This window comes from Peptostreptococcus porci (assembly GCF_009695815.1).
GTDB lineage: Bacteria > Bacillota > Clostridia > Peptostreptococcales > Peptostreptococcaceae > Peptostreptococcus > Peptostreptococcus porci.
The window spans coordinates 230686-288356 of sequence record NZ_VUNE01000003.1; the positions used below are offsets into that span (position 1 = coordinate 230686).

Genomic DNA, 57671 nt, shown 5'->3' on the forward strand with positions numbered 1-57671 from the left:
TACAGGACAATGATGCACTGTTGCAGCAATAGCCAACATCATTGCGATTCTATGATCGTTATGACTAGAAACTCGAATTAGATCATCATCCATTTTGCCGTTATCTTTTCTTGAAAGGCTTCTATAATTTATTTCCATACAAAACCTACCACCGAAAATACCACTCTCAATATCATATCCCAATTTTTTCAACTCCTCAACAGTGCTTTCCAGTCTATCTGATTCCTTTATTTTCAATCTGTCGAGATTTTCGACCCTACACCTTATATTGGATCTTGAAAACAACAGTGCCAGAATAGGAATAATATCTGGAATCTGACTCCCATCCAAAACAAACGTGTTGTCAATGATATCGGAAAAAATCATATTATCATCCAAAACTTTGAAATCTTTAATTATTCCTAAAATTGCTCTATCTCCTTGATTAGATGGCACGTCAATTCCGTCTATTTTAACATGGCTACCCAATTCGTTTGCTACAGCAAAAAAAGCAATTTGAGAAAAATCCGACTCAATTGCCAGCTGGCTAGGCTTATAACTTTGATTGCCAGATATCCTAAAAATTCTATGCCCCTCATTTTCAATACCAACACCAAACTTTTCCAAAGTATCAATGGTCAAATCAACATATGCTTTTGATTGAAGCTCTCCGAATACTTCTATTTCAGTATCAAAATCAAGCAATGGCAAATAAAACAAAAGTCCCGAAATAAATTGAGAGCTCACACCACCATCAATATAAAGTTTCCTATTCTTTAAACCTTTATTTTCTCCAATAATAATGGAATTATTGTCAATTTTAAACTCAATACCTTCATCCTTAAAAATATTGAAATATACATCCATAGGTCTATTTATCAGATTTCCATGAGTAATAAATTCTGTTTTTTTTCCAAAAAGTAGGGAAATTGGCATCAAAAATCTCAAGGTTGAACCCGACTCCCCGCAAAAAATGCTATATTTTTTTTCTTGCGTATCATTAACAATAGCCTCGGTTCTATCAAGCGTTCTTGCACTTTTTTCCCTATAAAAGATACCTTCAATTACCACTTTTCTTTTGAATTTTTCAATTTTTGCACCAAATTCTATCATTGCATCTATTGTAGCATCAATATCATCTGAAAAATCAACATTGGATATCTCACTTACCCCATCCGAGAGAGAGGCACAAATTATCGCTCTATGCCCTATGCTTTTTGACGAAGGGGGATAATAATATCCACTCAATTTTTTGGGATTTATCTTAATATCCACCTAAAAGCCCTCCTCTAAAAAAATCCATCTCCACGTCCATTATCTTTGATTCTCCAATATCATTTACCAACACAATTTTAATTTCGCCATCGATATTTTTCTTATCATGCTTGATAAACTCTAAAAGATCTTCATCTAATATTTTTTCATCAAATACTGGTAATCCATATTTCTCAATTAGCGTATGAATCGAATTGAACAACTCCTTTGATATTAGATTTTGACCTACTGCCAGCTCTGAAATACGGTGCATACCAATAGCAACGCCTTCTCCATGTGTGTACCTTTCATAAGAATAATATGATTCTATTGCGTGCCCCAAGGTATGACCAAAATTTAAAATCATTCTCTCTCCCTTGTCAAACTCGTCATTTTGAACAATATTTTTCTTTATATTACAACACCTAGCAATAATAGTCTCCATATCATTCTGTATGGAATCAATGTCGTTTTTTGATAATATTTCAAATAGCTCTCTATCCTTTATTAATGCGTATTTTATCACCTCTGCCATACCATCTCTAAAAACTCTATCATTTAAAGATTTCAAAAAATAAGGATCTATCACAACCAATTTTGGTTGATAAAAAGTTCCAACAAGATTTTTCCCAAGCTCTAAATTTACACCAGTTTTTCCTCCGACGCTACTATCTACTTGAGAAAGCAATGTAGTTGGTATATTTATAAAATCAATTCCTCTCATATATATTGAAGAAACAAATCCCGACAAATCGCCGACAACTCCGCCACCAATCGCAATTATCAAATCTCCTCTTCCAATATTCTTTTTCACAAGTTGATTAATAATTAACTCAGCGGAAGAAATACTCTTTGATTCCTCACCAGGATCCACTATATTTATACAATATTCTATGCTTAGTGCTTCAATTGTTTTTTCAATTTTTGTTCCGTACTCATTCCACACATTTTTATCTGTTATTACAAAAACCTTTTGAGGATTTAATCTCTCCTTTATCAATTTATCCAAATTTGAAAAAATACCTTTTTCAATTATAATATCATAGCTCGATAATTTAGTTTGCACATTTATTTTCAAAATAACACCTCCTGGATAAACAGTTACTGACTACCATTTCAATCTATCTATAGTTATAATAAGCTATAAGACTATTTTTGTAAAGTTGGTTTTAGATATGATAGTGTCTACCTTATAAAACGTGTTGGAAGTAGCTATATGTTTGTGGTATAATATAGGTTAGCGAAGTTTAGGTATTTATTTAAAATAAATATAAATTTCTGATAAATAATACAAAAAATTTCCATAGTTATCAAAATAGAAAATATTATGGAATTTTATTTGTGTAAATTTATGTAAAATGATTTGGTGGTGAAAAACATGAATAGTATAATCAAGGTTGATAATTTGACATTTGAATATATTAGCGAAGAAAAATCACACCGTGCTATAGATAATTTGAATTTAGATGTGAAAAGAGGCGAATTTGTGGCAATAATCGGTCATAATGGTTCTGGAAAGTCGACTCTATCAAAAAATCTAAACGCAATACTTTATCCAACCAATGGTGATATTGTAATAGACGGTATGAATACCAAAGATGAAGAAAATCTTTGGAATATAAGACAGAAAGCCGGTATGGTATTCCAAAATCCTGATAATCAGATTGTCGCAACAATTGTTGAAGAAGATGTGGCATTTGGTTGTGAGAACTTGGGAATTGAACCAACTGAAATAAGAGAAAGAGTTGATTCCGCTCTAAAGAACGTGGATATGTATGAGTTGAGAGAAAGACAACCTCATTTATTATCTGGTGGTCAAAAACAGAGAGTTGCTATTGCTGGAATCATCGCAATGAGACCTGAATGCATAATATTTGACGAAGCTACTGCAATGCTTGATCCTTCAGGTAGACAAGAGGTTATGAACACTATAAAACGCCTAAACAAAGAAAACAATATTACAGTACTTCTAATTACTCATTTTATGGAAGAAGCAGTAGAAGCAGACAGAGTAATCGTAATGGAAAAAGGCAGAAAAGTCATTGAAGGTACTCCAAAAGAAGTATTTTCAAAGGTTGACGAACTGAAAAGAATCGGCTTAGACGTGCCATATATGACTGAATTAGCACAATTGCTAGAGAAAGATGGTATAGAAATATCCAATGATATTCTGACTGTAGATGAAATGGTGGGTGAACTATGTCAATTAAGGTAGAGAATTTAACATATATATATGACGAGGGAATGCCTTTTGCACATAAGGCACTCGACAATGTGAGCTTTGAAATAGAAAACGGTGATTTTGTCGGGTTAATTGGCCATACTGGATCTGGTAAATCGACCCTGATACAACATTTGAATGGATTGATTAAACCTCATTCTGGAAAAATATTCATAAATGATTTTGATATTACTCAAAAAGATCAAAATTTAACAGAAATAAGAAAAAGAGTTGGAATAGTGTTTCAATACGCCGAATACCAGCTTTTTGAAGAAACTGTAGAAAGAGATATAGCGTTCGGACCTTCAAATTTGGGCTTGAGTGAAAATGAGATAAATGCAAGAGTTAAAAAGGCAATGTCTGATGTTGGTCTTGATTACGATATATACGCTGAAAAATCTCCCTTTGATTTATCTGGTGGTCAAAAGAGAAGAGTTGCTATTGCTGGTGTAATAGCAATGCATCCAGAGGTTTTGATATTGGATGAACCGACAGCAGGACTAGATCCAGGAGGTAGAGACGAAATTTTCGAACTAATCAAAAGCTTACATGACAACAACGATATGACTGTCATTCTATCTTCTCACAGTATGGACGATATGGCAAAGCTTGTAAATACACTTATGGTCATGAATAAAGGCAGACTGGAATTTATGGGAAGCCCTAGAGATGTATTTAGAGACAATGCTGATAAATTAAAATCCATGGGACTTGATATTCCTCAGGTCTTAGAGCTTGCGATAAAGCTAAGAAAAAATGGATTTAATATAAAAAATGATGTCATAAATATTCAAGAGGTCAGAGATGAAATCACAAGATGTATCAAAAACAGAGATTTTTTGCTTGAAGATGACACGAAAAAAATAGTGGAAAGTGAGGAAACTGAAAATGCTTAAAGACATCACACTCGGTCAGTTTTACCCTACAAAATCTACCATTCATTCGTTGGATTCAAGAACGAAGCTGTTCGCAACACTGATTTTTATGGTATCTATATTTGTTATTAATAACTTTTGGGCATATGGAATAATGTTTATTGCAGTAATTGCAGTTACAAAAATGTCAAAAATTCCAGTAGGATATGTCGTAAGAGGTATAAAGCCTCTTAGATGGATAATTTTGTTTACTTTTGTGATAAATGTACTATTTCTAAGAGGAGATAATGTGTTATGGCAGCTTGGAGTGATAAAAATCACTGAACAAGGTCTAAATACTGCTATTTTTATGGCGATAAGGTTGATTTTGTTGGTACTTGGAACATCTATTTTGACACTGACAACATCTCCAATTGCTTTGACAGATGGAATTGAAAATGCCTGTTCCCCTCTAAAAAAGATTGGTTTTCCGGCTCACGAGCTTGCAATGATGATGACTATTGCATTGAGATTTATTCCAACATTACTTGATGAAACAGATAAAATTATGAAGGCTCAGATGTCAAGAGGTGCTGATTTTGAAAGCAAAAATATTATAAGCAGGGCAAAAAATATGGTTCCACTTCTTATTCCATTGTTTGTAAGCGCATTTAGAAGAGCGGATGAATTGGCAATTGCCATGGAAGCCAGATGCTATAGAGGTGGAGAAAATAGAACAAAGATGAAGCAAAGCGTTATTGGAAAAAATGATAAAGTGGCAATATTTGTCACAATATTATTCTTAGGATTTTCTATAGCAAGTAGATTTATTGCATAGGGATTTGATATTCATAATAAAACAAGAGCCAGAGAAGCTATTTTCACTTAACTGGCTCTTTTATTATACCAAAATATCTTCTAAAAAATACCACCGATATAGCAGAATAATTGAAGGCTAGAAGCATCAAAATTAAAACCAAGCTCAACGCTTTTGCATAAGTAATTGCAAGCATAATAAATAATGTACAGGAATTAGCGATAATTGTCGTCCTCAATACGAACGTGCTTTTTCCCAATGATTGCAGGGAATATTTGCTATTCTCAAATAAAATTTGAAACGAGCTAAATATTATCACCAATGCTAGTATTGAAATACTATTCTTCTGAACATCTTCAATATTCGTCAATGCAGTAATTGAAAACTCTTTATTTATTATCAAAATAATCGATAAAACAAAATAAAATGCAAAAGTAAGTGAAGTCGTTATTATTGGCAGTAGTCTCGCTTCCATCGCTTTGTTCTTTGAAGTATATTCTCCTACAAGAACAGTAAGAGAATTACAATACATATACATAGGAATTAGACATATTCCAACAATTTTTACTGAAACGCTATATGCTGACAGCTCACTGTCACCTAATCTCGCAATTAATGTTATCACCAAAACTGAAAATACACTACCCTCCAATACTTCTTGAACTACAAGAGGAATACTTTTTATCAGCATTTTCATTTTCTTTGAGGATTTAATCTTCGCAGCAGTCATTATTTCCTTTCTAAGAACGACAAAATATACGAATAATTGAAAATATATAGAAATAGTTGAGCCTATTCCGACTCCAAGTACTTTTTGATTTCCATTCAGAATGTAATTTACAAATATATACGACAATGTTATTTGCAAAATCGCTCCAATAAAGCCGGCTACTAAAATATGCTTTGTTTTTTTGTTAACTTTCAACAAATTGGTAAATGAAAAGATAACCATATTTGCAAGTATGGAAAATGATGTCAAATATGAATAGTTGCAAATTATTTCTAGATTACTTCCCTTAATTCCGTATACCTTTAAAAAAATAATTCTGGAAAATAAAAACACCATTATCACAATTATCAATCCAATAGATGTATTTACCAGCATACACGATTTGAACCAGTCGAAAAACTGCATTTTATTATTATCTCTAACCTTTGATGATTCTATGTTGAATACCAAAGTTCCAACACCAGCAATTCCAAGTATGGCATAATTTAGCGTATCTACTATTTCCGTTGATATAATGGCTCCTACCGATATCCTTCCAACAATCGAAGCCATAATCACTGATATTAATACATTAAAGAAGTTGTTTAATATCAATGGCAATGAAAAAGAGTTTACATCTCTAATTATATCTAAAATAGCTTTATTTTTTTCCATTCAAATTCTCCAAATATAATTTATCTAATATCCTCTCTTGATATCTTTCAAATATGTCTTCGGCTTACCAGTCTCAATAAAGCTTTTCATATTTTCAATAACTCTATCTGCCAATCGTTCAATATTATTCTCAGAAACCCAGCAATTATGTGGAGTAATTATGACATTTTCAAACTCCCAAAGCTTACTTTCAGTAGATAACGGCTCTTCCTCAACAACGTCTAATACTACTCCTCTAAATTTCGATATATTTTTCTCCAAATCGTCTTCATTGATCAGGTTCCCTCTGCCAATGTTTATTAGAGTTGACCCTTCCTTCATCAAGAGCATCTTCTCCTCGTCAATTAGACCAGTTGTACTCTCTGTCGCTGGCATTATTCCAACGATAACATCACACTCTCTAAAAAATTCATCGCAATTATCTATAGAAAAGCATCTATCAAACCCATCAATAGATCTTCCATTTGTATTCACACCCCATAGCACCACATCAAATGCCCTTAATCGTTTTGCTGCTTCTTGTGCTATATTGCCTGTTCCCAAAAAACCAACTCTTTTTCCAGATAATTCAATCCAACTCATATCTGTTCTCCAGGTTTTACTATCCTGATATTTGAACATTTTGCGACTATTTTTATATACTTCCAAAATATACATAACAACACTTTCTGCCATAGGAATAGCGTAGCCTGTAGTATTATTGGATAAGATAATGTCTTTTTTTATCAAATGCTCCACTGGAACTTGATTTATACCCGCACTTGTTAAATGAACGTACTTTAGATTTTTCATCTTTGTAATATCAAATTGATCAAATCCCATATATGTAAACCATACATCAGCACTGTAGATTTCATCTATATTATCCCATGCTTCCACATCTTCTCGTTTCAAATTTCTAAAATCTCTTTCTGGCACATATATTATATCATAGCCCATATCTTCAAGCTCTTTCATTCGCTCTGTACCAAGATTTCTATTTATAAATAACTTCATAGCCCCCTCCAAAAATAAAGAATAGTTTTTCATTATTCTAATTTTATCATAAAAAAATAGTAGTTGAACAAATTTATAAAAATATTTTGCAAAAATCACATTAACAAAAAATAAATTATATTGACTTATACTGTATATTGATATAAATTATTATATAAGAAATTATTGGAAATATTCAATAAGTTCTTAATTTTTTTAGGAGGTTATGATATGAAATATGATTTTAATGAAATAATCGACAGAAGAAACACCAATGCTCTGAACACTGATGGTTTTAGGAGCTATATCTTCCACGCCGGTCCGGAGAAAAAATTCCCCTACAAAGACGAAGAGTTTGTAAGAATGTGGGTTGCTGACATGGAATTTGCGACACCACCAGAAATTTGCTCAGCAATTAAAAACCGTGTAGAAAAGAGAATTTTTGGATATACAATGGTCTTTGATGACAGGTATTACAATGCTTTAAGCAATTGGTGCAAGAGTAAGTATGATTGGGAATTTGATAAAGAGGAACTAACATTCTCTCCTGGAATCATCCCTGCACTTTATCAATTATCTGAAACGCTTCTTGCTCCTGAGGAAAAAATCTTATTCGTAACGCCTGCCTATGGATTTTTCAAACACGCTGCTACCTACAACGAAGCAGGCATGGTTTTCTCAAAATTGAAAAAAGAAAACGGACATTTTGAAATAGACTTTGACGATTTTGCGAAAAAGGCTTCGGATCCAATGGTAAAGCTTGTGTTTTGGTGTAATCCTCACAATCCTTCTGGAAGGGTTTGGACTAGAGATGAATTAGAAAAAATCGCAAAAATTATTGAAGATAATAATCTTTGGGTTATTTCTGATGAGATACACTGTGATTTGCTTAGAAATGGCAAAAAGCATATTCCTCTAGGAAAAGTTATGCCAGACTACAACAAGTTAATAACTTGTATGTCAGCAAGCAAAACATTTAACATTGCCGGCTTGATGTTTTCAAATATTATAATAAGGAATGTTGATTTGAGAAATAAATTTAAAGAGAGAGACAAAACAATAGGCTTTGTAAATCCTCTTTCTCTTGCAGCTCATACGGCAGCTTACGAAAAATGTGATGAGTGGCTACAAGAGCTAAAGTCTTATCTTGACAATAACATGATTTTTTTGAAAGAATATCTTGATAAAAATCTCCCTAATGCAATATTTGAAATTCCTGAGGCGACATATCTAGCTTGGGTCGATCTAAGCAAGTGTCTGCCAGAAATAGAGGATATGGCTTCATTCTTTGCAAATGAAGCTGGAGTTCTACTAGAGGGTGGAGATGACCTTTTCGTAGACAATGCACAGGGTTATATTAGATTAAATCTGGCAATGCCTAAGAGTATAATTGAAACTGGTTTAAACAGAATGACAGAAGCTATAAATAAGTACAATAAAAATGTATAGATAGATATATATATAGATATACAAAAGTGTATATATACGTAGATATATAGATGCTTAGATATAAATACATAAATAAATACATACATAGATATATAGATACTTAGATATACATACATATAAGAAACAATAAAATATACTTAAAATAAGAGCTGATGCTATTTTTAGCATCAGCTCTTGTACTAAACCAATTATACTAATTCGATTATTGCCATTTCAGCACAATCGCCTCTTCTTGGTCCCTTCTTTATTATTCTTGTATATCCACCATTTCTTTCAGCATACTTTGGTGCTATATTTTCAAATAAATCACTTACCACTGTTTCATCTAGAACATATGCAAGCACTTGTCTTCTAGCGTGAAGATCTCCTCTCTTTGCAAGAGTTATCATCTTTTCAGCCATTCTTCTAGTTTCTTTAGCTCTAGTAACTGTAGTTTCTATTCTTCCTGCTCTCAATAAGCTTGTAACAAGGTTTCTAAGCATTAAGTTTCTGTGAGCAGTTTCACGTCCTAATTTACGGTAAATAGCCATCTTTTTCCCTCCTTTACATATTCAAGATTAAATAGAGATACTATTCTTCATTTGGTCTTAATTTCAAATCAAGTTCATTCAATTTCTGAATAACTTCTTCAAGTGATTTTTTACCCAAATTTCTAACTTTCATCATATCTTCTTCTGACTTATTAGACAGTTCTTCAACTGTGTTTATTCCAGCTCTCTTTAAACAGTTATATGATCTAACTGATAAATCAAGTTCTTCTATAGTCATTTCAAGGACTTTCTCTTTCTTGTCCTCTTCTTTTTCAACCATTATTTCAACATTGCCAATATGCTCTGTTAAGTCAATGAATAACTTCAAATGCTCATCAAGAACTTTTGCAGCTAGAGATATTCCTTCCTGAGGATTAATACTTCCATTTGTCAAAACTTCAAGCGTAAGTTTGTCAAAATCCGTTCTTTGACCAACTCTAGTATTCTCAACATGGTAGCTTACCTTTTCGACTGGCGTATAAATTGAGTCCACAGGCAGAACTCCTATCGGCATACTATCAGACTTGTTTTCTTCTGCAGAAATATATCCTCTACCTTTGTTAATATGTATTTCCATATTTAACTTAGCATTTTCATCCAATGTAGCAATATGTAAATTTTTACTGATTATCTCAACTTCAGGAGGACATATAATATCAGATCCCTTTACTTCACAAGGACCAACTGCCTGAATTCTTAAAACCTTAGGTTCTTCATCATCAATTGTAGCTGATAATTCCTTCAATGAAAGCATGATTTCTGTAACGTCTTCTTTTACACCTGGAACTGTAGAGAATTCATGTAACACTCCATCAATTCTAATAGCATAAACAGCAACACCTGGTAATGAAGAAAGAAGAATTCTTCTAAGTGCATTTCCTACAGTAATACCAAAACCTCTTTCCAAAGGCTCAACAACAAATTTACCATATCTATAATCTTCGCTTAACTCGACAATATCAACTTTTGGCTTTTCAATTTCTATCATGGACAAACCCTCCTATAAAAATATTGATCCACTGAGGGTGAAATACCTCAATACTACACTCTTCTTCTCTTTGGTGGTCTACAACCATTGTGTGGTATTGGAGTAACATCCTTTATCATTGTAACTTCAAGACCAGTTGCCTGAAGAGCTCTAATAGCAGCTTCTCTACCTGAACCAGGACCTTTTACAAATACTTCAACAGTCTTTAGACCATGTTCCATTGCAGCTTTAGCTGCAGTTTCTGCTGCCATCTGAGAAGCAAATGGAGTAGCTTTTCTTGATCCTTTGAATCCTAACTGACCTGAAGATGCCCATGAAATTGCATTACCATGTACATCTGTCAATGTTACTATTGTATTATTAAAAGTAGACTGAATATGTGCATGTCCACGTTCTATATTCTTACGTTCTCTTCTTCTAACACGCTGAACTACTTTCTTCTTGCCTTTTGCCATTATTCTTTCCCTCCTTTATCTACTGTATTCTATTATTTCTTCTTCTTACGAGATACAGTTTTTCTAGGACCTTTTCTAGTTCTAGCATTAGTCTTAGTTCTCTGACCTCTTAGAGGTAATCCCTTAGCATGTCTCATACCTCTATAGCATTTTATATCTCTTAATCTCTTTATGTTTAGGGCGATTTCTCTTCTCAAATCACCTTCTACAAGATAATCTTCATCAATTATTTTTCTAAGATCATTTACCTGGTCTTCTGAAAGATCTTTTATTCTAGTATCAGCATCAATTCCTGCCTTAGCTAGTATTTCATTTGAAGTAGCTCTACCTATACCATAAATGTATGTCAAGCCTATCTCAGCTCTTTTTTCTCTAGGTAAGTCTACACCAGCTATTCTTGCCATATTCGCACCTCCTACGTTTATTGCTTTATATCAATAATCTATCCCGTACTTGTTACTAACCCTGTTTTTGCTTATGCTTAGGATTTTCACAAATAACCATTACTTTTCCTTTTCTCTTAATAACCTTACACTTTTCGCATATAGGTTTAACAGATGGTCTAACCTTCATTATTTATCCCTCCTCAGACTATAAATAGCCTACTTCTTACGCCAAGTGATTCTTCCTCTCGTAAGATCATAAGGGGAAAGCTCTATATTCACCTTATCTCCTTCGAGAATTCTTATGAAGTTCATTCTTAGCTTTCCTGAAATGTGACATAATACTTCATGTCCATTCTCTAGTTTTACTTTAAACATTGCATTCGGTAAAGTTTCAGAAACCGTACCTTCCAATTCAATTACATCTTTTTTGGCCATTAACTAACCAAACCTCCATTTCACAAGTTAAGACTTACTTTAACTTATTTATCTCAGTTCTTATATAAGAATCCGTTATTTCTTCTCCATTTGACAATTTGTTTTTAACTTTTTCATTTACAAAGTTACTAACATTTAAATGCTTTATTTTCTTTAGCTTCGGTTTGTTAAGCTTTCTGCTCTTGCCATCGACAATTAGTACATATTCCTCATCGACTACTTTGACAATAAAGAATAATTTACCTTGATCTCGACCACACATAGCTTCAACTAACTGACCTACATTTAAATTTTTTGATAGCATACAACTCCTCCTCATGTAGTCCTTGTTCTATCTCATTGTACTTGGATTATGCTGTAAAAGCTTGACAAAGTTACTTTTCAGCAATCCTATTGACTTCAAACAGGGCCGACATTTGTTTCCCATGTCCTTTTGCAATAGAAAAAATTATAAGAACTATTGGCTTTAACTAAGCTAATGCAGCTTTTATATCTTCAAAAACCTTATTTATATCCTGATCGCCATTAATGTTTGCAATTATACCCTTTTCAGTATAATAATCAACTAGTGGTTTTGTTTCAGATAAATAAACTTGTATTCTTTGAGAAACTGTTTCTTCGTTGTCGTCTGGTCTTTGCGTAAGATTTGAACCACAAACATCACAAATTCCTTCAACCTTACTTGGATTGAATTTCACATGGAAAGTAGCTCCACATGTCTTACAAATTCTTCTACCACAAGCTCTTTCAACAAGTAGTCCTGGATCAACTTCTATGTTGACTACAGTATCCAAGCTAAGATTATTTTCTGACAGATACTTATCCAAGTATTCAGCCTGAAAAATATTTCTTGGAAAACCATCTAGCATGAAACCTTCTTTGCAATCAGGTTCTGATAATCTAGATGCTACTAAACTACAAGTCAATTCATCTGGGACTAGATTTCCCTGATTCATGTATTCTTGAGCTTTTTTACCAAGCTCTGTGCCTTCTTTGATATTTTTTCTAAATATGTCTCCTGTAGAGATGTGTGGTATCTTATAGCTTTCTACTATGTTAGCAGCTTGAGTACCTTTCCCTGCACCAGGAGGTCCAAGTAATATTATCTTCATGTTTATCATCTCCAAACTATTTTAGGAATCCTTGATAATTTTTCATTACAAGATTTGATTCTAACTGTCTCTTTAGTTCTAATGCAACACCTACAACGATCAATAAAGACGTTCCACCAAAGTTTACTGGAACCTTCATATAGTGAGTAATCAACGCTGGTATCAACGCCATGATACCTAAAAATGCTGCACCAACAATTGTCAACTTTGAAAGTATTCCATTTAAGTATTTTTCTGTTGGATTCCCAGGTCTTACACCAGGAATAAATCCGCCGCTATTCTTCATATTCTTTGAAATATCCTCAGTATTGAAAGATATTGTGTTATAGAAATATGAGAAAACTACTATCAATACAATTTCTATAGATCTATATGTCCAAAATCCTTGGTTTGTAGATAGATTGAAAAACGAATTGACAGCTTGCTGCATTTTCGGTCCACCAAGTAAAGCTACTGTCTGAGGAAGAGCTAGTATTGAACTCGCAAAAATTATAGGCATTACCCCAGATTGATTTACTTTCATAGGTATATGAGAACTTTCTCCACCGTACATTTTTCTACCAACAACACGCTTTGCGTATTGAACAGGTATCTTTCTAGTAGATTCACTAATAAATGTTACGCCTATTATCGTAAATATCATTACGACAGCAACGGCTACTATTGCAGGCCATTTCAACAAGCCTAGTGATGACTTTTCATAGATTGCTATTATATCAATAGGCAATCTAGAAATAATACCTACAAATATTATTACTGAGCTACCATTTCCTAATCCCTTTTCAGTGATTCTATCACCCAACCACATTACCAACATACTTCCGGCAACTAGGGTAATTATAACTGTGGCAATAAAGAATGGGCTATTTACTTTTAGCGCACTTCTAACAATTCCCAAAGTTATACCTATCGCTTGGATAATTCCAAGAGCAAGGGCAGTAGTTCTAGTGTACTTACTGATTTTCTTTTTACCTTCTTCACCGGACTTTTGTAGTTCCTTCAAACTCTCAAATCCAGCCGTCAACAACTGTATGATGATAGATGCTGTGATGTATGGTGAGATCCCAAGAGCAAATATAGTAAAGTTACTAAAAGCACCCCCAGAAAACATGTTATACAACCCTAGCAATGAATTGTTTTCTACCATGTTTTTGATTACAGATGTATCAATTCCTGGCACTGGTATTGTAGTCCCAAGTCTGAAAACAATTACAATAAATAATGTAAACAGTATTTTCTTTCTTATTTCTTTTACTTTAAAAGCTTGACTTATTTTACTAAACAAAATTAATCACCTCTTTCATAACTTAGTGATTAAACTTCTTCTACCTGACCACCAGCGTTTGTTATTTTTTCTCTAGCTGATGCAGTGAACTTAGCAGCCTTAACTGTAAGTGCTTTTTCTAAGTTTCCGTTTCCTAATATCTTTAGACCGTCTTTTTCAATCTTAGATATTACTCTGTTTTTCTTTAATAATTCTGCATCAATAACTGTTCCAGCATCAAATCTATTTAAAGTTTCAACATTCACTTCAGAGTAAACTTTCTTGAATATGTTATTAAATCCTCTCTTAGGCAATCTTCTTGCAAGTGGCATCTGTCCACCTTCGAATCCTACTCTTACTCCTCCGCCAGATCTTGACCACTGACCTTTCTGTCCACGACCAGAAGTCTTACCTTGACCTGTAGCTGTACCTCTACCAAGTCTTCTCTTTCCTTTTACAGCACCTTTGGCAGGCTTTAACTCATGTAATTTCATCTTCGCACCTCCTTCTCTAACAAAACTTTATTATTCAGTTATCTCAGTTACTTCAACAAGGTGACTCACCTTATTGATCATACCTCTAATCTGAGCGTTATCTTCTTTTACAACAATAGATTCTCTTTTCTTAAGACCTAATGCTTCAACATTTTTTCTTTGATTAGGATTAGTTCCTATAACGCTTCTAACTAACTTTATTTGTATTTTAGACATTTGAACCCTCCTATAATATTAACCAAGTAGTTCTTCTACTTTCTTACCTCTTAATCTTGCAATTGATTCTGCAGTTTTAAGTTCTTTTAATCCTTCCATAGTCGCGTTAACCATGTTTCTTGGATTGTTTGAACCAGTAGATTTTGCTCTAACGTCCATAACTCCTGCAAGTTCAAGTACGGCTCTGACAGGTCCACCTGCTAGGACTCCTGTACCCTGCTTAGCTGGCATTATTAGTATCTTTCCTGCACCGAAATGTCCAACTACTTCATGAGGAACTGTAGTTCCAACTCTTGGTACTACTATTAAGTTTTTCTTAGCATCTTCTACGGCTTTTCTTATAGCATCTGGCACTTCCATAGCTTTTCCAGACCCTATACCAACGTGTCCATTTCCGTCTCCTACTACGACTAAAGCTGCAAATCTAAAGTTTCTACCACCCTTAACAACCTTAGTAACACGTCTTACTTCTATAACTCTTTCTTCTAAATCGAATTGAGTTGCATCAATAGGTTTACTATGTAGCATATTTTTCCTCCTTCAATAAATTAGAACTTAAGACCAGCTTCTCTCGCACCTTCAGCTAGTTCCAAAACTCTACCATGATAAATGTATCCACCTCTATCGAATACAACTTCTGTTATACCCTTTTCAGCGGCTCTCTTTGCTACTAATTCTCCAACTTTTCTAGCAGCTTCCTTGTTTCCTGTGTATGATACTGCGCTCTTTACAGCTTCGTCAAGTGATGAAGCAGCTGCAAGAGTTACTCTATTTGTATCGTCAATCAACTGAGCATAAATATTCTTAGAACTTCTAAACACGCAAAGTCTTGGTCTTTCAGCAGTTCCTGTTACTTTCTTTCTAACTCTTTTATGTCTAGCAACTCTGTTTGCATTCTTATCTACTTTCTTAAACAAAGTAATCACTCCTTTCGTTAATTATTACTTCTTACCAGTTTTACCTTCCTTACGGATGATACGTTCGTCAGCATATTTAATACCTTTGCCCTTATATGGTTCAGGTTTTCTCCATGCTCTAATCTTAGAAGCGTAATTTCCTACTAATTGCTTATCAATACCTTTAACTAGTATTTCTGTCTGGTTAGGTACTTCAGTAGTTATACCTTCTGGATCTTCCATTTCTACTGGATGAGAATATCCCAAGTTCATAACTAATGTCTTACCTTGCTTAGCACATCTATATCCAACACCCTTAACTTCAAGTTTCTTTTCGTAACCTTCAGATACACCTACAACCATGTTGTTGATTAGTGTTCTTGTTAAACCATGAAGACTCTTGTGTTTCTTATTTTCAGTAGGTCTTTTAACAACTATAGCGTTGTCTTCCTTTTCTATTATCATATCAGCATTAAAGCTGTTTGTTAAAGTTCCCTTTGGTCCCTTTACAGTAACTTGATTTCCATCAGCTATTGTAATTTCAACACCTGCAGGAATTACTATTGGTTTTACACCTATTCTTGACATTTTTGCACCTCCTTACATTAAAGAAATCTTACCAAACGTAGCAGATTACTTCTCCACCAACGTTATTTTGTCTTGCCTGCTTATCAGTCAATATACCATTTGAAGTAGATACCATAGCAACACCTAATCCATTAAGTACCTTTGGTACCTCAGCTGCTGCTGCGTATATTCTCATTCCTGGCTTAGATATTCTCTTTAATCCAGAGATTACTCTTTCACCTGATTGTCCGTATTTTAACTGTATTCTTATTATTCCCTGTTTTCCATCTTCTATTACATCATAACCTCTTATGAATCCTTCTTCTAGAAGTATTCTAGCGATTTCTTTCTTTATGTTAGAAGCCGGAACATCAACAGTTTCATGCTTTACAGAATTTGCATTTCTTATTCTAGTAAGCATATCTGCGATTGGATCTGTCATTGTCATAATAAAATCCTCCTTCCGAATTTATCTATCTTACCAACTTGATTTTCTAACACCAGGTATTACACCTTTGTATGCCAATTCTCTAAAGCATATACGGCAAATACCGAAGTCCTTTAATACTGAATGTGGTCTACCACATATAGAACATCTTGTATATTCTCTTGTTTTATATTTCTGCTTTTTCTGCTGTTTTACAACCATTGCTTTTCTAGCCACGTGAATCCCTCCTTTACCTACTTAGAAAATGGCATTCCTAACAATTTTATTAGTTCACGAGCTTCTTCGTCAGTTTTTGCACTTGTAACGAAGACAATATCCATACCTCTTACTTTATCTACCATATCGTACTCGATTTCTGGGAAGATAATTTGTTCTTTAACACCTAGAGTATAATTTCCTCTTCCATCAAAAGAATTAGGATTTACACCTCTAAAGTCTCTAACTCTTGGTAGAGATACTGAAACTAATTTATCCATGAAATAGTACATCTTGTCACCTCTCAAAGTAACTTTTGTACCTATTGGCATTCCTTCTCTTAATTTGAAGTTCGCTACTGATTTCTTAGCCTTAGTTATAACTGGTTTTTGACCAGATATTATCTGTAGTTCTTCAACAGCTTTTTCCAAAGCCTTAGCGTTATCCTTTGAATCACCAGCACCCATGTTGATTACTATCTTTTCTAGCTTTGGTAATTCCATTATATTCTTATATCCGAACTTTTCTGTCAAAGCTGGGATAATTTCTTTTACATATTTTTCTTCTAATCTTGAAGCCATTCTATTCCCTCCTTTCGATTATTTTTATAATTGCTTACCGCTCTTCTGAGATACTCTAACTTTCTTTCCGTCAACAACTTCGTATCTTACTCTAACACCTTTTCCAGCTTCTGGATCAAAAGGCATTACATTTGATATATGAATAGGAGCTTCTTTAGTAGTTATTCCACCCTGAGGGTTAGTCTGAGATGGTTTGTTGTGCTTTGTCACAACGTTTATACCTTCTACTAGAACTCTGTCCTTCTTAGCATCAACGCTTAATACTAGTCCCTTTTTACCTTTATCTTTTCCGGCAATAACAACTACTGTGTCACCTTTTTTAACACGCATCATATGTTCTTACACCTCCTCTAATTATAGTACTTCTGGAGCAAGAGAAACTATCTTCATGTAGTCATGGTCTCTTAACTCTCTTGCAACAGGTCCAAATATACGAGTACCTACTGGTGTCTTATCGTCCTTTATTATAACTGCAGCATTTTCATCAAATGAAATATAGCTACCATCATTACGTCTCATTCCCTGCTTGCTTCTAACTACAACAGCTTTTACTACTTTACCTTTTTTTACAACTCCACCTGGTGTTGCGCTTTTTACTGTTGCAACTATTACGTCACCTACATTGGCGTACTTTCTTCTAGTTCCGCCAAGAACACGTATGCACAAAAGTTCCTTAGCACCTGAATTATCAGCTACTTTTAAACGTGTTTCCTGCTGTATCATCGCAATTCCTCCTTCTTGTAAACTATTTAACCTTTTCTACTACTTCAACTAATCTGAATCTCTTGTCTTTTGATAAAGGTCTAGTTTCCATTATTCTTACTCTATCTCCAATGTTACAAACATTCAATTCATCATGAGCTTTGTATTTTTTAGTTCTTTTTACACGCTTGTTGTATAGTGGATGTTTTACGAAATCTTCACAAGCAACTACAATAGTTTTATCCATCTTATCACTTACAACACGGCCAACTCTAACTTTTCTTCTGTTTCTTTCCATGTCTTAAAAAGCCTCCTTTTCCAATATTAAGCTCTAGCTTCGTTTAACTTTCTTTCAACAAGAACAGTCTTAACTTTTGCTATGTCTCTCTTTACAGTTTTAATTCTAGCTGTATTCTGTAACTGACCAGTAGCTAATTGGAATCTCAAGCTAAATAATTCACTTTTAAATTCATCTAATTTTGACAATAGTTCTTCTGAAGTTAAATTTCTAAGTTCTTTAGCTTTCATCCTATTCACCTACCTTTTCTAAATCTTCTTTCTTAACAAATTTGCACTTAACAGGCAATTTGTGTGCAGCAAGTCTCATAGCTTCTCTAGCCTTGCTTTCTGATACCCCAGCTAGTTCAAACATAACTCTACCTGGCTTAACTATTGCTACCCAATATTCTGGAGAACCCTTACCAGCACCCATACGAGTTTCTGCAGGCTTTCTTGTAATTGGTTTATGAGGGAAGATTTTGATCCAAACCTGTCCACCTCTTTTTATATATCTTGTCATCGCAATTCTGGCTGCTTCTATCTGGTTTGAAGTTATCCAAGATGGTTCTAATGCAACTAGACCGAACTCACCATAAGTAACTTTATTACCTTTGTTTGCCTTACCAGCCAAGTTCCCTCTATGAACTCTACGACGCTTTACTCTCTTTGGCATTAACATGAGTTGTTTCCTCCTTCCGAACTAATTAGTCCTGCTTTGCTTCTTTTTTTGAAGCTCTAGGACCTCTATTGTTACCTCTTCTATCGTTGTTTCTTCCTTTTCTTTCGCCGCCTCTGCCGCTACTCTTCTTGTCTCTACCGTTCTTCTTTTCTAATTTCTTTTCTTCTCTTTCAGTTGAAAGATTTCTTCCTGGTAGTATTTCACCGTTACAGATCCAAACCTTAATACCTATCTTTCCGTAAGTAGTATTAGCTTCAGCAAATCCATATTCGATGTCAGATCTTAGTGTCTGTAGTGGAACATTACCTTCACTATATCCTTCTGTTCTAGCCATTTCAGCTCCACCTAATCTACCAGATGCGCTAACCTTTATTCCCTTAGCTCCTGATTTCATAGTTCTACCAACTGCTTGCTTCATCGCTCTTCTGAACGCAATTCTTCTTTCGATTGCCTGAGCAATGTTTTCAGCAACTAGCTGAGCATCTCTGTCTATATTTCTAACTTCTATTATATTCAAGATAACTGATTTTCCAGTTAATTTTTCTAATTTAGATTTAAGAGCTTCTATTTCAGCTCCACCCTTACCTATTACAACACCTGGTTTTGCAACGTGTAAGTCCATTTTAACCTTGTTGGCTGATCTTTCTATTTCTACCTTAGCTAGTCCAGCTGAGTATAATTCTTTCTTTAGGTATGTTCTTAGTACGTGATCTTCTTTTAGGAACTCACCAAATTCTTTTCTATCATTAGCGAACCATCTTGAGTCCCAATCTTTAATAACACCAACTCTTAAGCCGTGTGGATTTACCTTCTGACCCATTTGTGTCCCTCCTTCTTATTAGTTTTCTCTTTCTTTAACAACTACCTCAATATGAGATGTTCTTTTTCTGATTGCTGTTGCTCTACCCTGTGCTCTAGGCATGAATCTCTTCATTGTAGGACCTTGATTAGCAACTATTTTAGCGATATATAATTTATCTGGATCCATTTCATGGTTATTTTCAGCATTTGCAGCAGCTGACTTTACTACCTTTGCAACTATTTCAGATGCATATCTTGGTGTAAACTTTAGTATAGCCAATGCTTCTTTTACGTCTTTTCCTCTAACTAGGTCGCATATCTGTCCTGCTTTTCTTGATGATACACGAACTGTCTTTGCAATAGCTCTTGCTTCCATTTATATTCCTCCTTTCACCTTCATTTATTATTTTCTCTTTGAAGATTTTTCATCGTCCTTGTGACCTTTAAAAGTTCTTGTAGGAACAAATTCTCCTAATTTATGTCCAACCATATCTTCTGTGATATATACTGGTATATGTCTTCTTCCATCATGAACTGCTATTGTGTGTTCAACGAACTGAGGGAATATTGTAGAAGTTCTTGACCAAGTCTTTATAACTTCTTTATTTCCGCTAGCGTTCATAGCTTCAACTTTCTTAAATAATCCTGCATGGACAAAAGGTCCCTTTTTAGTTGATCTTGACATTAATATTCCTCCTTCCTGAGTAAATTAAATCTATTACTTAGTTCTTCTAGATACTATTAGCTTGTTAGAAGCTTTCTTTTTCTTTCTTGTCTTGTATCCAAGAGCTGGTTTACCCCATGGAGTAACTGGAGATGGTCTACCTATTGGAGATCTACCTTCACCACCACCGTGTGGATGGTCATTAGGGTTCATTACAGAACCTCTTACTGTAGGTCTGATTCCCATGTGTCTTTTTCTACCAGCCTTACCTATTACTACGTTTCCGTATTCTAGGTTACCAACCTGACCAACTGTTGCTCTACAGTTGTTGTTTACATATCTCATTTCACCAGATGGTAATCTAAGAAGTGCCTTTGTACCTTCCTTAGCCATCAACTGAGCTGAAACACCAGCAGATCTAACTAACTGTCCACCTTTACCAGCTTTTAATTCAATGTTGTGAATCAATGTACCAACTGGCATATTTTTTAATTCTAAACAGTTACCTGGTTTGATATCTGCACCCAATCCTGAAAGAACAGTATCTCCAACCTGTAGTCCAAGTGGTGCTAATATGTATCTCTTTTCACCATCTACATAGTGAAGAAGTGCTATATTAGCTGATCTGTTTGGATCGTATTCGATAGTAGCAACCTTAGCAGGTATACCATCTTTGTTTCTCTTGAAATCTATTAATCTATATTTTCTCTTATTTCCGCCACCTTTATGACGAACAGTTATTTTACCATGAACATTTCTACCAGCATTCTTCTTTAGATTAACTAAAAGAGATTTCTCTGGCTGGTTGCATGTTATTTCGTCTGACTTTAAAACTGTCATCTGTCTTAAGGCAGGAGAAGTTGGTTTAAACTTTTTAATAGCCATTTTTTATTTCCTCCTTAATTCGAATTACATTCCTGTGAAGAATTCTATGTCCTTACTATCAGCAGTCAATTTAACTACAGCTTTCTTGAAGCTAGCAGTCTTTCCAGCTGTTCTTCCCATTCTCTTCATTTTTCCGTCGTAGTTTAATACATTTACTTTTTCAACTTCAACGTCAAATATCTTTTCTACTGCTTTCTTAACTTCTGTCTTGTTCGCACTCTTTGCTACAACAAAAGTGTATTTCTTGTTACCCATTTCAGCCATTGACTGTTCTGTAACGACTGGTTTTATGATTATATCATGTGGATTTGTCATTATGCGTACACCTCCTCCACTTTCTTAACTGCATCTGTAGTTATGATGAATGAATCACAGTTTAGTATATCGTAAACATTTAATGTACTTACGTGACAAACATTAGCACCTTCTATGTTTCTAACTGATTTTACAACATTCACATCGTTGTCAGCAGTTACTACTAAAGTTTTCTTTGCTGCATTTACATTCTTAAATACATTTACTATATCTTTTGTCTTTGGAGCATCTAATTTTAATTCGTCCAAAACTATCATTTCATTTCCTAAAACCTTTGAAGTTAAAGCAGACTTCATTGCAAGTCTTCTAACCTTCTTTGGTAGTGAGTAGCTATAATCTCTTGGCTTTGGTGCAAATGCAACTCCACCACCTACCCATTGTACTGATCTAATAGAACCTTGTCTAGCTCTACCAGTACCTTTTTGTCTCCATGGCTTTCTTCCGCCACCTCTAACTTCTGCTCTTGTCTTAGCAGACTGAGTACCTTGTCTTCTGTTAGCTAACTGACACTTTACTGCTTCGTAAAGAACGTGCTCGTTAACTTCTATATTAAATATTGAATCATTTAATTCAATTTCACCAACATTCTGGCCTGATACGTTTAATACGTTAATCTTTGACATTTCGTTAATCCTCCTTTCCCTTATGATTAGTTAGCACTAAGAGCTTCCTTAACAGTTACTACTGACCCCTTAGCACCAGGGATAGCACCCTTTATTAATAAAAGATTCTTTTCAGCATCTACTTTTACTACTTCAAGATTCTTAACAGTAACTTTTACGCTACCCATGTGACCAGCAAGCTTCTTGTTTTTGAATACTCTACCCGGATATGAACAAGCACCCATTGAACCTGGTCTTCTGTGATATCTAGAACCGTGAGATTCTGGACCTCTACTCTGTCCGTGTCTCTTTATTGGCCCCTGGAATCCCTTACCTTTTGATATTCCAGATACATCTATCTTTTCACCTTCAGCAAATAAATCAGCCTTGATTTCCTGGCCAACCTCGAAACCATCTATAGAATCAACTCTGAATTCTTTTAAGTTTCTCTTTAATACTCCTGCCTTAGCAAGATGACCTTTTTTAGGTTTGTTAAGAGCTTTTTCTTTAACATCTCCATAACCAACCTGAATTGCCTGGTAACCATCATTTTCCATTGTCTTAATCTGAGTGATTACTACAGGACCTGCTTCTACAACTGTAACTGGCACTACTGAACCTTCTGCAGTAAATACCTGAGTCATACCTAATTTCTTTCCTAAAATCCCTTTCATTTTTACCTCCTACATTCTTACAGCGGATTATCCATTTTTGGATAATCATTCTAAGATATTACTATCTTAGGCGGTTTATAACTTGATTTCTATATCTACACCAGCTGGCAAGTCAAGCTTCATTAATGAGTCAACTGTCTTTGGTGTTGGATTAGCTATATCAATTAGTCTCTTATGAGTTCTAATTTCGAACTGTTCTCTAGAGTCTTTGTACTTGTGTACAGCTCTTAGTATTGTCACAACCTTCTTCTCTGTTGGAAGTGGTATTGGACCTGCTACCTGAGAACCTGCTTTTTTAGCAGTTTCAACTAATTTGCTAGCTGAATAATCTAACAACTTATGATCATATGATTTTAATCTTATTCTTATCTTTTCGTTCTTAGCCATTTTAGTCCCTCCTTCTGATTTATTTACCTGGCCAGATAAATCAAACACCGATACACTGTTCCGGGTGTGTCGTAATTTCTTAACCGATTTTTGAATTTATCCACCCAAAACTTGCCCATTCACATGAGCGTACTAGAATATTTTAACAAAAAAAGCCTGCTAATGCAAGCTTTTTTTTGAATATTTTTTTGATTATTTCTTTGTTTTTTATCTACTTGTTTTTACCTAATTATCACCAAATACAAGAGGTGAATATTTTATTAGTAATTTAGTAAGCAACAGTTTATCTATAATTATAATATTATAATTTTTATTGGCTTCGCTATCTTAATATTTACTCTTATGATATCTAAATAAAAAATCCGACTCCAATTTCTTATCAAGTAGTGCTTTGGCATTTTCGTTCAAAAAAGAAATTTCAAACGAATTTCTCGTATTTGGAGACACTTTGTAAATTTTCTTTAAATTGATAATATGCTTTGAAGATGATACAAAAAAATAGCCAGGAACCCTCTCTTTCAATGTGGTAAAGTCTTCATAAAACCTTATTTCCTCTCCATCTGTAGTCAATATTTTTATTTCTCTACCAACCTTCTCAAAAAATAATATGTTTTCATAGTTTATCATATTTATATTTTTCCTAAATTTGTAAATAAATATTTCTTCATCTAATTTTTTGTTTCTAATTAGGCTTCTTGATATCATCATGTCGTTTGCAATATTTACAGACTCAATCAACCTTCCTTCATCAATTGGTTTTAGCAGAAAATCAATTGGTCTACAGTCATGGCTCAATATGGAATAATCTGGATATCCAGTCATAAAAATTACATCGACCCTATTTGACATATTGCTACTTATTTCCTTTACCAAATTTATTCCATTTATTTTTGGCATATCTATATCTGTTATGATTAAATCTATCGGATTATTTTTGTATATGCAAACCGCTTCCTTGCCATCACAACAGGTCATCACATAGTCAATATAAGGTATTTCCTTTAATATTCTTTTCACTTTTTGAATATCATCTCTATTGTCATCGCATAATAAAACCCTCAACGCTATGACCTCCTTTATTTATTTCAAAAATATAATTGTAAAAGTAGTATTAATTTCATTACTGTTGACAAAAATGTTGCCATTGTACTTTTCAACCAGCTCTTTAACAATCGTTAGACCAAATCCTCTGCCTGATTCACCAGATGACGAAAAGCCTTCAACAAAAATACCTCTGGTGTCCTCTATTTTTGGACCATTATTAATTATTTCAATGCAGAATATAATGTTGTCTTCATATGAATTTAATCTTATATAATTATGCTTATTTTTATATTCACCAAAACTAGAAATTGAATTTATAGCGTTTTCGACTATATTGACCAAAATACTATTCAAATCAGAATATGCAATATCTATGAAATTTTCGTTTGATATTATGTATCTATAATCAATATTATTATTTTTACATAAGTCTTCTAGTGACTCTGCTATAAGAGATATTTTATTTTTTCTCTTCACATACTTGCTATCTATTGAGTTGAGAAGATTTATATGCTTTCGATTATCATGATTTATTTTTCTTAATTCTAATATCCTCGACTCTCTGTCTTGAATCATCTTTTCCTTATATACTAATTCATCGTTTAACGAATCCACTTCTTCTCTTAGTCCAATATTATTTAAATACATTACAACCATTAAAAGAGTAACGAGCATCGATATTAACATCAAAATAATAATTGCAACTTGATTTATCATTATTAATTTTCCCTTCTTGATATTCATCAATATACCATTATTATAACCAATACAAATGTCAACTTCAAGTTCTCCAAAAATTCGATAAAAATTAATACTGTATTATATGCTTATATATGATATATTCGAACATATTTATGCATTTTTTCTGCAGCTAATTGCCAAAAACTTGAAATAATATGCTTTGAAAAAAAAACACTCACAGATTATAATCTTGTTATCGTAACTATTTTGAAAAAGGAGACTGTAAAGATGATAACTATAAAACTGGCACTTATTTACATAAAAAAATACAAAAAGAGATCTTTCATTATTTTTCTCAGCTTCCTATTCGCTGTGATCATTGCTTGCACAAATGGAATAATGAAACATTCAGCTAACATTATTGGCTTGAATGAGCAAAAAAAATATAATCCTTATCACTTAAAAATAATAAATGCAAGCAAGGATGAAATTGATATGATTAGAAAAAATCAGGATATAAAACGAATGAAAATAAGAAACTTTATAGGTGCATCCGATGCCAATAGCCTATATAGATTTAATGTAATCGCTACCTCTGACGGATTGAATGATTCTGCCTTGCTATCTGGAACTGTTGCAAAAAATGAGCACGAGGTAACAATTGAAAAATGGATAGCAGATAATCTTCATAAAAAAATAGGTGACTCAATTTCCTACACTGACTACTATACGAAAAAACATGAGCGAAAAATCATCGTTGGGTTACTAAAAGACAACAATGCAAACAAAGCATCCAGTATATTTAATATGAATACAATATCTCAAGGACTATCAAAAAATAATACCGTCGATCTGGAATTCAAAGATTCCAGCACTCTTAGGAGCGATATTAATAATCTAAAAAACAGTATTATAAATGAATATAATCATAAAAAATCAGATATAACGACCAATAAAATGTTAATAACAGCATATGAAAATGATGGAAATTTACTAACAGAACTCATACCTATGTTACTTATTTCTATATTATTCTCAGGATTAATCGTATTTTCAACTTACTTCATTTCAATGAGAAAGAGAATTCGAGACATAGGAATATTGAGAGCATTTGGAATAATGAATTTTGATATTATTTCTATAATAATTGTGGAACTGATGACAATATCATTTCCATCCATTGCTATTGGTATTCTTATTTCAATATTTTCTGCAAAATTTATGACCAATATGGGATATAATTTATACTCAGATATATCTCTTATAAATATCGGTTTCGCAGATATAAAGGTGCCTCATAACATAGTCTTTGCTACTATTATGCTTATTTTCGCAGTTGTTGTAATAATCTCCATTGTTACATACTTCTTATCGATAAGGAATATGCCGATAAACACTATACACACCGAAATCATACATACTCGTGACATTACTAAATTTTTCGGAACAAAAAATCGGTCACAAAAAAAATCTTTTCTAATAGATAAATTGAGTATATCTAATTTCCTATCTCTAAGATATATGCGTTCTGACATGATTTTGATGTGTATTATGATTGCCTGTATGTCAATAACGACATCAGAAATAATACACAAAGGATGTATTGCTGAGATAAACAATAAAATCTATAAAACAGTTACTGAGCCAAATTTTGGAGTAGGGGATATAATTATCAATAAATCCAACCCCTATCAAAGCAACAATTCAGTCGACGATACTTTTATTGATTATTTCAATAATATCGATGGCATAAAAAGTAATTTTTGGACTTCATATAAATACACCCGCATGACAGTACCATCATCTTTGGTGCGTAATACAGAATACTTCGACGACAACGGTAAGAGTAATTATGTGAAAGAAGTATGGAATGGAATGTATAAAAAAGATGGAGATTCATATATAATTAAGAACAAACTACTTGGATTCAATGATGATAGCTTAAAATTTCTAAAAAACAATATCATAAAAGGTGATATAAACTTAGACAAATTACACAATACTGATACGTGCATTCTATTCTATCCTAAAAACTATATAAACTTGAAGACTGGTTATGATAAAAGAAACGAAATACTAAACTACAAAGTTGGTGATACCATTACAATTGATATTCCTGTTGAATTTGATATTGGCGAAAAACAAGGTGATTTATTGAGAAAATATTGGACACTGGAGTTTACCCCAAAAACAATGAAAAAAAGTTTTAAAATTTCTGCTATAGTTGATTCCATGCCATTTAGAATTGACTACTCAATTCCATCTACTGACGTAGTTATTTCACAGAAAAGGATGCTGAGTATAGACAAAAACGAAAAATATTGCTTGGGAGCCATTAAACTAGAAAACAATGATTTTCGTAGCGAAGTAAACAAAATCCTTTTGGAAAAATTCAGTAATGTACCTGGATTCCTGGTTGAAGATAATATCAACTATAATATGGAAATTAAAAACTCTATTTTAAATTATCTTAATATCGAGAATATTAAATACTATGCTTTTATTATTGTGTGTGTTTTCTCATTTATCAATATGATTGGTTACAAAATTCTAGATAAAAAAAGAGAGCTTGCCATATTACGAGCTTTGGGGACAACTGATATAGATATAAAAAACATACTTATTTACGAGGGTATAATTTACTCATTTATTGCAACAGCTTTATCTTGGATAATCGCATTCGCTAGGCAAGTCATCTATACGCATAACCTTGAAATAAAATCACATATTGTTGGCATTGATTTTAGGTTCAATATTATGATTTATTTATTAGTTTTTGCATTTCATTTCATATTATGCATGATGAGCACGTATGTTCCTAGCAAGAAAATATTAAGGGATAATATAAAGGATTCGATTGGAGGTCTTGAATAATGTCATATGTAGAAATAAATAATTTGGGTAAGGTTTATGGTTCTGGAAGTATCAAATGCCAGGCTCTAAAAAATGTTAATCTTTCTGTAAAAGAGGGTGAATTCGTTTGCATAATGGGAGCGTCAGGTTCCGGAAAAACTACCCTTTTAAATATTATTAGTGGATTAGACACACCGTCATCCGGTAGTGTATTTGTAAACGGAGTCAATATTTTTGAGAAAAACGCTATATCCTTAGCAAGATATAGAAGAAGAGATATAGGTATAGTGTTTCAGCACTACAATTTAATTCACGTGCTGACCGTAAGGGAAAATATTGAACTTCAAATAAGGCTAGATCACAAAACTCCAATAAAAGAGGAAATTGATTTGATAATAAAAAAATTAGGATTAGAAGGTGTACAACACAAACTTCCAAATCAATTATCTGGCGGAGAACAGCAACGAGTTGCTATAGGAAGAGCACTTGCAGCAAAACCGATGCTAATTTTAGCCGATGAACCTACTGGAAATTTGGACTCAAAGAACGGAGAAAATATTTTGAAATTGATTCAATCAATATCTTACGAAAATAAAATAACAATTATTATGATAACTCACGATTCTAATGTAGCAAAATATGCCGATAAGGTCTATAAATTGAAAGACGGAGAAATCCTATCTAATTAAAAAACTGATCGAAAAGCAAATATCAATAGTACAAAATTATTATTTAATCATTACCACTTGTATAACCAGTAAATGGAACAATATATAAGCCAGCGTCTAAATGCGCTGGCTTTCAAAAAATTAAGTTCAAGTCATCAACAATCATGATTTCTATATAAAACAGTTTTTATCACCATATTTGGTATCATACAGCAAAACGTGAAAACCAACTGTGTCGAATAATTCAAGCTAAACAATTTTGAACTATTCAGCATAGCTACCATTGCGATTACCGAAATAATAAAAAATACTATACGGTATCTAAGCTTCAAATGTGCTTTTGGTAAAGTACCATTGCATATTATATACGCAACCAATAAAAAAACGCTAAGCCATATATTTTTGTTGTTATATAATGATAAAATAGAAAAGCAAACTATAATAACAGCAAAAATCACTGATAAAAATTTAAGCTTCAATAAATCCATTTTTCCCTCACTATCGACCCTATCCAAACAATTTTACCTATTTTTATATTATTTACCCTCTAAATATTTTTTCACATCGGCTCCCACGAAAACGTCTCCGTTTTCCAATATCAAGATCGGTCTCTTTACAATCATTCCATCACTAGCAAGTAATTCATACTGTTCTTCCTCGCTCATATCTGGAAGTTTTTTTGACAATTCCAATTCTCTATATATTTTCCCACTTGTATTAAAGAATTTCTTCAATGGTAACCCCGATTTTTCTTTCCACTCTTTTAATTCTTTAATTGTAGGATTTTCCTCACTGATTTCTCTATATTCAAAATCAATATTCTTGTCCTTCATCAATTTCACAACACCCTTGCAAGTTGAACAGTTCTTATAGCATATTATTTTCATTCCTTCCACCTCCATCCTTGACCTTAGAATATGGTCAATATCAAATTTTCGTTCACATTACTACCATTAATAATTTCAGGTATATTTATAATGTTTCCACCCCTAATAATGTTATAACACATTTTCTTTGATTCTTCAAATTCTTTCAGCTCATCGACTATCAATCGTCCTTCGCTTAGGGATTTTACATTCGACTTGTTCAAAAACAGCCTTTTCTTAAATAACTCTGGCTCAAGTAGATATATAGCGGCTATCACATCCCAAAGAACAATCGCCTCATATCCATATAGCTCCTTAAACTCGCTCATCCACTTTTCTATTTTTTCAACAATAAAGGCGTTTTTTCCATATTTTTCAACAGATTTGAACTTTGATTTTTCTAATTCCACAGTACCAAACTGACTTTTCATACAGTTGTTCCCCGTCAAAATGGATATATTTTTAAAATTTTTTAATACGATATATGCACCTTCATTACAAACGGTGAAATTCAATTCATTCATCATTTTATTACCAAAGTACAATGGCTCTGTCACACCACCCATTATGACAATTTCCTTTATATTATCTACAATATTATTGTCTATCATGTAGGCATCATATATATTTTGGAGAGAGCCTGTTGCCAAAATCGATATTTCCTTTGGATTTTTATTCACTTGCTCAACTATGAATTTAGCTGCATCATTTTCACACTCATCGACTACCTTATCAAATGACAAATTTACATAGTTTTTCATTTCAAAAGTACCAGAGCCACATACAAGTGGAATTTCTGAATGATTAATTTCAGCCAAAAGATCTCTTGTTTTCAGAAACACATTTTTCACGTTGTCATTTCCATATGTACAAGTGATGCCAAGTAAATCTACGTCATTTCTATTCAAAAGATAAATCAGTGCCAATCCATCGTCTATATCTCTATTGTTAATACCCATAGTATTATCACAGTCAAAAATTACCTTTTTCATCTTTATGCCCTTTCTTATTAATCTCTATTCAAAGAAGCAATATTTTTTAAATGTCATATATACAGCATCTCCTAATGTATACTTTTCTTCGACGTCATATGAATCAACCTTTATTTTCACACCATTAAAATCTGCCAAATATTGTATCTTTGCCCCAAGATACAGTATTTTGTTAATACTTCCACTTATAATGATATCTTTTTCAAGTCTTGCATTTTCAAATACTTCATACAAGGATTTGCAGATGACTTCTGATTTATCTTTTGAAATATATTTTTCACACTCTATATCCTCTGGTTTTACAAATATAGTTTCAGTCGTTTCTCCTAAGCTATGTTCTAAAAAATTATCTCTCATTAAAAAGCTTGCAGTCTCTCTATCCTTAGGTTTATCATAAATGTTTTGAGGTGTATCAAATCCATGTATTCTACCATTTAGAACAATTGCCATTTTATCCCCAAACATCATCGCCTCTTCTTTGTCATGAGTTACCAATATCGTTGTTATTTGATGCTTTTTTTGAAGCTCTATCGTCAGCTCTCTCATCTTTTCTCTCAAGTTTGTATCCAAGCTGGAATATGCTTCATCCAATAGCAATACCTCTGGCTCTGCTGCCAAAGCTCTTGCCAATGCAATTCTCTGTTTTTCTCCACCTGAAAGTTGACTAACTTTCTTGTTTTCATACCCCTGCAAATTGATTTCCTTTAATAGCTTACCTACCATACTATCAATTTGATCCTTGCTCTTTTTTTTCGCTTTCATGGAGAATGCTATGTTATCATAGACATTCATATGTGGAAACAGCAAATTTTCTTGACTTACTATAACGATATTTCTTTTGTTTGGTGCAAGACTACTAATGTCACACCCATTTAGAATAACACTACCCTGATAGTCATCAATAATCCCAGCCATTATATTTAGTACTGTGCTTTTTCCACATCCAGATGGACCTAAAAGACTAACTCTTTCACCTGTATTGACAGAAATGTTAAAGTCATTCAAAACTAATTTATTCCCATATTTTTTTGTAATATTTCTTACTTCCAATTTATACATAAAAACCTCTATCTCATTTTACAAAAAACAGATTATTAAATAATAATATTAAATAATATCAAATTAAATATAGTTGTAATTTTCCATCTCGTTCTTATAGATTTTTTTCAATATGTATTCCATCACAATCAAGGTAAAAAATGTACTTAACACAAATATTATCGCATAAACCGCTCCCAGCATTCTATCACCAGATTGAATAAACGGGAACATATCCATAGTAAAAGTATTTATTCTTCCACCACCAATTAGATACACCAAGAAATATTGGCTAAAAGAAACGATATAGCACATCATGCTCGCAGATATAATACCAGGTAATAGCATCGGGAATAATACATATCTATACGTATAAAATGTCCCTGCACCCAAAATATACGCTTGCTCTATATATTTTTTTCCAATTATTAAAAACACCTCTTTTAACATCCTAACCGCATATGGAATACATGGAACTATACTCACCAAAATGACACCCAAATACGTTCTCGCCAAACCCATTCTAATAAATTCCACACTTAATCCCATTCCTATCGAAACCGGTGGAATGATTATAGGTGAAAACACCAAACTTTCTATAATTTTCTTTCCCCTTATATCATCAAGTGCCAAAACTTTTGCACATGGGATGGAAATCAACACTGTAATCAATGTAGTCATGCTCGAAATAAATATACTGTTTCCCAGAGATGTTAGAACTCTTCCCCTATTTTCAAACACATAATTCCATCCTCTTAGCCCAAAGTCATTCGGAATCACGCTAGGCCATGAATAATTTTTTGAAAAAGATAAAATTATTATCATAGCTATTGGAGCGATAATTGCCACCATTGAAATAGCGACCATGAATACATAAAATAATCTCTTGTTATTCATCTCTGACACCTCCAAGAACAATTCTTTTGATGATTAAATTCAGCACAGAAACTGAAATGATACAAAAAAGAATTATAATTATGTTTATTGCCATTGCATAAGGTCTATTACTAAACATTGGATTTTGATATTCCACGAAGGCTTGAACTGATAATGCCTTTGGAAAAGTCGATCCCAATAGCATTGGAATTTCATAAGAACCAAACGAAAATGCAAATACAATAGTAAATGTTGAGATAATTGTCGGCAATAGCATTGGGACTGTGATATTCCAAAAAGCATAAAGCTTGCTGGCACCGAGATTAATTGCAATCATCTCATGTTTTCCACTCAAATTTCTCAATATCGATAAAACTGACAACAAAACATAAGGTGTTTCCTTCCATATATAGGAAATAATTATTCCCATACCATTTTTATTGTACAAAAAATGTGCAAAATATTTTTCTGAATCTCTCACTCCAAAAAAATACGCTAAACGTGACAAAAATCCTGTATCTGACAGAAATATTATCGCAAATAAAGCCACTATAATATGTGGAATTATTATGGGTAGCTTGTATATAAATTCCCTTTTTATTTTTGATTCTACTAGAATTTTCGCTATTATTACCCCTAAAACCACTGACAAAAAAGAAGATACTAATGTTGTGTAAATGGTAAATCCGAAGCTTTTTATAAACTCACTATTGTGAATTATATCAATATAATACTTTAAGCTTATTTCATTCATTCCCGCAATAGGAAAAAATCCGAGACTTTGTAAAAAAGCCCCGAATATCCCAACTGCCAAAACAAATATAATCAGTATCATAACCGGTAAAACACCAAGATATGATTTTATTTTTTTTATACTTGTCATTATATTCTCCTATTTGTTTGGAATTTCCTCTGCCCATATTTTTTCAATAACTGGAACTAATGCAGAAGGAAGCTCCGGTTGTCTTTTTTTCAACAGCTCAGCTTGTGGTAGAGTTGCTGATCCGATTTTTACACCTGCAATTTCTTTCTTTTGGTCTTCTGACAACTTACTATTATCTATTACAGGTAAATCGCCCCACACTTCTGGTTTGTATTTTTCAAGCTGTGAATCAAAGTTTAGAATTTCATTGATTACCACCATTGCACCCTCCTTATTCGGTGCGTTCTTTGCAATTGCCAAAAAATGTGTATTTCCGATTGTTCCTTTGTCAAAAACACTAGTTTTTGTAGATTTTGGGAATGTTCCGTTTTCTACCATATTTGATGCGAAATTTGGATTATAGCTTACATCAAATATCACCGTACCATCCGCAAACATATTATCTAACTGAGTAGATTCTGCTGGATACGTCTTACCCTCTTTCCAAAGGTATGGCTTTAATTCCTTTAAATAGTCTAATGCCGGCTTTATTGCAGTTCTCACAGCCTCAACATTTTTAGGATCCAAGCCCTTGATCTTGTCATATCCAACCTTTTCGTAAATAATATTTCTTACAAATGCAGATCCAGTAAAATCTGGAGGTGCTGGATAAGTTATTTTTCCTGGATTTGCCTTTGCAGCTTTCATCAAATCATCTGCACTCTTTATTGGTCCCAATACATCTGAATTGTAAACCATCACAACCTGTGCCTTTCCAAACGGAGACTCATAGCCCTTTGTTTCAAATCCAAAGTCATATTTTACTTCATCTGAATTTACATCTACGTATTTTTCCATATTTGGCAATTTATCTACAAATGGTCCGAATAGTAAATTATTATTCATAGCAGTGTAGAAGTTTTCTCCATTTATCCATATAATATCAATATTGCCTTTTTCTTCACCAGCCTGAACACTATTTTGTAGGTTATTTAGTATCTCATCAATGTTCATTCCCGTTCTTTTTAAGGTTATACCATATTCCTTCTTCACTTTATCTGCCAGATAGTGATCTATCCAGTTGTTTGTCAAATCAGAGCCACCCCAACCATAGATAGTTACAGTCGTATCTTTAGCTGATGCTTGATAATCCTCATATTTTTTTGCCAAAATAGCCTCATCATTGCTCTTATCTGAAGCCTTGTCTCCAGTTGAAGCACAACCCGAAAGTACAAGCGTTGAAGCCAATAATAATGCCGAAATCTTTGATAATAGTTTCATTTTTCCTCCTTTTTAATCAAGTTTTTTTTCGTGTTACAATTAAATCAATATTAAAATAAATTTCTTCACACAATTATACCATAAGAAGATAATGATTATTACTTCCTATGGTATAAAAGTTTTCTATATTAGCATCAATAAAAATCGAGATTATCTATAATAAATTTGTAATTGCTTAGATCACTTGATTGACAATCTTCTAATGCTATTTCATGTTTATAATTTGATTTACATAAATATCTTGAACAGAATTAACTCCACCTACGACAAATATATTTTTTGCTTCTGTCGCCAATTTTGACATTGATGCCATCTTGTTTTTTGGAGTCAATAGTATGTCTGTCTTTTTTGAATTAACAATATTAACCGCACTCATTGCATCTGCAAAATTTCTTCCATCTACAAAAGAGATGTCTTTATATGAAGTCTTTTCGGCAATCTTTACAGAGGTTTCATATCTATCTTTCCCATAAATTCTCTCACCATCTTCTTGACTTACAGAGTTTGGACCGCCAAATGTGTATACTACCTTGAACTCCTCAGTAAAATATGGAACATTACCTCTTATCAGCATCAAGCCAAGATTTTTCTCTCTAAGTAGAGGATAAGCACTCAGGGCGTCTGGGTAATCTTCTCCATTCGCAACTCCAACGTTTTTATATCCAGCTTCGACCAAAGTCATTTTATTAGTTTCATACTTGTTTCTTCCTACAATTCTTTTTACATCTGCCTTACCAATATATGCTTGATCAATTTTAAAAGGAATATAATTATCGTAGCTATCGTCAGAATACACAACATATACTTTTTTAATATTTTTATCAGTTTCAGCTTTGCCAAATTCTGAGGATTTTGTGTAAAGAACAAGCTTTGCATTATACTTATTCACAAGATTCATAGCGCTCAAGATATCAGCAAAATTATATCCAGGTGCCACAACTAGTGTGTCTGACTTATTTTCCTTTGATGCTTGAACTGACGTCAGCGTTCTATCGACACCGGAAACTCGCTCGAATTTTGTGGCAGCTTCAGCTTGAGCAAATGCTCCTGCCGTTATCAAGCCTGCAAATACTAAAGAGATTATTTTCTTTCTTTTTTTAAATACCTTCATAACGCACCCCCAATAATAATTAAAAATTACACTTAGACCAATTAAATTTCAAACTTTTTCAAAGGATCTCCTGAAGCCTTTATATACTTCGCTCCATCGATACCAACTACGCTATTTCTCATCAGATCAAAAACTTGTTTTGTGTTTTTCTTGTAAATACTGATGCCCGTATTCGAATTATCCAAAAAAGATTGCTCTGTCTGAACAAATACAACTACCTTTTTTTGAACACCATTTTTTATTACTCTTCCGATTTCAACGTACGTGGATGGATAATCAAAATTTACATCTACTAATGCTAAATCACAAATCAAGCCTTCTTTGAAAGACGAGCTGGATTTGTCATAGTGATATTTCGAATAAAAGGTAATGGCTGTTTCTTCCTCTGCAACTGAACTCATAACATTATATTTGATATCTGAAGTCAAGGCACTTGGCATATTAACCCTAATCCATCCATCTGCATAATTAATCGGTATATTTCCAGACGAATTTTGACCACCCGTATTCACAGCTGGTGTTCCGTCGATTGCCTGCCTTACATACTGATCCTCCACAGATTTTGGTCCACCTACGACAAAAATTTCCCCTGCATTTTTTGCGATATTCATGGTTTGAGCATTTTTATTTCTCGGAACCAATACAATATCCGCTTTTTTTGAGTTTGTAATATTTACAGCACTCATAGAATCGGCATAATTTCTACCATCTACAAAAACGACATTTTTCATAGCAGTTTTTTGAGCGATTTTATTTGAGGTATCATATCTATCAACACCTGCAATTCTCTGTCCACCATCTTGAACCACAGTATTTTTTCCACCAAATGTGTACACGACATTGTAACCACTTGAATTATATGATTTTTTTCCGTTGACCAAGAGTATTCCTAAGTTTTCTTCTCTAAGAACACCATACGAGCTAAGTGCATCAGCGTATACCTCTCCTGTAGCGACTCCTATATTTTTGTACTTAGTCAGTTCCAATGTCTTTCTATTCGTTTCATAAATATCTTTTCCAGTAATTCTGTTGACAGTTGCATTTTTTGCAAGCTTTAAATCTATAGCACTAGAAATCTTTCTATTACCTTCATTTCCACCAACTATATAAACAGACTTTATAGACTTGTCATTTTCAAACTGACCAATATTATCTCCATTCCCAACCAAAATCATTCTACCATTGAACTTATTCACTATATTCATTGCACTGATTGCATCTTGATAACTATATGCTGGAGCAATGACAAGAACATCGCTGGAAAATGTTTTCGCGGACTCTATAGATGTAAGAACTCTGTCATTTCCGTAATATCTCGTATATTTTGTTTCAGCAAAAGAATTTGAATAACCTCCGAATGAAGCAATAGCCAAAAATGCGATTACTAATGAGATTTTCATTTTGTCTCTACCCTTCATATAATCCCTCCTATCAGTACTAGACACTGCTAATTTATTACATTATTTGTTTCTCTATATAAATTCAAAATTATATTGTCATATATATGATTTAGAGTATTATTTCAAGCTCTAAACATTTCCATTCTTCACCAAGCACAGTATATATCTCTGTTTCATCTAAGACTGTATCTTTAAATCCCACAGATTTATAACAGTAGTATGCAGACTCATTATTTTCAAATACACCCAAAGAAATTTTTTTAGCACCAATAATTTCCTGTGCATATTTTATTCCCAATTGTAACATTCCTTTTCCATACCCATTACCACGCTTTTCTGGGTCTACTACTATAAATCCAAACCTCAACTCATCAAAGTTCTCTGTTGGTCTTCTCATTGTGAAAAAGCCTATTAGCTCATCATCATTAACAGCTGTAAACGCCATTAGATTATTAACAAATCCGAACTGTTCTCTGCTGATTGGATAATCACCCAAAACGCCTGCAGACCATTTATAAAAATCTCTTTCGTCGCTTATCCAAGAAAGGATTGTATCTGCATCATTTTCATTATAAGATCTTAATCTAAATTCCATTTCTTCTCCTTTAAGTTCAAAAATTAGTCGTCTTTATTGTATTGTCAATTTTGAAAGCTAACCGTAGCTCCTCACTAAATCTTACTACTTTTTCTTTTTTGAAAACAAGCCCCCAATAAAGCTTCCAATCAACGAAATTATTCCATATATCAATATATAGATAGCTGCACTCTCGTTATAAAATATAAATAGCGTCGAAGCGAAAATCAACATTACCATCAATGTGTAAATAAAATCAAACGATTTTACAATCCCATAAATTAGAGAAAGTATAAAACATACTACTGGAATTACAATTAGCAAAATAAACATAGCACTCCCTGTATCCTGAATGAGTAGTGGTAAAACATAAAAAACAAATATATTAGCTATCAAAAAAACCGACATATCTCTTAATTTTTTCATTCTTACACCTCCACAACGTCTATATTTACTCAGGTTTTCCCTATTTTAAAGCAAGGCAAGAGCAATCTATATATTGTCTTTAATTATCTTCCATTGATTATATAAATCATCAATTGAAAATCTAGCATTGGCAGGACTTGTAGATGGAAGCTGTATACTCTCAACACCGATTTTCTTTTCATGATATTTTCGGTAGTAACGATAGGATGTCCCGCCATTACAAAAAATATTTTTTATATCTGCCACCTTAAATATAGGGCTTAAGTCTGACGCAACTACATTTTGAATACTGGAATCACTTGAGCCAATGATGTCACACTGATAGATCACATCATATACTGCAATATGATGTCTAAGAAGAAATTCTCGTCTCTCTTCTATATCTGTTCCCAATGACTCTTCGAAAATACGTTCAAGTAAAGGCCAAAAACGATTTTGAGGATGACCGTAAAAAAATCCGTATTCTCGAGTTTTAATGGATGGAAATGATCCCAAAATTAAAATTTTCGAATCAGCTTGAAAAAGAGGTTGAAGTGGATGGACTATAGTCTGATGTTCTCTCACTCTTCAGTCCCTCCAACATATTTCGTTTTCCATGCATTAATATATTCAAATTCTAGATACGCTTTAATTAATTCCATTCTTCCACCTCAAACCACAATAAAAATTTTCACTCTTTCTTTATTATATTTTAACACTTTAGCACTATATTAATCAACTTCAAAGAATTCTTTTTACAATTGTCCATTCCTGACTATTTTTCTTCTAAACAATCCATGTTTATTACAATAGTAGTAAATCATACCTCCACCTCTAACAAAAAATCTAGCTTCAGCATTTCCCTCAGGATATAGCTTTATCATTTCGAATTTACTTGAATTGACATATGCAATAAAGCTTATATAATGATTTTTTTCCATTGGATGATTTATTTTTATGTAAACCTCATTGTCAATTTTTTCGGCAACGATCTCGTGTTCATCATTTATTTCCTCAATATCTAATGCCGGTAGAGTTACTCCACAACAACTTATCAATACATCTCCCATTGAATTTACTGTATTTCCGCAAATAGGACACACATATAGCTTTGACTTCATAATATTACTTGATCTATTTTCATTTATTATGTTCTCTCCAGACAATAATTCTATTATCGAAATATTTAATGCCTTTGATATTGGCTCGATTAAAGATATGTCTGGAAGCCCCTTCCCCGTTTCCCATTTTGAAACAGCTTTATCACTTACTCCTAGAATTTCTGCCAATTCTAATTGTGTCATATTTTTTTGCTTTCTCAATTTCTTTATAGTTTCACCAGTTATATAATTCATTATTTTCACTCCTATTTATTAATATTATCATTTTTGTTGTTATCTTATAAGACTATACTAAGATTAGCATTAAAGAGATTTAATTACAACCTACGTAAAGTAGAGTAAAAAAAGAACAGCCAACATAGACTGGCTGCTCTATTTCACTCTAATAATTGTATTGCAAGGATTTCTAAAACCTCGCATACCATCATCTTTTTAGTTATTTTCCATATTCTCGATATGTTTTTTTATTTTATTTCCAAATTCTTTAAATCGCTTTTTCTCTTCTGGCCAAATTTTTGTGACTCTATCAACTGCGATAATAAAGATAATCACAGATGCATAATCTTTGGCTTTTTCGATCATACCAATACTTTCAAGAACAATCAACAGCAAATAAAAAGTAAAAAGAATGGTACGTTTCGGAAGTGCAATCAAAAACTCTATGCCAGCCTTGTAGCCGACATAAATTTGACGATTAATACCATTAGACTTTTCCAATCGTCTATTAATAAGTCCGGATATTCTGGTGTAAAACCAATCCGAAGTAAAAAACAAAGACTGAACAGCAATGGCTAATAGTCCAATATTATTTGCATATTTTTCCTCATAGCCAAAAGCACGTGCCAATAAATAAGCCCAATCACCATTATCAATACATATCAAAACAGAAAAGTACACAACGGCTAAAGCTATGGCTATAAGCAGTAAAGAACGAAAAAATTTCATTATATTCATACTCCCTCACACTCTATTTATTTCACTTTATTATAATATGTTAACTAAAGCAAGTCAAGAATAGTTCTTTTCTATGTTTTCGATATATTTACTTAGTCCTAGCAACCGATTCTCTTACAGTATCTTGGACCAAAGCAACATATTGTCCTCAAAAACAATCTGGATTTTTCCTGTATCCTTTAGCCATGATAAATATGATTTTACAGTACTGCCAACCAGCACATATTGTTCAACATTTAATGTCAATCCATAGTCATTGAACAGCTTTTGTAAAATATGTTCAAATGAAATTGGTCTTTCGCATATCTCTTCTATCTTATTAGCAACTTCAATAGTTTTGTCGATATTATACTGTGCTAGCTCCTGTATATCCTCACATACGTCAGCATGTGCAGGCACGAATATCTTTGCATTTAGAGTTTTTATATACTCCAAAGTTTGAAGATACTTTTCGACATCGTATAAAAACGCTATTTTATATTTATCAAGTGTATTTTTACTCGATATGCAATCAGCCAAATATATCACGTTATCCGGAGTTTTAAATCCGACCATATCGAGGAAATGACCAGGCAAGTGTATAATTTCAAAGCCCTCTGGAATATTTTCTTCGGATAGATATTGAGCATCACTTTCCTGTGCCATCAAAAATTTATGTCTTAAATCTTTAAATGGATACCCGCCAAACAAATATGCTGGTTCCAATTCAGTGTGTCTAGTAAACGCACATTCTTTTCCTGGAGCAAATATTTTACAGCCAGTGTTTGATTGAAGGTATTTGTTTCCTCCAATGTGATCAGCGTTTGAGTGCGTGTTATATATTGCTTTTAGCTTCCATCCGTTTGCATCAATTAATTTTCTTATCTTTCTACCCGCTTCTTTGTCGTTACCACTATCTATAATACACACATCTTCGTCATTCAATTTGACCAATCCAACTTTTGCTGGACTCTGTATGTAGTAGCAATTTTCTGTTATTTGAATCAATTCGTACACAATATCATCTCCAATCACGATATATTATATCAAAAAACAAATTATGTATAATTATACCATAATTATATGTGTAATATTATTATAAATTATGTGTTTAATTGCCATACAAAAATTTCGTAAAGATTTATAGCACCGTCATTGTATTTTCTTTTTTTCTGTCTCAATCTACTTAAAATATAATTTTATACAAGCGTTGATATTTTCATTCATATTGTTTATATCCATAAACTCATATGCTCCCATTAAGTTTGTCAAGACGAAAGTTTCATCCTTACCAATTTTTGCATTTTTCCCATGATTGACATTTGGATTGCTTTTATCATTTTTTTCGACAACCATATCCCACCTATGCTCCGGATCTTCCTTGTCATCATTTTTAACATATATTCCCAATGCTATTTTATCACCTTTTTTCAATATATTAATATACTCTTGAGGTATTTTTAAGGTATGATATCCAGCCTTTTCCATTTTTCCTGATAAAATCTTCGCCTTGTCTTTCTCTAACTTATTATTGATATCTTCTATCTCTTCTAATTGCTCATTACCAAATTCTCTACTATATTTTTCAAAATTATTTATATAATATATCTCATATTCTGCATTTGGCTTTGTTGTATAAAATCCTACTGAATCCATAATTTGATTATTTTCAGAAATTGAATATTTGTTGAAAAGTATCGTCTTATCTCCATACTTATCTGGACTTATATATCCGGTAAATGCGTAGTCATCATATTGATAAACTCCTTTAAACTCATCAACATCCCTTACATCTGTAAAAACATACGCATCACTACATATTCCACTGCTTTTATACGACACAAAGAAATATCCTTTGTCACCAAAATATTCTGTCTGAGAATCTTTTACAATCCATGCTCCATCAATATCTGGTCTATTTCCAACTGGAAAATTTTCTTTACTAAAATTATCGTCCCATCCAACTATTGCAATAGCATGATTCGGATTCGTATTATAGTCCAAAGAAGAATATGCCTTCTTTTCATTGCTATATGTACTGCTATTAGAATAAGGGAATGTTTTATTTCCGTCATGAGCCATATATATGTTGGAAACTACTGCACCATTATTTTTTATCGCTTCTTTTATCTGCTTCATTAAAATATCGTCATTTGATGCAATTTTTTTATTATCAATAGTTTTTAAAAATTCAAATCCTAGCACTTGTCTAACCGGCTTTTTCACTACAGGATTCTTGGCTTCATTTCTCACTACAATTTCTGTTTTGTACTCCCTGCTCATTTCTTCTATTATAGCCTTTTCCTTATCGTTTAAATAAGGAGCTGTAACAAAATCATGCTTTATAGGAATATACTTATCATCAGATTCGAGAATTGGACCTCTTCCAGAAATAAAATACGAAATATCTGATTCTCTATTCCTTCCCTCTCTGACATTTAACTCACGTCCCTTGTCTTTAAAAGAAAATCCATGTCTATTTTCCATATTATTCTCAGATAAGTCTAGCTCCACGCCCTCTTTCATCTTTATATGAGATTCTAAAGCTGCCATACTTGCAAAGCTTCTGCATCCACCATCGTAAAATTGATTCTTAACTGTAGTTACATATGATTTACCATCAACGTTTCTCAAATCAAATCTCACGGGTAACCCAGTCGTCTTTTCTAATTCAATATCTTTATTCTCAATGTTCTCTTTATCCTTATCATTTTTTACTTCGCTTTTATTTTCCTTCTTATTTCCTCCACTTTCATCCTTATCATCATTTTTATCACTATCGCTCTTTTTATTATCGCTAGGTTTTATAACATCGGACCTTGACACAACATTTTGATCAGCTCTAGCTTTCTCGCCATTAGTCACAGTATCCTTTCCAATTATTTCAGCTTTAGTTCCATTATTTACCACTCGTTTTCCAACGAAAATCAACTCTAAATTTGATAGTTTTTTTGCTCTAGTGTATACATCATAGGATTTTTTGCCAAATATTATAGGAGATTTTGATTTAGATGCGTATGGACCTGCTACTAAACCATCAACCAAATACGAATCTTCAGATGATGCAATAAATACCTTATTTCCATCAAAAGAATTTAAATATGTACTTATTATTTTTTTGTTTGTGTCATTTCTATCCATTCCACTTACTCTTACATAATTCATTGTTCTCAAATCATTATTAGAAACTGAGTTTTCACCACCAATTACAGTTATTTTGTCGCTGTGTATTCCCAAGTTCCTTATTTTTTTATCAAAAACAAGTATTGCATAATTTTCTATACATGAAACAGGTGATATTGATATTGCATCTGATATAGAATTTCTACCTACTACAAATATACCTTTCACACTTCCCAGTTTTTCTTTTACCCTTAGTGATGTATCAAATCTGTCTTCTCCATAAATTCTTTCAACAGATATCCCTTTTTGGATAATAAAGTTTTCGATTTTTTTTGATATGGAATTTATTCCGCCAGCAATAATTACTTTTTTTACTCCACTTTGTTCAAAAAAGGTTTCCACCTTTTTAGAAAGTGAAGTTCCTGTATTTAAGACAATGGGTGCATCTAACTTATTCGATAACGGCCCAAATACAAGCGAATCTATAATTTTATCATTCTCTCCTGATGCTAGAATTACAGTATCAATATTTTTATACTTCTCAGCTATTTTTATAGATGTTTCTATTCTGTCAACTCCACCTATCAATGTTTCCGTTGTAGCGTAACTTCTAAAATTAATTGCGCTAGCTATCATAAACAATAATACAAGCAAAAAAACAAAGTTCCTTTTCAGTTTTATTCTTCTCATAAAGACTACCCCTTACATAAATATTTTTCTATCGCAAATACAATCTAACACATCTTTATCATGTGAAATGAAAATATATGTCAAATTTAATTTATCCTTCAGATCCAGCATCAAATTTAATATGCTCGCTTGAACGGATACATCCAATGCAGACGTAATCTCATCGCAAACTACTATCTTTGGTTCAAGTACTAACGCCCTAGCAATAGACACTCTCTGTAGTTGTCCACCACTAAATTGATGCGGATATTTTTCTATATCTGATTCCTTTAAACCACATAATTCAAAATACTCTATTACCTTTGACATAGCATCATCTATACTCATATCAGTCTCATGAATCAACAAGGCATCTAATACGCTTTTTCCAACCTTTATTTTTGGATTTAAAGCAGAATACTGATCCTGCATTATTATTTGTATTTTTTTCTTCACATAAAGATTGGAGTACTTGTTAATATTTTCCTTTTTTGAGTCTTTTATTTTTTCATAGACAACTTCTCCATCTATCACTATTACACCTGAGTCTGGACTCTCAATATTGACAAGACATTTTGCAAAGGTTGATTTTCCACATCCGGAATTACCAACTATTCCAACAATTTCTCCTCTATTTATTTCAAAATTAAAATCCATCAAAATATTTTTTTCTTTATTTACACCAAATATACCCTTTGATTCGACATACTTTTTATTTATATTTCTGGCTTCTAGTATTTTCATATGCTTTCAAACCTACCTTTGAAGTTATTTGGATTTGGTATTGCTGCCACTAATGACCTAGAATACTCATTTTCCTGCTTTCTGAAAAATGCCTTACACTCTTTCTTTTCAATAATCCTCAAATCCTTCATTACTACGATATCGTCGGCAAAGTTTTCCAACCTTTTTAAATCATGGCTTATAAACAATATTGCAACATTCATATTTTTGGAAATATCTTTTAGCAATCCGAGTATTTCTAATTTTAAGTTATCATCTATTGCAGTAGTTGGTTCGTCAGCGATAATTATTTTAGGGTTTGCTGCAATAGCGCACGCAATCTGAACCCTCTGCTTCATACCTCCACTTATCTCATGAGGATATTTAGAATAAACCTGTTCTGGATTTTCTAGCTTTACAGACTTAAATAACTCAATAACAGAATTATAAATATCGCTGCCTTTTTTATTACTGTGAAGCTTATACATTTCCCCAACTTGATTTCCCACAGTGAAGGTTGGATTAAGTGACTTTGAAGGCGATTGAAAAATTACAGATATTTCACTTCCTCTTCTCTTTTCAATCATTTCTTTGCTCGCACTCAATAGATTCTCACCTTCGAAGATAATACGCCCTTTGACGTAAATATTATCTGAGTTCAACCCCACTATCCCCATGGATGAAATGGTTTTTCCGCTTCCAGACTCTCCTATTAGAGCCGTTATTCTTCCCGGAATAAGCTCAAAATCCACCTCAACTTCGATTTCTTTTTGCTCTATAACATTTTCAATAGGATTGAAATATATCCTAAATCCCTCTCCAATGAAATTTATCGATACTAAGATTAACACAATCAATATACCTGCTGGTAACCATGTCCACCAATAGCTTTGCAGGGCTCTCATATTTTGTGCTGCAGTCAAAATATTTCCCAAACTTGGCATAGGCTCCTTCACACCCAATCCAAGAAAACTCAAAGAAGCCTCCATCAAAATTGCATTTGCCATCGAAATAGTCGATGCAACTATAATGGATGGAAAAACATTCGGAAGTATATCTCTAATTACTATACGAAAATTGCTGAACCCAATAACTTTTGAAATAACAACAAAATCTCTCTTTTTTAATGACAAAGTTTGGGCTCTGACGATTCTTGCTACCTCTGTCCACGATAAAAGTGATATTATTAGAACCAAATTACGTATAGAGGGTCCTAGTATCGATGCAAATGAAATTGCTACAATAAAAAAAGGAAAACACATCAGCACATCTATCGTTCTCATAATAATAAAATCAATTTTTTTGCCTCCGTATCCAGACAAAAGTCCCAAAACTGCACCTATTGCTATCTGTATTGATGTTGCAAGCACTCCGACCAACAATGATATTCTTATACTATACAACAGTCTAGTAAGCATATCTCTTCCTAGATTATCCGTTCCTAAAATATGCTCCTTAGAGGGTTTGGCGTTTATGCTGTATAAATCGATATCAGAGTATGAAAATTTCGTCATAAACGGCCCTATTAATGCTACTATTGACAGAATGATCAGTACAGCACAGCCAAATGCTATATATACATTTTTCTTGCTAATGTCGATTTTAAAACAATTCGGTATAAATGATTTATTTATTGATTTCGACACAAAAGATTTCTTTGTTGATAATATCTTTTTATTTCTCATATTCTTCACCTACTCAAGCTCTACTCGTTTATCGACCAATATATAAAATACATCTGCCAATATATTTGATATGAGTATGACGACTGCCGTTATCATAAGAATCCCCATAATCAATGGATAGTCTCTATTTTGCACTGCCTCATATCCTAGCCTTCCAATCCCAGGCCAAACAAAAACTGTTTCAGTCATTAGTGCTCCAGAAAATAATGTCGGAACCTGTATGAAAAAAACTGTAATTATAGGAATTAAAGCATTTTTTAAGCCATGCTTCAAAATAGCTTTTCTAAAACTCATCCCTTTTGCCATTGCGCTCTTTATATAATCCTTATCCAAAATCTCAATCATTGCCGATCTAGTGTATCTAATAAACGATGCCATATGAACCATTATCAATACTGCTGATGGTAAAATCAAGTGTAACAACATATCTAAGATTTTTTCAATCCCTGAGTAATTGTATCTGACATTATACATCCCCGACGATGGTAGTATAGATAAGTCATACGAAAAAATCTTTATCAATACTAGCGAGAAGAAAAATGCTGGTATTGATACACCTACAAACGAAACCACTGTTATTATATCATCTACAGCCGTATTTCTCTTAAGCGATGAAATCATCCCTATTGCCACACCTAAAACACTGCTTAATATTAATGACAATCCCATAAGCAAAATTGTATTTCCAATTCTACTAGATATTATTTCTATTACTGGTCGTGAAAATTTTATTGAATATCCCAGGTCAAATACCAACGCCCTTTTCATCCATTTGATATACTTAATAAAGAAATTATCATAATACCCAATACTTCTCAATTTTGCCTCTATAAGCTCTGGTGGTGTGTTTGGACTGAGCATGTGTAGGTATGGGTTTCCTGGTTGTAAATTAACTAAAGCAAAAATTAGTATTGATATTCCAAACAATACAAACAATGAAATTATGAGTCTTTTTACAATATAGTTTTTCACTTTTACACCTCTAACTCATATTATATTAAAATCCAGTAAAATCATATTTATGGTGATTCTACTGGATTTTCATTTTACAAAAATAATTTTTATGTAAATTTGCGAGGTATAGTATTTTTTTTAACTTACCTCAAATTATTATACTACTTACTGTGCTACTACCCAATTTTGTGCATCATCAAAATCTCTGAACACAGATGGATTGAATCCTTCCAATTTTGGAGTTGTTCCTATTACTATTTCTTGTTCAAATAAATATGCCCAAGGGACTTGTTCATTCATATATTCAGCGAACTTCTTATATGATACCTTACGTTTTTCCATGTCTGTTGTAGAAGTTCCCTCTTCAAGAATTGCTTCTAGTTCTGGAGTTGTAAAGCCTACGATATTCCATCCCATTTTTCCTTTTTCATTACTCACAGCAGACGCTGACCAATATGGAGTCATATCCGGATCAATTGCAAGATTATTGCCCATCATATACATATCGAATTCGTGGTTTGCAACAACTTTTTCCATCAATGCAGGAAACTCCATTTTATTCAATTCAACTTTTATACCAACCTTTGATAGGTTTTCCTGAATAACCTGTGCTGCCTGTTCTCTAACTGAATTTCCAGTTGGAACGTCAAGTTTAAACTCTAATTTCTTACCAGATGAATTAACCATTACATCTCCCTTAAGAGTATACCCAGCTTCGTTTAACAATTTTTTTGCGTTTTCGACACTATAATCATACTTATTGAACTTTGCATCGCTTGGATAAGCCCAAGAACTAGACAGCATCGGTGCGTCCTTGACTTCACCATTACCTTCGATAAGCTTGTCTACCATTGACTTTCTATCAATCGCAGTTACGATAGCTTGTCTAACTTTTATATCTTTGAATATTTCATTTCTATAATTCATTCCCATATACTGGAATAAGTTATTTTGATGTCTATATATTTTAGTTCCTTCTTTTTCAAGAGCATCTATATCCGCTTTCTTCAGATTTGTTATATCTGCAATGTCTACATCACCATTCTTTAAATCAGCAGCAACTGTATCTTCACTAACTACCTTCAGTACTATCTTGGAAGTTTTTACATCACCACCAAAGAAAGCATCATTTTTTTCAAACTTTGCATCCTGTCCTTCTGTAAAGGAAGATAATTTGTATGGACCACTTCCAACCGGCTTTGCCATCAAATCCTTTGATTCTTTCCACTTAGATAAATCTACAGATGACCAAATATGCTCCGGAATAATTCCAATAGTCCCTAGTTTTGCCAATGCTGGTCCATATGGCTTAGAATATGAAATTTTCACAGTTACATCATCAACGGCTTCAATACCTTTAACCTTATTTTCTTTTCCTTCTTTATATTCATCAACGCCTACAATATTTGTAACAAAGTCACTATATTCCCCATCGTAATTTTTATTTGCCAATGTTGTAAATGTAAATACGACATCCTTTGCTGTTAAAGGTTTTCCATCAGACCATTTAACGTCTTTTTTAATTGTGAAAGTAATAGTCTTTTGATCACTAGAAACTTCGTACTTTTCTGCCAAATACGGTTGTACCTCTTGTTTATCGTCTAACTTTAGCAATGAAGCATATACCATCTTACATACTGCGTCATCATAAACCGAGTCAGTCAATAAAGGATTGAAAACTCCTGATGGAGATGTTGAGATGCCATATACTATAGAATCCTTTACCGCACTCTTATCTCCCTCTTTACTAGCACAGCCAGACAATATGCCTAATGATAATAGCATTGCCAGTGCTATAGAAGATAGCTTCTTTAATTTTAAAGTCATAATAACCCTCCTAGATTATAAAATAATTATTTCATTGATAATTTTATAATCCAAGAGGGTTAACTGTCAATATAAATGGAACAGTATAGCTAGATTGAATTGCCATCTGCCATAGTATAGATAATATCTATAAACTATATGCTAAATTTTATAGAAATATCAATACAATTCACTATCTAAAAAATCCAGAGCAAACTGTGCAAACATAGCTGTTCCATAAACCATATAATCTTCATCTATTTTAAATTTTTCGTGATGTGGAAAATAAACACTTCCCTTTTCATCATTTTTAAAGCCCATATTTATATATACACCTTTTGCGTGCTGGAAGTAATACGACATATCCTCAGATGCCATAAGAGGTTTCATCAGAATATTTTTGCCTTTACCCAAAACTTTTTCACTTGTCTTTTGAGCTATCCTAACCAAATCATCATCATTCTTCAGACTCAAGGTACTTTCTTCTATATCTACACTAACCTCGATTTCATAGGCATCTGCTATTGCATTGGCATGTCTTATTATCGCATCGTGAACAACCTTCCTAGCAGCCGGATCAAAATATCTCATAGACATATCTATCTCAGCATATTTCGAAATAATATTGGCTTTTGTCCCAGCGTTTATTCTTCCAACGGAAACTACAACTGGTTCTTGTGGTGCGACATTCTTTGTTACTATGCCCTGTATATCAGTTACGAACATACACGCTGGATGAATCGTATCTTTTGCCAATTGAGGTGATGAACCATGACCAGATACACCTTCAAATTTAATATAGATTGTATCACAGCCAGTCAATCTATAGCCACCTTCAATATTGGCAAATCCTGTTTCCATCGTCGGCAAACCATGCATAGCAAAGCAACCATCTACATTTTCCATTCCACCTGCCTCAATTATTTTTTTCGCACCAGAAAAATTTTCCTCTCCTTCTTGAAAGAAAAACCTTACTTCACCGTTTATCTTATCTCTCATTCCAGAAAGTATCTTTGCGGCTCCCAAAAGCATCGCACTATGAGCATCATGACCACAAGCATGCATTACACCATCGTTTTTTGATTTAAAGTCTATTTCTGATTCTTCAATAATAGGCAGCGCATCCATATCAGCTCTAAGAACGACTGTTTTTCCCTTTTTGCTTCCAATTAATCTGGCAATTGTAGATGTATTTCCTACTGTTTCTATTTCAAGCCCCAGCTTCTCCAATTCATCAACAATTAATCTCTGAGTATCATACTCTTGATTGCTGAGCTCAGGATTTTCATGAAATGTACGTCTTACTTTTACAATGTAATCTTCTATTGATTTTGCCTTATCTAACATTTTATTCTCCTTTACAACAAACACTATCCTTTATAAATATTTTCACCCCTAGTTTCCTTCGTAAAGAATGAAGCCAATGCACCCACACATACGATAACAATAAGCACCATAAAAGCTTTTCTATATCCGACTTCTGGTAAGGCTTTGTTAGCATCAATTATTTTACCCATTACAACCGGTACAACCGCTGCCCCTAAGAATCCAATACAATTGACCACACCAGTAGCCACTCCCGAAAGATTTCTATCATTGACCTCATTACCAACAGTCCAACACATAGTAAACCCAGTCATTACAAAACCAAATACGAATAAAAATGGTGCCAATAACGATTGTGGAACTTTGAAAATGATGAAAAGTATCCACCCTAATAAAGTTATAAGCGAGCAAAGTATCAGTGGAATCTTTCTATTTTTGAATTTATCTGACAAATATCCTATTACAAGTCCACTTACTGCAGAACCCACAATTGCAAATATTATATAGTTTGCAGCTGCTATCTTTGAAATACCGTATGCCTGCATGATAAATGATATTCCATATGTACCGAATAATATCACATATCCAGTGTATAAGCCTATATATGGAAGCGAAATAACCCAAGTTCTCTTGTTTCCAATAACAGACTTTAAAGCATCAATCACATTTATGTCTACAGATACCTGAGGTCTATTTTCCAATTCATCCATTCCTGGCAAGCCCACATCCTTTGGATCATCTTTCACAAATATTAGAGCAAGGATGGCAAACAATAGCATTGCAACACCCATATATACAAATGTACTTCTCCAACCAAAATGGCTGACAGCTATTACAAGTGGAGTCTGTGCTATCACAGCACCGAGATTTGCAGCCAATCCAACAAATCCTATCATAAGCGCAAAATTTCTCGAATAGAACCATCTTGACTGAATTTTTATCAGACAAATAAATATAACCGATACTCCTATTCCAACGGCAAATCTTGAAATATAAGCCACAGAAATATTAGGTGCCATTCCAAACGCAACCGAACCCACAGCTGCTAGTAACGAGAAGATAAACACTGTTTTCTTTGGACCTAATTTATCAGCTAATATTCCAGATGGAATTTGCATAATAAAATATGCATAAAAATACATAGATCCTATATTTGCAAATTGAGCAACACCTACATTAAACGCTTCCTGCAAATCATTTTTTACTACTCCTGGTGCCATCCTATGGAATGTTACAAATATATACATAATTGCCAAAATACTCCAAACTATCCACCTGTAGCTCTCAACTTTTTTTATTTTTTCAGCTTTTGTCAATTCTTTCATAAATTTCATCACTACCCTTCAATTTTAATATATTGTAAAACTAACTTTCACTGTGAAATTTATATCTTTTGAACGTTCTATACATCTATATTTTAATATACTTGAAATTGTTTTCAATGTACTTATAGTACAAAAAAATACCACTATTTTTATCTTTAAAACATATAGTGGTATTTAAATAATTGACTACATTGTATCCATAATTTATTTTAGTTGTTACTATTTCTACATTAGCGTTTATATAGGCATCAACGACAATCTATTCACTCATTTTATATATTTTTAGAGCCAATGAAATATCTGTTCTTACTTCTGTTTTATTCAAATCCTTGTCAAGAATTTCAGCTATTTTCTTATATCTATATTTCATAGTATTATAGTGAATATACAACTCCTCTGCAGCAATTTTCAAGTTCCAGTCACAATCAGCTATTTTTTGAAGGCTTGAAAATAGCTCTGTATTGTATTGTCCATCATAATCCAGTACCTTTCCAATACTAGACTTGCAAAAGCTTAGAACATCCTCATTCTGATAGATAGAATATAGTATTCTGTATACACCTAAGTCCTTATAATGAAGAGAGAAATTAGAATTATAAATGGTTCTTCCAATTTTTATTGCCATTTGTGCTTCTTTATAGCTTTTATACACATTTATAATATCATCTTGTGATTCACCAATCCCAATACTGACTGTGAAATCAAACTTATTACCTATTGTATTACGAATTTCTTCGCTCATTTCCTCTAATATTTCATCAATTTTATCTTCTCTGTTATTTTGAATTAAAAACACTGCTGTATCACTGAGATTGACATAAACTGAATCTACAAAATATGACTTGACAACTCTGACGGCGGTACTAAGAATATTATCTCTAATATCATCCAAATCATTATTTATATCTCTCTTTTCATCAGTATTTCCCATCTTTGTATACTCGTCCTTAAAATTGTCTATATCTACAATCAAGGTTCTAAAGGTTTCTTTAAATGTCCAACCAAATGACTGAGCTCTTTTTTCGATTTCCATTTTCGATCTTATGTTATTTGTAATTATATCTCTTACAAACTCATTTTTGTGTCTGTTTTCAATCTGCATACTAGATAGCTTTTTCTGCGTGTCTAGTATCAAAGCTGTATTTGCATGTGCCAAGGCATTAAATTCGTCTCTATATATATCACCCTTTTTCCTGCCTAAAAAAACAATATATCCAAATATTTTGTTATTCATGCTAACTCTGTAGGACTCTTTTTCTACCAAAAGCTGATTAATATTGATATTCTCGAAATCTCTGTCTTTATAACAACTGCTTTTGCAATGATACATTTCATTTAGCTTCATATCGTAGTAACAAATTTCTTCGCCCAATATTTCAGATATTACTTTTATTATTGTCAACGTGTCGCCCTCATTCATTACCAAACTGGTAAAATCACTCAAAATTTCCTCAGATTTACGAATTATCTCTGTCTGGAAGTTTATTATTTTCGACAGGGTCGGGTTAATAACATCAACAAATGACATTTCAACTGGAACAGAAACTATTACAAAACCAATTTCATTTCCCAGATCAATTATATTTTGCGGTATATAATCAAAATATCGCTTTAACTTTATAAAAAGTGCAACTATACCTGCATCACTCATTTTCCTTATCAATTCTTCAAATTCAGATTCATGCTTTTTAAATATATATCCACTCGACAATACTATTTCTCCCCCAACCGACCACGGAAAAGGGTTTGGAGAATCCATTATAGTTATTGAATGAACTTCCTTATCTAAGGCAGAATCACCAGCCAAAACAACAAAATCTCTGAATTCATCAGTATTCAATATATCTCTTATCGTGACTCTTTTATTCATCTAGACTCCTCCTCCATAGCATTCAAAAAAATAATCGGGCTCCAGTTATGCCCGTAGATTGTACTTATATTTAGGTCTCTTTGTCTTAATCTATTTGTTTTAATCTTCTCCCCTCATATTAAAATAGAATCGGTGTTTACTTACAGCTGAGTTTGTATTACTTCCAAGTAAAGTAAAACTGACAACTTTATATTAATTATAAAACATGCTATAGCACAAGTCAAATTGGACCTGTAGCTATAGCATGTAAAGTAAAAATATAACATTTCTAAATTATATTAGTGCGTTTTTCTGATTTTTTCTATATCTCCTATTCTACCTCATTAACAACCTTATCTTCCATTTTTGGATGCAAAGTAGTTCCCCAAATAGATATCTCTCTCCTCTTCACCAAAGAAATATCGTCTTTTTGATAAACAGTTCTCCATGGTTCCCAAATAAGTCCAGTATTTTCTATAGCCTTTACTGAAAGGTTTCTTACATTACCTTTAAGTGGTATAGTTACTGAAAATCCTGATGTTCTCGGTCTGCCGTTATATTCCCATTCTTTTGGTACTAGAACCTCTTCACCATTTTCGTTGTAAGTCAATTCATCCCATGTAACAAAGAATTCTGCAATATATCCACCTGTATGATTTAAAACAAGCTCACCATTCCTGTAAGAAGTTATTTTTGTTTCCACATAATCACTGCTACTATTCAAAATAGCTGGCTCATTATCCTTTACGAAAGCTGTTCTATATGAAACAGGAACTGCAGGAGTTTCTCTGCTATATTTGCTACCTGAATTTATTATTTCCTTTAGATCTTCTATTTTTCCACTAACAACCTTTGTAGATGTTGAAGAATCTCCACCCAATACAACTGCTGTAAATGAAGTGTTATCCAAAATTTGTTGGAATTCAACGTCACCCTTAATATCTGCGCCTTTTATTAACGCCTGGAACGCTGCATGAACCTTTGCACTCTTGCTTGAAGTTTCCAGTTTTATATACATTGATCGACCATATGATACGTCAGAAACATAAACTGGAGGAGTAGTTGCATTAATTCCAGCATTTTTCAAACCATCAACAGTTACAGTTTGAGCAAAGAAATCAGCAGGTGCTGAAGGGGCATCTATACTAACGTTATAATAAACTTGCTTAAAGTGTACCACACACACTTGCTTTTCTCCACTTGCAAGTGCATCGAAGTCGATATTTAAAGGAACACCCATTTTTTCAAATCCCAAACCAAACTGAGCCTTTAATTGATTCATACTTTTTGCCATAGTTTCTGTATATGAAATCTTGGCAGCAACATTTGGATATTTAGAAGAATAATCAGAGTGCCATTTTTCCACAAGATTATTTATTGCTCCTTTTACATTACTATTAGTAGGGTTTGAAACGATTTCCCCATTACTGTTGTTAATCATTCCCGGTAAATCAATGCTAATTTTTATTGGTGCTCTATCTAGCGAGATGACTGCCGGATTATTTTCCAACAAACCTTTATCTGCTTTGAGTAATGCACCAGGGAAAATCCTGTTGCCACTTGAAGTCATCACAGATACATCGGCATCTTTGTGCATAAGATTCTTTTTGATCTTTTCAATTACGACAAATTCATTATTCTTGTTCTTTCCAGTAGTTGGGAACTTTGTTGTAATCTTTTCCCCATTATGAGTCAAAATATTTTCAGTGTCGTAATTCAAACCATAAATGTACTTATTCAAGACATCTTTATAGTTTTCATTTAGACTTACTAAGCTTTCAACTACATCTTCTGCTTCTGGCACTTTTGTTTCTAAAACTTCTTCAGCAAAAGACTTAACTGTGGGTTGAATCATCATTGACACTGCTAACAATAACAAAAAAGTCAACTTTTTAGAATTAGATTTCATAATTTTCATAATCTTCATAAATTTACCTCCCTATAATTTCTTTAGCAACATAATACATCAGCAAAAAAGATTTGTCAATAGTTTTTAAAAAATTCAAATTGTTATTATTTGCATTACTATTACATTATAATTATTTTATTTAAACTGTTGAATTTTACGCATTTCGAGCTTCATTTCTCTTGGATTTTGTATTTGAACTTCTATTGATTTTTTTCATTTTCCAAAGATAATTTCACTGTAAAACCCTACAAATACTTTATTATTTATTTAACAATTTAACTTAAACCTATAATTATATATGTATGAATTTTCAGAAATATTAATATTTTTATTTTCAACCAAGCATTCTTTCATTTTATTCTGAATATTGCGATTATTTGTGGTGCACTGTAGCTTTTTTATTTTTTCATAAAATAAATATCAATATAGAAGCTATAGACTCTAAATTATACAACCAAATAAACTACAGCTCAAACTTATATAAGCTTTATGCTGTAGTTTAAAAAAAGAAAAATTAATTTTTTATTACTAGAGGGTTTGATAACATATTTATATGATCTGAAGGCTTTACATATTCCATTTTACATTCTTTTATCTGTCCTCTTAAATATTTAAGATGTTCCTTTATTTCTTTTTCTTCGGTAAAATCCTTAACTAAAAAATATTCCTGTTCAAAATATCCTGAATATTCAGTGTATCTTTTCGCATCTTTATTCATATCCGAATACACATATTTAAGCTTATCTTCACTAGTTAAATTTTCAATATACTTTTGGCAAACATCAACTGGATTTTTTTCATATAATTCTCCTTGCTGTTTTGGCTCTTCATTGCTACAAGCTGCAAGAGCAAGAATCATACAAACAGACAATACACCCATTATTTTTTTTATCATGTTACCCTCCTTAATTAATAGACTAAAAAATCATGATTTTCCCCGAATATAACACATATATAGATAAAAGTCAATTTTTCACAAAGATATTATTGAGAAAAAAATAAGCTACAGTTCAAATTGAACTGTAGCTTAAAAAGTAAAATTATTCGATTATAGTTGCAACAACACCTGAAGCTACTGTTCTACCACCTTCTCTGATGGCAAATCTCAATCCTTCTTCAACACATATTGAGTTGATTAGGTCTACTTCTATTGTTACGTTATCTCCAGGCATTACCATTTCTATTCCTTCTGGTAATTTACACTCTCCTGTTACGTCTGTTGTTCTGAAATAGAACTGTGGTCTATATCCATCGAAGAATGGTGTATGTCTTCCACCTTCTTCTTTCTTCAATACGTATATTTCTGCTGTAAACTTTGTATGTGCATTTACTGTTCCTGGCTTTGCTAGAACCTGTCCTCTTTCGATTTCTGTTCTCTGCACACCTCTCAACAATGCTCCTATGTTATCTCCAGCTTCTGCTTGGTCTAGTAACTTTCTGAACATTTCTACTCCTGTTACTACTACCTTTCTTGGTTCTTCTGTTAATCCTACTAGCTCAACTTCATCAGATACCTTCAATACTCCTCTTTCTACTCTACCTGTAGCAACTGTTCCTCTTCCTGTGATTGAGAATACGTCTTCTACTGGCATCAAGAATGGCTTGTCTATATCTCTTTCTGGTGCTGGGATATATTCATCTATTGTGTTGAAGAAATCTACTATTACTTCTCCCCACTTTGAGTTTGGATCTTCTAGTGCCATTAACGCTGATCCTCTTACTATTGGAGTATCATCTCCTGGGAATTCGTATTCGTTTAGTAATTCTCTTACTTCCATTTCTACTAGTTCTAGTAATTCTTCGTCATCTACCATATCACACTTGTTCAAGAATACTACTATGTATGGTACACCTACCTGTCTTGATAGTAGGATATGTTCTCTTGTCTGTGGCATTGGTCCATCTGTTGCCGCAACTACTAGAATCGCTCCATCCATCTGTGCTGCTCCTGTGATCATGTTCTTTACATAATCGGCATGTCCTGGGCAGTCTACGTGTGCGTAGTGTCTGTTTGGTGTTTCATACTCTACGTGTGCTGTTGAGATTGTGATTCCTCTTTCTCTTTCTTCTGGAGCCTTATCTATGTTGTCAAATGCAACTGCTTCTCCT

General features: G+C 33.1%; 67 protein-coding genes (2 of these 67 only partly in view). 6 read left to right on the forward strand and 61 right to left on the reverse strand.

Translation table 11 applies throughout. The annotated features are described in order from the left end of the window. Together FYJ71_RS06755 and aroB are read right to left on the reverse strand one after the other, a co-directional pair. Nucleotides 1–1254 carry the 5' portion of a 3-phosphoshikimate 1-carboxyvinyltransferase gene (locus tag FYJ71_RS06755; RefSeq protein WP_207707222.1) on the reverse strand. 108 nt of this gene lie to the left of the window's left edge, so 1254 of the gene's 1362 nt are visible here — the first part of the coding sequence; its start codon is at nucleotides 1252–1254; its stop codon lies off the left edge, out of view. After that, nucleotides 1244–2311, reverse strand: coding sequence for a 3-dehydroquinate synthase (gene aroB, locus FYJ71_RS06760; protein ID WP_154538036.1), 1068 nt, complete (start codon nucleotides 2309–2311; stop codon nucleotides 1244–1246). The genes FYJ71_RS06755 and aroB overlap by 11 nt, the downstream gene beginning before the upstream one ends. 300 nt (nucleotides 2312–2611) lie before the next feature. On the opposite strand from aroB, the gene FYJ71_RS06765 reads away from it, so the two are divergent. From FYJ71_RS06765 to FYJ71_RS06775, 3 genes are read left to right on the forward strand one after another with little or no spacing between them, the layout of a single operon-like run. Further along, the gene (locus tag FYJ71_RS06765) at nucleotides 2612–3448 is read left to right on the forward strand and encodes an energy-coupling factor transporter ATPase (RefSeq protein WP_154538037.1); all 837 of its coding nucleotides are present in this window, start codon (nucleotides 2612–2614) and stop codon (nucleotides 3446–3448) included. Next, a complete protein-coding gene (locus tag FYJ71_RS06770) occupies nucleotides 3433–4350 on the forward strand; it encodes an energy-coupling factor transporter ATPase (protein WP_154538038.1) in 918 nt (305 codons plus the stop codon). Before FYJ71_RS06765 ends, FYJ71_RS06770 begins: the two co-directional genes overlap by 16 nt. Then, nucleotides 4343–5146, forward strand: a complete 804-nt coding sequence (locus tag FYJ71_RS06775; RefSeq protein ID WP_154538039.1) for an energy-coupling factor transporter transmembrane component T family protein — start codon at nucleotides 4343–4345, stop codon at nucleotides 5144–5146. The genes FYJ71_RS06770 and FYJ71_RS06775 overlap by 8 nt, the downstream gene beginning before the upstream one ends. Before the next feature lie 43 nt (nucleotides 5147–5189). Here FYJ71_RS06775 and FYJ71_RS06780 read toward each other — a convergent pair whose 3' ends face one another. Then, complete coding sequence (locus FYJ71_RS06780; RefSeq protein WP_154538040.1) at nucleotides 5190–6509, reverse strand: MATE family efflux transporter; 1320 nt, start codon at nucleotides 6507–6509, stop codon at nucleotides 5190–5192. A 24-nt stretch (nucleotides 6510–6533) separates the two neighbouring features. Continuing rightward, nucleotides 6534–7505: a phosphoglycerate dehydrogenase gene (locus FYJ71_RS06785; protein ID WP_154538041.1), complete on the reverse strand. Its 972-nt coding sequence runs from the start codon at nucleotides 7503–7505 to the stop codon at nucleotides 6534–6536. Nucleotides 7506–7715: 210 nt separating this feature from the next. Between FYJ71_RS06785 and FYJ71_RS06790 the strand changes: the two genes are divergently transcribed. Next, nucleotides 7716–8933 carry a MalY/PatB family protein gene (locus FYJ71_RS06790; protein ID WP_154538042.1) on the forward strand — a complete coding sequence of 406 codons (1218 nt, stop codon included), beginning with the start codon at nucleotides 7716–7718 and terminating at the stop codon, nucleotides 8931–8933. Nucleotides 8934–9121: 188 nt separating this feature from the next. On the opposite strand, the gene rplQ is transcribed toward FYJ71_RS06790, so the two are convergent. The 32 genes from rplQ to FYJ71_RS06950 form a co-directional block, all read right to left on the reverse strand. Continuing rightward, nucleotides 9122–9463 carry a 50S ribosomal protein L17 gene (gene rplQ / locus FYJ71_RS06795; protein ID WP_091994083.1) on the reverse strand — a complete coding sequence of 114 codons (342 nt, stop codon included), beginning with the start codon at nucleotides 9461–9463 and terminating at the stop codon, nucleotides 9122–9124. A 40-nt stretch (nucleotides 9464–9503) separates the two neighbouring features. Next, nucleotides 9504–10451 carry a DNA-directed RNA polymerase subunit alpha gene (locus FYJ71_RS06800; RefSeq protein WP_154538043.1) on the reverse strand — a complete coding sequence of 316 codons (948 nt, stop codon included), beginning with the start codon at nucleotides 10449–10451 and terminating at the stop codon, nucleotides 9504–9506. 53 nt (nucleotides 10452–10504) lie between these two features. Further along, on the reverse strand, nucleotides 10505–10906 hold the full coding sequence (gene rpsK / locus FYJ71_RS06805) for a 30S ribosomal protein S11 (RefSeq protein WP_091994086.1): 402 nt from the start codon (nucleotides 10904–10906) through the stop codon (nucleotides 10505–10507). A 32-nt stretch (nucleotides 10907–10938) separates the two neighbouring features. Beyond that, nucleotides 10939–11310: a 30S ribosomal protein S13 gene (rpsM, locus tag FYJ71_RS06810; RefSeq protein ID WP_091994088.1), complete on the reverse strand. Its 372-nt coding sequence runs from the start codon at nucleotides 11308–11310 to the stop codon at nucleotides 10939–10941. Nucleotides 11311–11365: 55 nt separating this feature from the next. Beyond that, nucleotides 11366–11479 carry a 50S ribosomal protein L36 gene (gene rpmJ, locus FYJ71_RS06815; RefSeq protein WP_002509257.1) on the reverse strand — a complete coding sequence of 38 codons (114 nt, stop codon included), beginning with the start codon at nucleotides 11477–11479 and terminating at the stop codon, nucleotides 11366–11368. Between the two features lie 29 nt (nucleotides 11480–11508). After that, the gene (infA, locus tag FYJ71_RS06820) at nucleotides 11509–11727 is read right to left on the reverse strand and encodes a translation initiation factor IF-1 (RefSeq protein WP_002844171.1); all 219 of its coding nucleotides are present in this window, start codon (nucleotides 11725–11727) and stop codon (nucleotides 11509–11511) included. A 34-nt stretch (nucleotides 11728–11761) separates the two neighbouring features. Further along, nucleotides 11762–12031, reverse strand: coding sequence for a KOW domain-containing RNA-binding protein (locus tag FYJ71_RS06825; protein WP_154538044.1), 270 nt, complete (start codon nucleotides 12029–12031; stop codon nucleotides 11762–11764). A gap of 166 nt (nucleotides 12032–12197) precedes the next feature. After that, nucleotides 12198–12839, reverse strand: a complete 642-nt coding sequence (locus FYJ71_RS06830) for an adenylate kinase (RefSeq protein ID WP_154538045.1) — start codon at nucleotides 12837–12839, stop codon at nucleotides 12198–12200. A gap of 16 nt (nucleotides 12840–12855) precedes the next feature. Continuing rightward, complete coding sequence (gene secY, locus FYJ71_RS06835) at nucleotides 12856–14124, reverse strand: preprotein translocase subunit SecY (RefSeq protein ID WP_154538046.1); 1269 nt, start codon at nucleotides 14122–14124, stop codon at nucleotides 12856–12858. Nucleotides 14125–14153: 29 nt separating this feature from the next. Next, complete coding sequence (gene rplO, locus FYJ71_RS06840) at nucleotides 14154–14597, reverse strand: 50S ribosomal protein L15 (protein WP_154538047.1); 444 nt, start codon at nucleotides 14595–14597, stop codon at nucleotides 14154–14156. Nucleotides 14598–14627: 30 nt separating this feature from the next. Further along, the gene (gene rpmD, locus FYJ71_RS06845; RefSeq protein WP_091994095.1) at nucleotides 14628–14813 is read right to left on the reverse strand and encodes a 50S ribosomal protein L30; all 186 of its coding nucleotides are present in this window, start codon (nucleotides 14811–14813) and stop codon (nucleotides 14628–14630) included. Nucleotides 14814–14831: 18 nt separating this feature from the next. Continuing rightward, nucleotides 14832–15341, reverse strand: coding sequence for a 30S ribosomal protein S5 (gene rpsE, locus FYJ71_RS06850; RefSeq protein WP_154538048.1), 510 nt, complete (start codon nucleotides 15339–15341; stop codon nucleotides 14832–14834). A 20-nt stretch (nucleotides 15342–15361) separates the two neighbouring features. Then, nucleotides 15362–15730, reverse strand: coding sequence for a 50S ribosomal protein L18 (rplR, locus tag FYJ71_RS06855; RefSeq protein WP_154538049.1), 369 nt, complete (start codon nucleotides 15728–15730; stop codon nucleotides 15362–15364). A 24-nt stretch (nucleotides 15731–15754) separates the two neighbouring features. Next, on the reverse strand, nucleotides 15755–16297 hold the full coding sequence (gene rplF / locus FYJ71_RS06860) for a 50S ribosomal protein L6 (protein WP_154538050.1): 543 nt from the start codon (nucleotides 16295–16297) through the stop codon (nucleotides 15755–15757). 28 nt (nucleotides 16298–16325) lie between these two features. Continuing rightward, a complete protein-coding gene (gene rpsH, locus FYJ71_RS06865; RefSeq protein WP_091994102.1) occupies nucleotides 16326–16724 on the reverse strand; it encodes a 30S ribosomal protein S8 in 399 nt (132 codons plus the stop codon). Nucleotides 16725–16754: 30 nt separating this feature from the next. Next, on the reverse strand, nucleotides 16755–16940 hold the full coding sequence (locus FYJ71_RS06870) for a type Z 30S ribosomal protein S14 (RefSeq protein WP_091994103.1): 186 nt from the start codon (nucleotides 16938–16940) through the stop codon (nucleotides 16755–16757). A 17-nt stretch (nucleotides 16941–16957) separates the two neighbouring features. Next, nucleotides 16958–17500, reverse strand: coding sequence for a 50S ribosomal protein L5 (rplE, locus tag FYJ71_RS06875; RefSeq protein ID WP_091994105.1), 543 nt, complete (start codon nucleotides 17498–17500; stop codon nucleotides 16958–16960). Nucleotides 17501–17524: 24 nt separating this feature from the next. Continuing rightward, the gene (rplX, locus tag FYJ71_RS06880) at nucleotides 17525–17830 is read right to left on the reverse strand and encodes a 50S ribosomal protein L24 (RefSeq protein ID WP_154538119.1); all 306 of its coding nucleotides are present in this window, start codon (nucleotides 17828–17830) and stop codon (nucleotides 17525–17527) included. Nucleotides 17831–17854: 24 nt separating this feature from the next. Next, complete coding sequence (gene rplN / locus FYJ71_RS06885; RefSeq protein ID WP_091994106.1) at nucleotides 17855–18223, reverse strand: 50S ribosomal protein L14; 369 nt, start codon at nucleotides 18221–18223, stop codon at nucleotides 17855–17857. Between the two features lie 22 nt (nucleotides 18224–18245). Next, nucleotides 18246–18500: a 30S ribosomal protein S17 gene (gene rpsQ / locus FYJ71_RS06890; protein ID WP_154538051.1), complete on the reverse strand. Its 255-nt coding sequence runs from the start codon at nucleotides 18498–18500 to the stop codon at nucleotides 18246–18248. 26 nt (nucleotides 18501–18526) lie between these two features. Continuing rightward, entirely contained in the window at nucleotides 18527–18730 is a 204-nt protein-coding gene (gene rpmC, locus FYJ71_RS06895; protein WP_091994109.1) for a 50S ribosomal protein L29, read from the reverse strand. Nucleotide 18731: 1 nt separating this feature from the next. Beyond that, nucleotides 18732–19160, reverse strand: a complete 429-nt coding sequence (gene rplP, locus FYJ71_RS06900) for a 50S ribosomal protein L16 (protein WP_091994111.1) — start codon at nucleotides 19158–19160, stop codon at nucleotides 18732–18734. 25 nt (nucleotides 19161–19185) lie between these two features. Next, nucleotides 19186–19980 (reverse strand): 30S ribosomal protein S3, encoded by a 795-nt coding sequence (gene rpsC, locus FYJ71_RS06905; protein ID WP_154538052.1) that lies wholly within the window; start codon nucleotides 19978–19980, stop codon nucleotides 19186–19188. An 18-nt stretch (nucleotides 19981–19998) separates the two neighbouring features. Beyond that, on the reverse strand, nucleotides 19999–20337 hold the full coding sequence (gene rplV, locus FYJ71_RS06910; protein WP_091994116.1) for a 50S ribosomal protein L22: 339 nt from the start codon (nucleotides 20335–20337) through the stop codon (nucleotides 19999–20001). A 27-nt stretch (nucleotides 20338–20364) separates the two neighbouring features. Beyond that, a complete protein-coding gene (gene rpsS / locus FYJ71_RS06915) occupies nucleotides 20365–20646 on the reverse strand; it encodes a 30S ribosomal protein S19 (RefSeq protein ID WP_091994118.1) in 282 nt (93 codons plus the stop codon). A gap of 33 nt (nucleotides 20647–20679) precedes the next feature. Further along, nucleotides 20680–21510: a 50S ribosomal protein L2 gene (rplB, locus tag FYJ71_RS06920; RefSeq protein WP_154538053.1), complete on the reverse strand. Its 831-nt coding sequence runs from the start codon at nucleotides 21508–21510 to the stop codon at nucleotides 20680–20682. 24 nt (nucleotides 21511–21534) lie between these two features. Then, nucleotides 21535–21825, reverse strand: coding sequence for a 50S ribosomal protein L23 (gene rplW / locus FYJ71_RS06925; RefSeq protein ID WP_091994122.1), 291 nt, complete (start codon nucleotides 21823–21825; stop codon nucleotides 21535–21537). After that, nucleotides 21825–22448, reverse strand: coding sequence for a 50S ribosomal protein L4 (gene rplD / locus FYJ71_RS06930; protein ID WP_154538054.1), 624 nt, complete (start codon nucleotides 22446–22448; stop codon nucleotides 21825–21827). Before rplD ends, rplW begins: the two co-directional genes overlap by 1 nt. Before the next feature lie 26 nt (nucleotides 22449–22474). Then, nucleotides 22475–23101: a 50S ribosomal protein L3 gene (gene rplC / locus FYJ71_RS06935; RefSeq protein ID WP_154538055.1), complete on the reverse strand. Its 627-nt coding sequence runs from the start codon at nucleotides 23099–23101 to the stop codon at nucleotides 22475–22477. 75 nt (nucleotides 23102–23176) lie between these two features. Next, nucleotides 23177–23488, reverse strand: coding sequence for a 30S ribosomal protein S10 (rpsJ, locus tag FYJ71_RS06940; RefSeq protein WP_091994127.1), 312 nt, complete (start codon nucleotides 23486–23488; stop codon nucleotides 23177–23179). A 327-nt stretch (nucleotides 23489–23815) separates the two neighbouring features. Next, complete coding sequence (locus FYJ71_RS06945) at nucleotides 23816–24550, reverse strand: LytR/AlgR family response regulator transcription factor (protein WP_154538056.1); 735 nt, start codon at nucleotides 24548–24550, stop codon at nucleotides 23816–23818. A gap of 18 nt (nucleotides 24551–24568) precedes the next feature. Next, nucleotides 24569–25276, reverse strand: coding sequence for an ATP-binding protein (locus FYJ71_RS06950; RefSeq protein WP_154538057.1), 708 nt, complete (start codon nucleotides 25274–25276; stop codon nucleotides 24569–24571). Between the two features lie 225 nt (nucleotides 25277–25501). Here FYJ71_RS06950 and FYJ71_RS06955 point away from each other — a divergent pair, with 225 nt between their 5' ends. Together FYJ71_RS06955 and FYJ71_RS06960 are read left to right on the forward strand one after the other, a co-directional pair. Continuing rightward, nucleotides 25502–28087 (forward strand): ABC transporter permease, encoded by a 2586-nt coding sequence (locus FYJ71_RS06955; protein ID WP_154538058.1) that lies wholly within the window; start codon nucleotides 25502–25504, stop codon nucleotides 28085–28087. Then, nucleotides 28087–28755: an ABC transporter ATP-binding protein gene (locus tag FYJ71_RS06960; protein ID WP_154538059.1), complete on the forward strand. Its 669-nt coding sequence runs from the start codon at nucleotides 28087–28089 to the stop codon at nucleotides 28753–28755. Before FYJ71_RS06955 ends, FYJ71_RS06960 begins: the two co-directional genes overlap by 1 nt. A gap of 515 nt (nucleotides 28756–29270) precedes the next feature. Here FYJ71_RS06960 and FYJ71_RS06965 read toward each other — a convergent pair. The 25 genes from FYJ71_RS06965 to tuf form a co-directional block, all read right to left on the reverse strand. After that, on the reverse strand, nucleotides 29271–29621 hold the full coding sequence (locus FYJ71_RS06965) for a Spx/MgsR family RNA polymerase-binding regulatory protein (protein WP_154538060.1): 351 nt from the start codon (nucleotides 29619–29621) through the stop codon (nucleotides 29271–29273). A 23-nt stretch (nucleotides 29622–29644) separates the two neighbouring features. Further along, nucleotides 29645–30592 carry a nucleoside hydrolase gene (locus tag FYJ71_RS06970; protein ID WP_154538061.1) on the reverse strand — a complete coding sequence of 316 codons (948 nt, stop codon included), beginning with the start codon at nucleotides 30590–30592 and terminating at the stop codon, nucleotides 29645–29647. A gap of 24 nt (nucleotides 30593–30616) precedes the next feature. Then, nucleotides 30617–31651 (reverse strand): ABC transporter ATP-binding protein, encoded by a 1035-nt coding sequence (locus FYJ71_RS06975; RefSeq protein ID WP_154538062.1) that lies wholly within the window; start codon nucleotides 31649–31651, stop codon nucleotides 30617–30619. 63 nt (nucleotides 31652–31714) lie between these two features. After that, nucleotides 31715–32527, reverse strand: coding sequence for an ABC transporter permease (locus FYJ71_RS06980; protein ID WP_154538063.1), 813 nt, complete (start codon nucleotides 32525–32527; stop codon nucleotides 31715–31717). Further along, nucleotides 32520–33389 carry an ABC transporter permease gene (locus tag FYJ71_RS06985; RefSeq protein WP_154538064.1) on the reverse strand — a complete coding sequence of 290 codons (870 nt, stop codon included), beginning with the start codon at nucleotides 33387–33389 and terminating at the stop codon, nucleotides 32520–32522. The genes FYJ71_RS06980 and FYJ71_RS06985 overlap by 8 nt, the downstream gene beginning before the upstream one ends. 9 nt (nucleotides 33390–33398) lie before the next feature. After that, nucleotides 33399–34649 (reverse strand): ABC transporter substrate-binding protein, encoded by a 1251-nt coding sequence (locus FYJ71_RS06990; RefSeq protein ID WP_154538065.1) that lies wholly within the window; start codon nucleotides 34647–34649, stop codon nucleotides 33399–33401. A gap of 205 nt (nucleotides 34650–34854) precedes the next feature. Continuing rightward, nucleotides 34855–35760: a cell wall-binding repeat-containing protein gene (locus tag FYJ71_RS06995; protein WP_154538066.1), complete on the reverse strand. Its 906-nt coding sequence runs from the start codon at nucleotides 35758–35760 to the stop codon at nucleotides 34855–34857. 41 nt (nucleotides 35761–35801) lie between these two features. Then, complete coding sequence (locus tag FYJ71_RS07000) at nucleotides 35802–37178, reverse strand: cell wall-binding repeat-containing protein (protein WP_154538067.1); 1377 nt, start codon at nucleotides 37176–37178, stop codon at nucleotides 35802–35804. 91 nt (nucleotides 37179–37269) lie between these two features. Then, nucleotides 37270–37755: a GNAT family N-acetyltransferase gene (locus tag FYJ71_RS07005; protein WP_154538068.1), complete on the reverse strand. Its 486-nt coding sequence runs from the start codon at nucleotides 37753–37755 to the stop codon at nucleotides 37270–37272. Nucleotides 37756–37839: 84 nt separating this feature from the next. Then, the gene (locus FYJ71_RS07010) at nucleotides 37840–38160 is read right to left on the reverse strand and encodes a hypothetical protein (protein ID WP_154538069.1); all 321 of its coding nucleotides are present in this window, start codon (nucleotides 38158–38160) and stop codon (nucleotides 37840–37842) included. A 66-nt stretch (nucleotides 38161–38226) separates the two neighbouring features. Further along, a complete protein-coding gene (locus tag FYJ71_RS07015; RefSeq protein ID WP_277087062.1) occupies nucleotides 38227–38724 on the reverse strand; it encodes a DNA-deoxyinosine glycosylase in 498 nt (165 codons plus the stop codon). Between the two features lie 170 nt (nucleotides 38725–38894). Beyond that, a complete protein-coding gene (locus FYJ71_RS07020; RefSeq protein WP_154538070.1) occupies nucleotides 38895–39494 on the reverse strand; it encodes a helix-turn-helix domain-containing protein in 600 nt (199 codons plus the stop codon). A 198-nt stretch (nucleotides 39495–39692) separates the two neighbouring features. Then, nucleotides 39693–40214 carry a hypothetical protein gene (locus FYJ71_RS07025; protein WP_154538071.1) on the reverse strand — a complete coding sequence of 174 codons (522 nt, stop codon included), beginning with the start codon at nucleotides 40212–40214 and terminating at the stop codon, nucleotides 39693–39695. Nucleotides 40215–40328: 114 nt separating this feature from the next. Further along, a complete protein-coding gene (locus tag FYJ71_RS07030; protein ID WP_328597752.1) occupies nucleotides 40329–41210 on the reverse strand; it encodes an MBL fold metallo-hydrolase in 882 nt (293 codons plus the stop codon). A 165-nt stretch (nucleotides 41211–41375) separates the two neighbouring features. After that, nucleotides 41376–43952, reverse strand: a complete 2577-nt coding sequence (locus tag FYJ71_RS07035; protein WP_207707223.1) for a cell wall-binding repeat-containing protein — start codon at nucleotides 43950–43952, stop codon at nucleotides 41376–41378. A 66-nt stretch (nucleotides 43953–44018) separates the two neighbouring features. Then, nucleotides 44019–44729 (reverse strand): ABC transporter ATP-binding protein, encoded by a 711-nt coding sequence (locus FYJ71_RS07040; RefSeq protein ID WP_154538073.1) that lies wholly within the window; start codon nucleotides 44727–44729, stop codon nucleotides 44019–44021. Continuing rightward, nucleotides 44726–46393 carry an ABC transporter permease subunit gene (locus tag FYJ71_RS07045; protein WP_154538074.1) on the reverse strand — a complete coding sequence of 556 codons (1668 nt, stop codon included), beginning with the start codon at nucleotides 46391–46393 and terminating at the stop codon, nucleotides 44726–44728. Before FYJ71_RS07045 ends, FYJ71_RS07040 begins: the two co-directional genes overlap by 4 nt. 9 nt (nucleotides 46394–46402) lie before the next feature. Next, complete coding sequence (locus FYJ71_RS07050; protein ID WP_277087057.1) at nucleotides 46403–47365, reverse strand: ABC transporter permease; 963 nt, start codon at nucleotides 47363–47365, stop codon at nucleotides 46403–46405. A gap of 147 nt (nucleotides 47366–47512) precedes the next feature. Further along, nucleotides 47513–49174, reverse strand: a complete 1662-nt coding sequence (locus FYJ71_RS07055) for an ABC transporter substrate-binding protein (protein ID WP_154538075.1) — start codon at nucleotides 49172–49174, stop codon at nucleotides 47513–47515. Between the two features lie 159 nt (nucleotides 49175–49333). After that, a complete protein-coding gene (locus tag FYJ71_RS07060) occupies nucleotides 49334–50500 on the reverse strand; it encodes a M20 metallopeptidase family protein (RefSeq protein WP_154538076.1) in 1167 nt (388 codons plus the stop codon). A gap of 23 nt (nucleotides 50501–50523) precedes the next feature. Then, the gene (locus FYJ71_RS07065; RefSeq protein WP_154538077.1) at nucleotides 50524–51813 is read right to left on the reverse strand and encodes an MFS transporter; all 1290 of its coding nucleotides are present in this window, start codon (nucleotides 51811–51813) and stop codon (nucleotides 50524–50526) included. Nucleotides 51814–52063: 250 nt separating this feature from the next. Next, nucleotides 52064–53674, reverse strand: coding sequence for a PucR family transcriptional regulator (locus FYJ71_RS07070; protein ID WP_154538078.1), 1611 nt, complete (start codon nucleotides 53672–53674; stop codon nucleotides 52064–52066). 310 nt (nucleotides 53675–53984) lie between these two features. Continuing rightward, nucleotides 53985–55580, reverse strand: coding sequence for a thiol-activated cytolysin family protein (locus tag FYJ71_RS07075; RefSeq protein ID WP_235899096.1), 1596 nt, complete (start codon nucleotides 55578–55580; stop codon nucleotides 53985–53987). A 496-nt stretch (nucleotides 55581–56076) separates the two neighbouring features. Then, a complete protein-coding gene (locus FYJ71_RS07080; RefSeq protein ID WP_154538079.1) occupies nucleotides 56077–56457 on the reverse strand; it encodes a hypothetical protein in 381 nt (126 codons plus the stop codon). Nucleotides 56458–56602: 145 nt separating this feature from the next. Further along, nucleotides 56603–57671, reverse strand: partial view of an elongation factor Tu gene (gene tuf / locus FYJ71_RS07085; RefSeq protein ID WP_154538080.1) — the 3' portion only. 125 nt of this gene lie beyond the right edge of the window; 1069 of the gene's 1194 nt are visible here — the last part of the coding sequence; its start codon lies off the right edge, out of view; it ends in the stop codon at nucleotides 56603–56605.

Coding starts and splice junctions, on each gene's coding strand:
- rplW (WP_091994122.1), bottom strand. CDS start 21,825: ATGACAAATCCACATGATATAATCATAAAACCAGTCGTTACAGAACAG.
- rpmJ (WP_002509257.1), bottom strand. CDS start 11,479: ATGAAGGTTAGACCATCTGTTAAACCTATATGCGAAAAGTGTAAGGTT.
- FYJ71_RS07000 (WP_154538067.1), bottom strand. CDS start 37,178: ATGAAGGGTAGAGACAAAATGAAAATCTCATTAGTAATCGCATTTTTG.
- FYJ71_RS07075 (WP_235899096.1), bottom strand. CDS start 55,580: ATGAAGATTATGAAAATTATGAAATCTAATTCTAAAAAGTTGACTTTT.
- FYJ71_RS07055 (WP_154538075.1), bottom strand. CDS start 49,174: ATGACTTTAAAATTAAAGAAGCTATCTTCTATAGCACTGGCAATGCTA.
- FYJ71_RS06965 (WP_154538060.1), bottom strand. CDS start 29,621: ATGAAAATAATATGCTATAAGAACTGTTCAACTTGCAAGGGTGTTGTG.
- rpsS (WP_091994118.1), bottom strand. CDS start 20,646: ATGTCAAGATCAACTAAAAAGGGACCTTTTGTCCATGCAGGATTATTT.
- rplD (WP_154538054.1), bottom strand. CDS start 22,448: ATGTCAAAGATTAACGTATTAAACGTATCAGGCCAGAATGTTGGTGAA.
- rplP (WP_091994111.1), bottom strand. CDS start 19,160: ATGTTAATGCCAAAGAGAGTAAAGCGTCGTAGAGTTCATAGAGGGAAC.
- FYJ71_RS07020 (WP_154538070.1), bottom strand. CDS start 39,494: ATGAATTATATAACTGGTGAAACTATAAAGAAATTGAGAAAGCAAAAA.
- rpsQ (WP_154538051.1), bottom strand. CDS start 18,500: ATGGAAAGAAACAGAAGAAAAGTTAGAGTTGGCCGTGTTGTAAGTGAT.
- rpmD (WP_091994095.1), bottom strand. CDS start 14,813: ATGTCTAAAATACAAATAAAGTTAGTTAGAAGCGTTATAGGAACTAAT.
- FYJ71_RS06955 (WP_154538058.1), top strand. CDS start 25,502: ATGATAACTATAAAACTGGCACTTATTTACATAAAAAAATACAAAAAG.
- rplN (WP_091994106.1), bottom strand. CDS start 18,223: ATGATACAGCAGGAAACACGTTTAAAAGTAGCTGATAATTCAGGTGCT.
- FYJ71_RS07035 (WP_207707223.1), bottom strand. CDS start 43,952: ATGATAGCTAGCGCAATTAATTTTAGAAGTTACGCTACAACGGAAACA.
- FYJ71_RS06775 (WP_154538039.1), top strand. CDS start 4,343: ATGCTTAAAGACATCACACTCGGTCAGTTTTACCCTACAAAATCTACC.
- rplB (WP_154538053.1), bottom strand. CDS start 21,510: ATGGCTATTAAAAAGTTTAAACCAACTTCTCCTGCCTTAAGACAGATG.
- rpsH (WP_091994102.1), bottom strand. CDS start 16,724: ATGACAATGACAGATCCAATCGCAGATATGCTTACTAGAATAAGAAAT.
- FYJ71_RS06830 (WP_154538045.1), bottom strand. CDS start 12,839: ATGAAGATAATATTACTTGGACCTCCTGGTGCAGGGAAAGGTACTCAA.
- rplX (WP_154538119.1), bottom strand. CDS start 17,830: ATGCGTGTTAAAAAAGGTGACACAGTAGTTGTTATTGCCGGAAAAGAT.
- rplV (WP_091994116.1), bottom strand. CDS start 20,337: ATGGAAGCAAGAGCTATTGCAAAGACAGTTCGTGTATCATCAAGAAAA.
- FYJ71_RS07080 (WP_154538079.1), bottom strand. CDS start 56,457: ATGATAAAAAAAATAATGGGTGTATTGTCTGTTTGTATGATTCTTGCT.
- rplC (WP_154538055.1), bottom strand. CDS start 23,101: ATGAAAGGGATTTTAGGAAAGAAATTAGGTATGACTCAGGTATTTACT.
- FYJ71_RS06960 (WP_154538059.1), top strand. CDS start 28,087: ATGTCATATGTAGAAATAAATAATTTGGGTAAGGTTTATGGTTCTGGA.
- FYJ71_RS06765 (WP_154538037.1), top strand. CDS start 2,612: ATGAATAGTATAATCAAGGTTGATAATTTGACATTTGAATATATTAGC.
- rplO (WP_154538047.1), bottom strand. CDS start 14,597: ATGAAATTACATGAGTTAAAGCCTGCCAAAGGTGCTGTAAAAGGAAAG.
- FYJ71_RS07060 (WP_154538076.1), bottom strand. CDS start 50,500: ATGTTAGATAAGGCAAAATCAATAGAAGATTACATTGTAAAAGTAAGA.
- rplE (WP_091994105.1), bottom strand. CDS start 17,500: ATGGCTTCAAGATTAGAAGAAAAATATGTAAAAGAAATTATCCCAGCT.
- FYJ71_RS07025 (WP_154538071.1), bottom strand. CDS start 40,214: ATGAATATAATGAAATTTTTTCGTTCTTTACTGCTTATAGCCATAGCT.
- FYJ71_RS06980 (WP_154538063.1), bottom strand. CDS start 32,527: ATGAATAACAAGAGATTATTTTATGTATTCATGGTCGCTATTTCAATG.
- FYJ71_RS06975 (WP_154538062.1), bottom strand. CDS start 31,651: ATGTATAAATTGGAAGTAAGAAATATTACAAAAAAATATGGGAATAAA.
- rpsM (WP_091994088.1), bottom strand. CDS start 11,310: ATGGCAAGAATAGCTGGTGTAGACTTACCTAGAGAAAAAAGAGCTGAG.
- FYJ71_RS07040 (WP_154538073.1), bottom strand. CDS start 44,729: ATGAAAATACTAGAAGCCAGAAATATAAATAAAAAGTATGTCGAATCA.
- FYJ71_RS06990 (WP_154538065.1), bottom strand. CDS start 34,649: ATGAAACTATTATCAAAGATTTCGGCATTATTATTGGCTTCAACGCTT.
- FYJ71_RS06785 (WP_154538041.1), bottom strand. CDS start 7,505: ATGAAGTTATTTATAAATAGAAATCTTGGTACAGAGCGAATGAAAGAG.
- FYJ71_RS06970 (WP_154538061.1), bottom strand. CDS start 30,592: ATGAAAAAGGTAATTTTTGACTGTGATAATACTATGGGTATTAACAAT.
- FYJ71_RS07070 (WP_154538078.1), bottom strand. CDS start 53,674: ATGAATAAAAGAGTCACGATAAGAGATATATTGAATACTGATGAATTC.
- FYJ71_RS06950 (WP_154538057.1), bottom strand. CDS start 25,276: ATGAATATCAAGAAGGGAAAATTAATAATGATAAATCAAGTTGCAATT.
- infA (WP_002844171.1), bottom strand. CDS start 11,727: ATGGCCAAAAAAGATGTAATTGAATTGGAAGGTACGGTTTCTGAAACT.
- rpsK (WP_091994086.1), bottom strand. CDS start 10,906: ATGGCAAAAGGCAAGAAGAAAGTAGTTCAGCGTGTTAGAAGAAGAGAA.
- FYJ71_RS06770 (WP_154538038.1), top strand. CDS start 3,433: ATGTCAATTAAGGTAGAGAATTTAACATATATATATGACGAGGGAATG.
- rpsC (WP_154538052.1), bottom strand. CDS start 19,980: ATGGGTCAGAAGGTAAATCCACACGGCTTAAGAGTTGGTGTTATTAAA.
- rpsJ (WP_091994127.1), bottom strand. CDS start 23,488: ATGGCTAAGAACGAAAAGATAAGAATAAGATTAAAATCATATGATCAT.
- FYJ71_RS06995 (WP_154538066.1), bottom strand. CDS start 35,760: ATGAAGGTATTTAAAAAAAGAAAGAAAATAATCTCTTTAGTATTTGCA.
- rpmC (WP_091994109.1), bottom strand. CDS start 18,730: ATGAAAGCTAAAGAACTTAGAAATTTAACTTCAGAAGAACTATTGTCA.
- rplF (WP_154538050.1), bottom strand. CDS start 16,297: ATGTCAAGAATAGGTGTAAAACCAATAGTAATTCCTGCAGGTGTTGAA.
- FYJ71_RS06825 (WP_154538044.1), bottom strand. CDS start 12,031: ATGCTATCAAAAAATTTAAATGTAGGTCAGTTAGTTGAAGCTATGTGT.
- FYJ71_RS06780 (WP_154538040.1), bottom strand. CDS start 6,509: ATGGAAAAAAATAAAGCTATTTTAGATATAATTAGAGATGTAAACTCT.
- FYJ71_RS07065 (WP_154538077.1), bottom strand. CDS start 51,813: ATGAAATTTATGAAAGAATTGACAAAAGCTGAAAAAATAAAAAAAGTT.
- rplQ (WP_091994083.1), bottom strand. CDS start 9,463: ATGGCTATTTACCGTAAATTAGGACGTGAAACTGCTCACAGAAACTTA.
- FYJ71_RS07045 (WP_154538074.1), bottom strand. CDS start 46,393: ATGAGAAATAAAAAGATATTATCAACAAAGAAATCTTTTGTGTCGAAA.
- FYJ71_RS06985 (WP_154538064.1), bottom strand. CDS start 33,389: ATGACAAGTATAAAAAAAATAAAATCATATCTTGGTGTTTTACCGGTT.
- FYJ71_RS07010 (WP_154538069.1), bottom strand. CDS start 38,160: ATGAAAAAATTAAGAGATATGTCGGTTTTTTTGATAGCTAATATATTT.
- FYJ71_RS06790 (WP_154538042.1), top strand. CDS start 7,716: ATGAAATATGATTTTAATGAAATAATCGACAGAAGAAACACCAATGCT.
- FYJ71_RS07005 (WP_154538068.1), bottom strand. CDS start 37,755: ATGGAATTTAGATTAAGATCTTATAATGAAAATGATGCAGATACAATC.
- FYJ71_RS06800 (WP_154538043.1), bottom strand. CDS start 10,451: ATGATAGAAATTGAAAAGCCAAAAGTTGATATTGTCGAGTTAAGCGAA.
- rpsE (WP_154538048.1), bottom strand. CDS start 15,341: ATGCTACATAGTAAACCTATTGATGCAACTCAATTCGATTTAGAAGAA.